This window comes from Streptococcus sp. X13SY08, assembly GCF_001182825.2.
Classification (GTDB): Bacteria; Bacillota; Bacilli; order Lactobacillales; family Streptococcaceae; genus Streptococcus.
The window spans coordinates 288,357-331,261 of the sequence record NZ_LFYO02000003.1 but is presented as its reverse complement, the minus strand read 5'-3'; the positions used below and the strand labels follow the sequence as shown (position 1 = coordinate 331,261).

Genomic DNA, 42,905 nt, shown 5'->3' with positions numbered 1-42,905 from the left:
TTTTTTGAAATCGTGTCTTTCTTTTCAGTTCCCATCACCTCTCCCGAGGCAACTTCATTAGTATATCAGACACTCGCCTCCCTGTCAATACTTTTTCTCCCCCTTTTTTTAAAAAATTTTGTACATGTGCGATTTAATCACTAAAAACCTTGATCTCATGCACTAAATATTCATTACTAATATTAAAAAAGGAGGTCTCCCCTCCTTTTAGTATGCTTATGAACGAACTTCCAAAAGTCCTAAATCTCCGTCTTCACGTTTGTAAAGAACATTGGTTGTATGATCTGCTGCGTCAACATAGATAAAGAAACCGTGTCCCAACAATTCTAATTGAAGCTTCGCTTCCTCAATATCCATCGGCTTAGCATCCACTTGTTTGGTACGCACAACTTTTACTTCTGGAGTTTCTACTTCTTCTCCTTCTTCAGCAAATAATTGACCCGTTGGAACTTTTTCACGATGTTTTTTAGAAATTTTTGTTTTGTTTTTACGGATTTGACGCTCAATTTTATCTGCTACCAAATCAATAGAGCCATACATATCTTGTGAAACATCTTCTGCACGAAGTGTTACAGAGCCTACTGGAATCGTTACTTCTACTTTAGCAGTCTTTTCACGATAGACTTTCAAGTTTACCTTGGCATTTAATTCTTGGTCTTCATTGAAATATTTTTCAATTTTAGCAATTTTTTCTTCTACATAAGAACGGAGGGCATCTGTTACTTCAAGGTTTTCCCCGCGAATACTAAATTTAATCATAGTGAGTACCTCTTTCTTGGCTTTCGCCTTTGTTCATTATCATTATACCATACGAGAATTATTTTGCAAGCGTTTTCTTATCTACTCAATGAAAAAGTTTTGATTTTTTTCGCACTATTTTTCATTAGCAACTCTTTTGCTAACTGTAAAGTGGCACCTGAAGTATAGATATCATCTACTAATAAAATTTTTTCTGGTACTTTAATTTTTTTAATCGGAAAGGTTGTTGAAGTTTAAGCCGGTCTCTCCTATTTTTTTCTGATTGTTTGTCAACATGATTTTTCTCAAGTAGATTCTGATAAGGAATCATTGCCGCTTCTAATAATCCTGTCACTTGGTTAAATCCTCTTTCTTCCAAACGTTGTTGACTGATAGGAATTGGAACAATCGTATAATCACTGTATTTCTTTAAATATGATTTTAGTGGACGAGCAAATACTTTTCGCAGCAGATAATCACCTTGGATTTTGTAGCGACTAAAATAATCAGCCATATGGTCTGTGTACACATAGATGCTTTCATGAGAGACTTCTTGTTTGTTCTGTTCCCACTGCTGACAATCTGAACATTTTTAGCCATCCCTTCTTTAAAACAGGATAAACAGTGGTTCTCACTGATTTTTTGAAAGGAGTTTTGACAGGTTAAACAGACTTGTGATAGTTCTTTCTTTAGCAATAAAATAGTTGAAAATGGTTGTTTTTCATCGACTTCCTCTAGGCATAAGATGCACCTTGGCATAACCCGCCTCCTTATTCATATCTTTAATCTCTTGGATGGATTTTTCGATAGCGTGATTTGTTTCTTCTATAAAGAAGAATAAATTTCCTGTTGGTCGATCCATACTGCGCCCCACTCGTCCAGAAATTTGCACTAAAGAAGACGAATTATATAGTCTATGATGGGCTTCAAAGACAAACACATCCACACATGGAAAGGTCACACCACCCTCTAGAATAGTCGTCGCAACCGAAATCTTTATTTCTCCTTGACGAAATTTTTCAACCATTTCAAGTCGTTCCTCTGTCTGACTAGATACCAATCCGATTGTTTCATCGGGAAAGAATTGCTCTAAAATCCTTTTTATTTGCTGTCCCGTTTTGATTTGTGGTGCAAAAACGAGGAGAGGAAATTGGCTGATTCGTTGTTTTCGAATGCTTTCTAAACAAATCGTCGGCAAGGTATTTTTCGCCAATGATGCCTGGAAGGACTGCATCCAAATCTTTTTGGGTACAATAAGAGGATTCCCATGAAAACGCCTTAGAAGCTGGAGTTTGACTAACCGACCCTTGCCAACCATTTTGTCTAATTCATCTGTGGAAGTCGCTGTCAAAAAGATGGGAACTCCTTCTGGTTTCAATGCATTTTCCACGGCGTGGTATAACATTGGATTATCCACATAGGGAAATGCGTCCACTTCATCAATTAACAATAAATCAAAAGCATGATAAAATTTCAAGAGTTGATGCGTCGTTGCAATCGCTAAGGGAGTTCGAAAATAAGGTTTTGATTCTCCATGAAGGAGAGATATAGGACACGAAAATTCCTTCTGAAGCCGTTTGTACAATTCTATACAGACATCAATTCGAGGACTGGCTAGACAAACAGCTCCGCCATTTTCAATAATTTGAGCTACTGCTTGATACATCATTTCTGTCTTACCTGCACCTGTTACTGCATGTACCAACGTCGCTTGGTTATTTTGTATCTGTTGATAAAGTCCCTCAGAAATTTCGGTTTGATAGGGGGTCAACTGTCCTTTCCACTTAAGAACGTCTTGCTTGGGAAAATCTTGTTGCGGAAAATAATAAAGGGGTTCATCACTTCTAATTCTCCCTAGTAAAATGCACTCTCTACAGTAATAGGCATCGTTTGGCAACTTATATTCTTCCTGATAAGGCGTTGCACATCTATGACACCTGTCTTGTTGTGGTGAAAGCTCTTGAGCTAGAGCACGTTCCTCTGCTGTTAATTGGTGTTTGGTAAACCATCGTCCATATAAATCTTCTAAATTGATCATCACTTATTTATTCGTAAAAGTTGCTTGAAAGTCATCTTAAAAATGTGTACAATTTGAAGTATGAAAGCCTATAAAACAATCAAAACAGATGGACAAACTGAAATCAAAATAAAAAAATCGCGGTTTATTTGTTCTATTAAACGAGTTCAATCCGAAGAAGAGGCTAGAGAATTTATCCAGTCTATAAAAAAAGAACATTACGAAGCAACCCACAATTGCTCTGCCTTTATAGTGGGAGAAAACTCTGAAATCAAGCGTTCATCAGATGATGGAGAACCTTCTGGTACTGCTGGTATCCCCATGTTAACCGTTTTGGAAAACCATGAACTGACCAATTTAGTAGTAGTAGTCACACGCTATTTTGGTGGCATTAAACTGGGTGCAGGTGGTCTCATACGTTCATATGCCGGTGCTGTCGCAGAGGGTATAAAAGCAATTGGGAGCGTTCAAGTTAAAGAACAAGAAGGTATTTTGCTCAAAATGTCTTACAGTCAATACCAAGATTTTGGCAAATGGTGTACTGACAATAACCAAACGGAATACAACACGACTTTTTTAGAAGATGTGGTAACGACACTTTTCGTGGATTTGGAAGAAAAAGAGGCTATAAAAGATCAGCTGATTGAATATTTCTATGGAAAAATCCACTTAGAGGACCGCGGAAAACGGGTTGTTGAAGTTCCTATTTCTTGAAATCAAGAGTAGTACAAAGTCAATTCCTTTGAAGAAGTGCGATTTAAGCCCCACTTTCTTATTTTTTGACGTTCAATCCAAGAAGGCATATCCCCAAATCTTTTCACTCTCTTCGCTTAGAGCAGGAAAAGTTGATTTGGCAAGGTATTAGAGAGTCGAGTTACCTTGCATTTCAAGACTTCGTACTTCAAACTCTTTTATATTTTACAAAAGCACACGTGGCGCGTATAATAAAGTTCAAGAAGTTAGGAGGTATCTTATGACAATTTATAATTCCGTTACAGAATTAGTCGGGAAAACACCCATTGTTAAATTAAATCGCATTGTACCAGAAGGCGCTGCGGATGTTTATGTTAAACTGGAAGCCTTTAATCCAGGCTCCTCTGTTAAGGATCGTATTGCTCTTGCCATGATTGAGGCTGCTGAAAAAGAAGGAAACTTTCATCCTGGTGATACTATCGTAGAACCAACATCTGGCAATACAGGAATTGGGTTAGCTTGGGTCGGCGCTGCAAAAGGCTACAAGGTTATTATCGTTATGCCAGAAACCATGTCTATTGAACGCCGCAAAATCATTCAAGCATATGGTGCTGAATTAGTTTTAATGCCTGGTAGCGAAGGCATGAAAGGCGCTATTGTCAAAGCACAAGAAATTGCCAAGGAAAAAAATGGTTGGGTGCCGCTAGTTTAACAACCCAGCTAATCCTGCTATTCACGAAACTACAACCGGTGCTGAAATCATTGAGGCTTTTGGTCCAACTGGTTTGGACGCCTTTATTTCTGGCGTGGGAACAGGCGGAACAGTTTCAGGTGTTTCTCATGCCTTGAAAAAAGTCAATCCTGCTGTTCAAATTTTTGCTGTAAAAGCGGATGAATCCACTGTCCTTTCTGGGGAAGAACCTGGTCCACATAAAATTCAAGGAATTTCAGCTGGTTTCATTCCAGAAACGCTTGATATCCAAGCCTACGATGGGATTATCCGAGTAAATTCAGATGATGCAATTGCAACAGGACGAGCTGTTGGTGGACAAGAAGGTTTTCTAGTGGGAATTTCTTCTGGAGCAGCTATCCATGCAGCTATTGAAAAGGCAAAGGAATTAGGAGTAGGTAAAAGAGTTTTGGCTATTCTTCCTGATAATGGGGAGCGCTACTTATCTACAGCTCTCTATGAATTTGAATAAAGAGTTGACATACAAAAAGCCTTCGGATTCTATCCGAGGCTTTTTCATTCTTATTTGAGTGCCTCTAGTTCTTTGGCTAAGGTGTCAATATCTAAACCGGCAGCTTTGGCAAGATTTTCTGAGTAAAGTTTATCGTAATAACCGCCGACAGCCGTTGTGTAGTTTTCAGTAGCATCAATGGCTCCAGCAAGTAATAAAGATCCCAAATTTTTTGATAAGGTAAAATTGCGTCCTTGATAAAGATCCAACAGTTCTGATCCAAAACTATCATAAGGAACATTCAAAAAATGAATTGGATTTTCAACAGTTAAATTCTGAACTTCTTGATTCAATAGAATAGTATTGATAGGCAAGCCTTGACTATCTGTGTGTCCAATTAAGGCTGCTCTTCCTTCCTCTTGACCAATTTCAGGTTTAACAGGTAGAGGATCCAAGTCAAATTTTTTCAAAACTGCTTGGATGTACTCACTGGGCTCTGTTAATGAGATAGCATGCGCATTTGCGCCAAATTCTTTCAAAAATTCAGCAAATACGAGAGATGCAGCATACTGATCAAGTGTAGCGTGTTTAGGTCCAAATACATAAAGCGGTGTCATTATCTTTCTCCTTTTCTTTTTCTAGCATTTACAGGAAGTAACTTATTTAGACAGTAATTTTTTTGCAAATTTGTCCAAGTCAAAGTCAATTTTTGATTTTAAGTAGGTCACAAATGACTGATCTTCAAATCCGAGTTCTCCCTCAAAATTATTGGTTTCTACGATATAGGCCGCAAGCAATAGTCCAGCTAATTGACTAGAAACCTCAAAATGACGGAAATTATGATAGAGGTCGAAGATGACGGCACTCGTTGTCTTGTAAGGATGAACGTTGACATGAACTGCAGGAGCAATCAAACCTGAGATTGTTTGATTGCTAAATGCGGCGAACATTTGAATTTGATCCATATCATTTGTGTAATCTTCTGGATTCAAGGAACCAATATAGGTTGCGTTATCTGTTTTATCAGCTAACGTTTCAATAACTTGAGGTAGTTCAAATCCAAAGCGCTCAAAGGCGAATTGAGTTTGAGCATCTGCTTCCGTTACAGAAGCAACTTCATAGGGATGACCAAAGTTTTCATAAAGAGCTTTTGCGGTCATTACTCCTGCAAAAAGATCAAGACCAGCATTTTTAGGTGAAATAACATAAGTAGGTTTCATTGTTTCTTCTCCTTTTTTATGATGTCGTTCCACGAACAACAATTAATTAAGTATGAATCCATTTTATATCACTAATTAGTTATTTTTAAATAATTTGTTTGCTGAAAATAAAAGAGAGTGATTAGCTCTCACTCTCTTTTTTCGTTAATTCTCTTTTTGCTTCCTCTATCCATTTTGGAAGAGCTTTTTTAAAGGGTTCAAATCCAATTTTATGACGATCGTTGGTAAAGCGATGACGTCGGGGAAGTTTGTGACTTTCTTCCTCTAAGGTTCGCATAGATAAACTTGCCTTTTGGCTAAATTCATCCACATCTACTACCTGAACTTGTACCATTTGTCCCACTTTTAAGGTTTGATAGATATTGTCCACATAGCCCGTCTTAATCTCAGAGATATGAATGAGACCTGTCGTTCCATCTTGCAATTCGACAAAGGCGCCATAAGATTGGATTCCTGTAATGGTTCCCTGTATCTTATCTCCAATTTTCATGGGTCTTAGTCCTCAACTTCAATGGTTTGGATGACAACATCTTCTTTTGGTTTGTCCATGGCTCCAGTTTCAACAGCTGCAATAGTGTCCAAAACCTTATAAGATTCTTCATCCATCAAGTGACCGAATACAGTATGTTTTTGGTCAAGGTGAGGTGTGCCGCCATTTTCTGCATAGAGCGCAGCAATCTCTTCAGGCCATCCGCCACGTTCCAATTCTTTAGCGGAGTATGGGAAGTTGGTATTTTGAACGATGAAAAATTGACTTCCATTGGTATTTGGACCAGCATTTGCCATGGACAGTGCACCACGCACATTGAACAATTCCATTGAAAATTCATCTTCAAAACTCGTGCCGTAGATAGATTCCCCGCCCATACCAGTCCCTGTTGGGTCACCACCTTGAATCATGAAGTCTTTGATAATGCGGTGGAAGATAATGCCATCATAATAGCCATCTTTTGAAAGAGCTACAAAGTTTGCTACTGTTTTAGGAGCATGATTTGGGAAAAATTTGATTTTCATGTCTCCATGGTTGGTTTTAATGGTCGCGATTGGACCTTCTGCTGCTGCAATATTTGTTTGTGGATATTCTCTCATTGGTTCTACCAGTCCTAATTTTTCTAAGGCATCTAAAATGCCGTCTTCTTCTACTTTTTTAGTAATATAATCTGCTTTTGCTTGTACTTCCGGATGGAAAATGCCCATTGCTATACTGATTCCTGCGTAATCAAACAATTCTAAATCATTGAGACCATCACCGAAAACTAAGACATTTTCAGGTTTTAGTCCCAGATGTTCCACAGCTTGTGCAACGCCCGCGGCCTTTGACGCCTCTTTCAAAATGATATCAGAAGACATAAAATCCCAACGCACACTACGCAATTCCTTGTTGAGCTCTTCTGGCAAGACTAAGTCTACACCTTCTGGTTCAAATGTCCACATTTGATAAATATCATTGTCTTGATAAAAGTCAGGATCTACTTCTAAGTTGTCATAGACAATATCAATCGTCGCGTTGATACGAGGATCACGTTTTGATAGAACTGCTTTATGACTACCCATGAGCCCATAATCAAAACCGTCACGCTTGCTCCAAGCCACATATTTTTCTACCAATTCCTTGGGAATGGGTTTGTGATGAATAACATTTCCTTTTCGATCCCCAACAAAACTACCGTTAATCATAGCAAAGATGTCTGGATTTAGCGTTCGAATCTCGGGAACAACTCCATAAATAGCACGTCCTGAGGCAATCCCGGTTAAAATCCCTTTTTTGCGCAAAGATTGAAACACATGCTGCAAGGAGCCTGGCATGTAGCCAGTATCCTTTATCCGCAAGGTATCATCAATATCAAAAAAGACGATCTTTATTTTTTTGGCTCTATATTTTAATTTTGCGTCCATTTGGTACCTTTTCACTCCATTTTCTTACATTATACCATCTTTTTCTGATACCTTCACGCTTGGTCATCCTGCTCTACTAAACCATGTCGGAAGGCATAGACAACAGCCTGCGTACGATCACTAACAGCTAATTTTGAAAGGATATTGGACACATGAGTCTTGACTGTTTTCAGAGAAATGAAGGATTCATCTGCGATGCGTTGATTATCATATCCTTTTGCCAAAAGTGCTAAAATTTCTCGTTCACGCACCGTCAAATCATCATGGAGAGCAGGATGGGTACGATTGTGCTCTACCTTTTTCTCCACTTCCATCTCAATTGCCAATTCCCCACGAGCTACTTTTCGAATGGCACCTAAAATTTCTTCTGCACTGGATGTTTTTAACATATAACCACGTGCACCAGCATTTAAAACAGGATAGATTTTCTCATTATCCAGATAGGAAGTCAAAATGACAATCTTAGCGTCAGGCCATTCTTCTAAAATAGCTAGCGTTGCCTCAACACCCGTCATCTTTGGCATCACCAAATCCATGACAATAACGTCTGGTTTAATGTCTAAAACCCTCTCTAGACCTTCTTGCCCATCACGCGCTTCTGCCACGACTTCAATATTAGCTTGTAAATTCAAGAAACTTTTTAAACCTAAACGAACCATCTCGTGGTCATCAATCAACATTACACGTATTTTCGTCATCATCTTTTCCTTTCAATAGAGGGATTCGGATATCAATGGCGACTCCCTTATTCGGTGCTGTTCGAATTTTTAAGGTCCCTGCCATGTCTTCCACTCGTTCCTGAATGTTTTGCAATCCATAGCTGACTTCTTCATCTTCTCCCAAAACAAAGCCAACACCATCATCAACCATTTTTAGTTGGAGTTCCGACTCATTTTGAACCAAATAAACTTCCAACTGTTTGGCATGGGCATGGCGGAGCGTATTGCTGATGATTTCTTGACCAATCCGAAAGAGGTGCTCCTCCATCAGTTTAGGCAATTCTTGAATATCATTGTGAAAATGAACTGTCATATTACTTTTATCGCTGACTTCTTTGAGAATGATATCAAATCCTTCTACCAGATTTTTGCCATCCAGTTCACTCGGGCGAAGATGCAAATGTAAAATGCGCAAATCTCGCTGAGCTGTTTCAATCATTTCTTTGACAAGAACGAGTTGTTGAGTTAGTGTTTCTTCTGGAACCTGAGACACGTTTGCAGCTAGCCCAGATAGGATCATACTGGTTGCAAAGAGCTCTTGGCTGACTGTATCATGCAAATCTCGGGCAATTCGTTTGCGCTCAGCTTCTACAATTTCTTCTTGCTCGACCAAATCCTTGTTATCAATCATTTGCACTTTCTGAGTCAGATTGCGCACTTTATCCGATAATTGCAGCAACAGCTGATCTTCATCAGACCACGAACGAAGACTTTTATTTTGTAAAATAGCCCGAATTTTTTGACGTGTCAATTGTGTGGCTGCCAATGCAGCTGATTGTACCACAATAAAGAGGAAAAATGCTAATGATAAAATCAGCAAAATCAGTGTAAAAATGAGTTCTTCCGTCGTCGTCCACAGCGAAATATCCCATAGCGATTGGTTGAGCAAGGGGAAAACTGCCGCAAGCACAATTAAGACAATGAGTGTCGCATACCAAATCAGTAGGAAAATCGTACCTTTTCTCATCATACGCGAACCACCTCCGCATCACCGAAGAAGCAATTGATGACAACTTTGACTCGCTTATGAGAATCTTTGTACTGGGGACTTTCAATGGCAAAACTTTCATTACGTAAATCCCATGATGATAAGCCTAAAAATTGCACCTGACCATACAGACTGGAAGCAGACAGACTAACCTCCACATCAATGGGAACAATAATTTTGGTCCGACCAAAAAGTTTTCGGATAATGACAACATTATCTTTACCAACCATAATTGCTTCATCCAGATCAATGACATCATTGCCAAAAAGACGAATGACATTGATATCTTCAAACCCGTAATGGTCCTTACTATGAGTTTGGTCCCCGAACCACTTACTCTTTTGCCGCTTAGCTTCTAAGATCGTGTCATCCAGAAAAATATGAGTGTATTGATTACGCTTTTCATAACGAGCAAAAGAGTTAATCAATATGTAAGCAACCGCAAGAAAGACACCTAAGATAAAATAAGGATTGAGTACAAAAACTAAGAAGAGAACGGCTGCACTGACCAGAAAAAAATCGATGCCCTGACTTTTCAGTAGATAGCGAACGACCAATAAAATCAGTGCAAAAAGCAACATTCCTCGAGCTGCTTCGCTTGCCAGAATATCAAAAAGCGCCATGGTAAATATCAAAGATTCTAGTAAAATAAAAAACTGTACTTTTCTCATTCTGATTTCCTTTCCTTGAGATATGAGAGCCTGAAGAATTCCCTATAAAAATAGGAAACTGAGGACAAGTTTAGAGCTACAAGGACATTTGTCCCTAAAAGTAGGTACAGGCGAGCACCTATATCTCTAATTTGCCTCGAATTCAACCCACTAGAGTTGACAATCATTTCATTTAGCCAAACCGTAGTAAATGCCGTCATCGAATTTACCTAAGTGACGCGTTAAGAGCTTTTTTTCAATGAATTCAATGTTTAAAAATTTCTTACCACTCATCAGATACAAGATCATTCCAAAAATCTAGAAGACTCCCTAAATTGGAAATAAGAAAAACTATGATTATGATCTGAATTGTTTATACCTATTGTAACAAATTTACAGAAATCATGGAAAAAAGAGGGAAGAAATCCCTCTTTTTTCATCACTTTATTGTCCATTTGCACCGTTTTTCGTCGCAACGGAAACATATAATGTAACAGTTCCATCAATCACTTGACCGGCTACAGGATATTGTCCTACAACAAGGTCAGCTTGGGCTGTCTGTGTATTCTGATCTTGAACTTTTTCAATTGAAGACACAGATACTCCCAATGCCTGTAATTGTCGTCTAGCCTCAGCATAGGTTACTTGTTGAGAACCAAAATCTGGCATAATCATCTGCAGCAGGATCGCTACTGATGACAGAACCTGCTCGGACTGTTGAACTATAATCTTTGGTAATCTCTCCTACCGTAAAACCTGCTTTTTCAATTGCAGACCGGGCTTGATTTTCCGTCAAACCAGTCACAACAGGAACTACTTCTGTAGCAATACCATTTGAAATAATAAGAGAAATCTTACTATTTTTGGGTTGGGAAGTGTTGGCAGCTGGATCTGTACCAATTGCCACTCCTTTTTCCATTGTATCGCTTGACTGCTCGGTAATGGTCACTTGGAAGCCAGCATTTTTCAAATTGGATTCTGCTGCAGATTGTGACAATCCTGCTACATCTGGAACGGTGACCATTTCCACTCCAGAAGAAACATAAATGTTAACTTTGCTTCCTTTAACTTTAGAGCTGTTTCCTTTTGGATCGGTACGAATGACCAACCCCTCTGCTACAGAGCTGGATTTTTCAGTTTTTACTTCACCGATTTCGAACCCTAAAGTAGTCAATTCGGTTTCAGCTTCTTCTTGAGTCATACCTGAAACGTCAGGAACCACTACCGCTTCTGCTACAGCAATGACGATATTAATTTTACTACCTTCTCGCTTAGAGGTATTGGCAGCTGGGTCTGTACGCAAAACTGTACCTTCTTTGACTTCAGACGAGGCTTCTTCTGTAACCTCTCCTACTTTCAAACCAGAAGTTTCAATTTTTTCTTGAGCAACGACCAGAGTCTCTCCCACAACATCTGGAACAGGAATAGTTGCTGGTGTGCTCAGAAGAACTGTCGCAAAGGCACCCATCAACAATAAGACTGCTGCGATTAAGACTTTGTATCTCGTGCGCATCTTGCGTTTTGCCTTGAGTGGCTTAGACACTGATTTGTTATCCGCAGTTTTCTTATCCTGTGGTTTTTTAGTCACAGCTGCAATTATTTTGCCCTCTGTTGTTATCTGTGACAATTTAGGTAACGTTTTGCTATCTGATTTTGTCTCGGCGAATTGCACTTTTCTTTCATGGCGACGATCCTGTGACAATGCCGAGGCCAAATCTGTATACATTTCGGCAACTGTTTTGTAGCGATCAGCCAACTTTTTAGCAGTCGCACGTAACACTACATTTTCTAATGCCTGTGGGACGCGCGGATTTTCATCTCTGACAGATGGCAATGGCTGTTGGAAATGCTGGAGCGCGATGGTTACTGCACTGTCGCCATCATAGGGAATTCGTCCCGTCAACATTTCAAACAGAATAATCCCCATGGAATAAATATCACTCTGGACAGTTGCTTTAGAGCCACGAGCCTGCTCAGGAGATAAATAATGCACTGATCCCAACATGGAATTGGTCTGGGTCAGACTGGTTTCCGCAAAGGCAACTGCAATCCCGAAATCCGTTACCTTAGCAACCCCTTTTTTGGTCAAAATGACATTTTGAGGTTTCAAATCTCTATGGACAATGCCACGAGTATGGGCCATCCGCATAGCTAAGAGGATTTCTCCCATCAAACGGACTGCCTCATCATTTGATAAGGGCCCATTTTCTTTGATGTAGCGTTTTAAATCAAGCCCATCAATATATTCCATAGCTAGATATTGTTGACCATCTTCTTCTGGAAACGCTGGATAGCTACCTGATCCGTCTGATAATTGGTTCGAAGCACTTTAACGGCAACTTCTTGTCCATCCAAAATCAGATCCCTAGCCAAATAGACATCCGCCATACCACCGCGTCCGATTTGACGAACAACACGGTATCTCCCCGCAAATATCTTTCCGATTTGAATCATGCTTATTCCTCCCCGAGCATGTGAAGAAGAGCTACGGTAATGTTATCTGTTCCACCTGCGTTGTTGGCAAAACGAATAAGCGTTTCAGCTTTTTGTTTGAGGGTGACATCACTTGTTACGATATCACAAATATCTTCAATCGTAACCATGTTTGTCAATCCATCACTGTTGACGAGGACATAATCGCCCACTTCCAGATTTTTCAGAGCAATATCTGGCTCAACGGGCTCTTGCTGACCAATGGATTGGGTGATGATATTTTTCTGAGGATGGCGACTAGCCTCCTCCTCGGTCAATTGACCTGCACGCACAAGAGCACCGACGAGTGAGTGATCATGTGTTAATTGGATATATTCTTCACCACGGATAATGCCGACACGAGAGTCCCCCACATGGGCATGAATCATTTGATGATCAATGACAACAACAGCTTCAAGCGTTGTTCCCATACCTTTGTAATCCTCTGTCTGTCCCAATTCATAGATTTTTCGATTTTCTTTTTCAATGACATCCACAAACCATTCGCGAACACCATTCAGTGTACTAAGCTGAGTGTCCACCCAAGCTACACCAAGATCTGTCGCTGTCATTTCACTAGCGATGTGACCTGCGCGATGCCCACCCATTCCGTCTGCCAAGATAATCAAATCAATCCCCGCACGGTTAGTATAGCGATTGACATAATCTTGGTTGTTAGAGCGTCTTTGTCCACCATCTGTTAAAAGTGCAATTTCCATATGTTTTATTCAGCTGAACAATCAGCTTCCTCCTCTTTCTTAGGCTATTCTTTTGACTTGACAGATGAAAAATCCGTCTGTTCCATATAGCTCAGGGGTAATCAAGATGCATCCATCCTTGATAATATCCTGACACTTATGTTCTAAGTGTACTTGTTCAAAATTTGGATGCTCTTCCAAAAAGCGTGCAAGCACTTCTTGATTTTCCTTAGAAACAATCGTACAGGTGCTGTAGGTTATTATACCACCTTTTTTTACCGTTTGGCAAACACTGTCCAGTATCTCTAGCTGAGTTTTTTGGAGTGACTCAAAATCTGCTGTCTCTTTGGTGTATTTGATATCTGGTTTTCGTCGAATGAGTCCGATACCTGAGCATGGAGCATCCGCTAAAATCTTATCAAAGCTATCTGCAGCAAAGTGTTTATGAACCATTCTGGCATCCATGCTCTTAGTCTGTACCTTATCTTCCAAATGAAGACGAGTTGCATTTTCTGTAATCAACTCTAACTTATGCTCATGAACATCTAAGGCTACAACCTGCCCACTTGTTAGGTAGGAGGCCATATGCATCGTTTTTCCACCCGGAGCAGCACACGCATCCAGGACGGTCTCATGACCTTCTAACTCTAGCGTCGGAGCAACCAATTGACTGGTTTCATCTTGGATAGTAATTAATCCATGTTGAAAGGCTTCTGTTCCAGCAAAATGTCCATGAGCTTTGACCAATCCGACCGGTGATAATGGAGATTTTTCAGCCTGCAATGACTGAGCCAACTCATCCAACTGACTAGGATCTATCACGCGTACGCTTGCTTTATTGCGAACAAAGAGGCTTTCCAACATCCTTTCTGCTCGCTCTTGACCATATTCAGTGACCAGCGCTTTGACCAGCCAGACCGGCGCTGAATAGCGTACAGATAAACGTTTATTTTTTCGCTTGATAGCGTCAATATCTGGTAAGGGTTGATCTACAAATTTACGAAGGATAGCATTCACAAACTTATCGGTCCCACGACCTTTTTTTGCTAGATTGACCCCTTCGTTGACCACTGCATGATTAGGAATTTTATCCAGATAAAGCAACTGATATAGGCTCAACATTAGCAAGTGGTAGACCCAACTATCTACCTTGTCTCTATCTGCAATAGCATGCGCGAGGTCCCGCTCAAGGGTGATTTTCCGAGCGACAGTGCCATAAACAATTTCTGTGACCAATGCCTTGTCCTGTTGGCTAAGGTCTGATTTGTCCAGTTCTTGCTTGAGTGCGATGTTGGAATAGGCACCTTTGTCAAAGATTTGCCCTAAAATTTGCAGAGCCAAGCCACGCGCAGTCTGATTTCTTTTATTCACCAAATTGATCTCCTACTGTCACATCACGACCGCTCCCATTCAAAAAATCAGCGATGCTCATCTTATGCTTGCCTGCTGGCTGCACCGTTTGTAAGGAAAGAGCATGCTCTCCAGCAGCAATCACCAAGGTTTTCTTAGTGCGTTCAATGACTTGCCCTGGTTTGCCATCGCCTTCAACCTCTATCGCTTCATAAACCTTAAAGCGTTCACCATTCCAAAGCGTGTGGGCTACCGGCCACGCGCTCTTCCTCAGGTTGAATATTGGGCGAAAACGTCACTTGGCTGACATCTTGTGCCACAGGCTTGATGTTTCCTTCCAAATACTCTGGTAAGGTTTTAAGCAATAAATCACGTCCTACGATAGCAAGTTTCTCAAAGAGAGTCCCAACATTGTCAGTCTCTTCGATGGCAATGCTGCTACTTGCAATCATGTCACCAGCATCCATTTCCTTGACCATTTCCATAATGGTAACCCCCCCGCGCTCATCCCCATTGATAAGAGCATAATGGATAGGGGCACCACCACGGTATTTTGGCAACAAAGAAGCATGTACATTGACCGCAAAATCCATGGCATTTAGCAACTTAGTCGGTAAAAATTGTCCGAAAGCAGCCGTTACGATCCCATCTGCATCTAATTCCATTAGCAGATCCATTTCTGGACTACCTGATAATTTTTCAGGTTGCAAAACAGGTAAATCATGCGCTAAGGCAACCTCTTTGACAGGTGTCATACTGAGCACTTTTTTGCGTCCAACTGCGCGATCTGGCTGTGTCACAACCGCTAAAACTTGATAATCTGCGTCTGACAAAATCCCTTCCAAAACTGTGGCTGCAAAGGCTGGCGTGCCCATAAAAATAATCTTTGTCATTTCACTCTCTGCTTTCTTCTTGCTTTATTTTTTTCCATACTTACATTCTTTCATTATACCATTTTTAGGAAAAATTTTCTTACCTGAAGAATGATGAAAAGCCTGGAATTTCATCCCAGACTTACATCAAATTTTGTGGTTCATTGTCGATGATAAAGCGCAATTCTTTTTGATCTACTTCCTGACTCCAATCCAAGAGACGATTGAGAACGTGGTCCAGTCTCTCCTCCTTACGATACTTGAGTAAAATTTGATAATGATAGAGATTATGCGTACGGGCGATATGCTTTGGAGTAGGGCCCAACATGCCGATATCACCCGATAAATTTTCACGTAAAAATTGCTGCACTTCATAGGACTTTTTGATCAAAAAATTCTCATTTTTATGAGACAAGGTCAACCCAATCGTAAAATAGTAGGGAGGATAGCCCAACTTGTGGCGAATTGCCATCTCATAGGCATAAAATCCTTCATAATCCTGATTTTTGGCAAAGGAAATGGCATAATGATGAGGATTATAGGTCTGAATGACCGCTTCACCCTCTTTTAATCTGGCAAGTTCAAGCCTGTATCCGCATTGAGTACCCCAACTAAAGTCACATTGGGAAAATCTAGGCCCTTGGCAATCATCTGCGTTCCCAACAAAATATCCGCTTCTTGAGCTTCGAATTGGCTAAGCAAGGCCTCATGAGTTCCTTTTTTGCGAGTCGTATCCACATCCATCCGCAAAATCCTTGCATCAGGTAAGAGTTCCTGTAATTCATCATAGGCTTTTTGCGTCCCTGTTCCATAATAGCGAATTGAACGACTCTGACAATTAGGACACTGGTGAGGAATTTCTTTTTGAAAGGGCACTCATCAACAGTCCCACAGTCGCGACACATCACAAAAGAAGAATAGCCACGACGATTGAGCATAAGAACCACTTGCTCTTTTTTAGCTAATCGTTCTCGAATTTTTTCAAGTAACGAGGGCGTAAAATTGGATACCTCTTGCTGTCCAATAAAATCCCGAAAATCAATGATTTCAATCTGTGGAAGACTTGCTTGAGGATTGGCACGCTGGGTCAATTTCAACAATCCATAAAGCCCTCGACTAGCTCTGGCACGACTCTCCAAACTTGGGGTCGCAGAGCCTAAAACCAACACTGCCTGATTGTAATCAGCACGGAGTTTAGCCACGTCTCGCGCATGGTAGCGTGGACTGGAATCCTGTTTGTAGGTTGCCTCATGCTCTTCATCAATGATAATCGCACCAAGATTTTTCAATGGTGCAAAAATGGCGGAGCGGGCTCCCACTACTACCTGAGCGTCCCCACGCTTAATTTTTCGCCATTCATCGTATTTTTCACCATCAGACAAACCTGAGTGTAAAATGGCCACTTTTTTACCAAAACGTGCAATAAAACGATTAGTGACCTGAGGGGTTAAGGAAATCTCTGGCACCAACATAATCGCTGTTTTATTCATCGCGAGCACCTGATCAATCACCTGCAAATACACTTCTGTCTTACCACTTCCTGTCACACCCTGAAGCAGGTAGGTCTGACTTTCTTCCCCAACCGTGGACAAAACTTCTCGCACAGATACCGCCTGCTCTGGATTGAGCTGAAAAGCTTGACTAGGTTCCACATCTGCAAAATAAGCATCTGTCCGACTGACTTCTTCTTCCCAAACCATGATCAAATCATTTTCTTGAAAAAATTTGACAATGGCAGAGCTGTAGCGTTCTCGTAAGGATGAAAGAAGGGCAGGTTCCGTTTGCATGAGTAGTTCTTCTTTTAATTCTTGCCGCTTCGTGGCACGATTTCCTACTTCAAAATCACCTAAGGTAGCATGGTTGACGCGGTACCATTTTTCAGTTTTAATTTGTTTTTTGTCATTGGCTAAGTATTCAACTGTGATTTTTCCCGCTTGCACGAGCCGCATCACTCGAGCTTGCATTTTCTTGTCTAAATCTGAAAACCGAACAGCCTCTTCTTTCCCAAAAATCTCCATTCTATCTTGACTAGCTAGTCCTTTACCTACATACAAGATTTTATCATAGGAAGAATTGAGCAAGGTCGGCAACATGGCTTTTAAAATGGAAATCTTGTAGGAAAAAACGCTCTTGCGCATCTGGTCGGATAACCAGAGTTGTTCCGCATTTAAAACAGGCTCAAAATCCAGCACCTCGACTATTTCCTTCAGCTTAGTTTCATCATCCTGCTTCTCTTTTTCCCTCAGACCAACTACAATACCCTGAATGAGCCGATTGCCCTTACCGAACGGTACATGGACCCGCATCCCCAACGTTAGCATAGCGCCAAACTCTGAGGGGACGAGGTAGGTATACGGCTGATCTGTCTGCATTAAGGGGACATCAACAATAATTTCTGCTAACATGGTTCTCCTTTACCGATACCAAATAGAAGAAAGAAACCCAGCTGGCTTGCCAACTGAGTCTATATCAATCTAGATTTTTTCGCCATCTTCTTTTTCTTTAGCGATTTGTGCTTTTATTTTGCGTTCTTCTTCTTCCTGACGAAGACGTTCTACCTCTGCACGGCGGCGGATAGCTGCACGTTTTTCTTCAGGATCTGGATGAATAATCACATTCCCCGATTCAATTTCTTCAAGAGCACGCAAAGTTGACTTAGCCGAAGAAAATTCTTGAGTGGCTTTAGCACCTGCTTCCAATTCATGCGCACGTTTTGCTTCCAAAATGACCAATGAATATTTTGATGGTACCTTGTCCAACAAGGTATCAATCGACGGTTTTAACATCATAAGACTTTTTCTCTTTTCTAGTTCAAAATAAGGTTAACGAGCAACGGTTTGCTCACTAATCATCTCATCGTAACGACCAATTACGCGGTCTACACGGAAATGCTCTGCTTCGATAATGCGTTTCACCCGCTCAGCAGCAAGAGTTACTTGATCATTGACCACAGCGTAATCGTACTCACGCATGAGAGCAATCTCCTCTTTCGCCTTAGCGATACGCTTGGCAATCACTTCCTGACTATCCGTGCCACGACCAACCAAACGATCTTGTAATTCATCCAAATCTGGTGGTGTCAAAAAAATAAAAACACCATCTGGCACTTTTTGCTTCACTTGAAGGGCTCCCTGAACCTCAATTTCAAGAAAAACATCAATGCCTCGGTCCAGTGTTTCATTGACATAGGTCAATGGTGTTCCATAATAATTACCGACATATTCCGCGTACTCCAACATCTGTCCCTGACGAATCAATTCTTCAAATTCTTCGCGTGTGCGGAAGAAGTAGTCCACTCCATCCACTTCGCCAGGACGTTGGGCACGGGTTGTCATCGATACAGAATATTCAAATTTATGATCTGGTGTCGAAAAAATTTCTTTTCGTACAGTTCCTTTCCCAACTCCCGATGGTCCGGAAAATACAATTAGCAAACCACGCTCTGTCATGATTTCTCCTTAACAATCTTTCATTCTAGTGTAACAAAAAAGCACCTGAAATTCAAGTGCTTTTATTTGGATTATTTAGCTAATTCAATTGCTCGTATCTCGCGAATAACCGTCACTTTGATGTTTCCTGGATAATCCAGATTGTTCTCAATTTTCTCACGAATATCATGTGCCAAGATTGTGACCTTATCATCGCTCACTTTATTTGGATGAACAATGATTCGAACTTCACGACCAGCTTGAATAGCGTAGGCCTGTTTAATTCCGTCAAAACTATTGGCAATGTCTTCTAAGTCTTGCAGGCGCTTGATGTAGGCTTCCATGGACTCACGACGTGAGCCTGGACGAGCAGCGCTAAGAGCATCTGCTGCGGCAACAATTACCGCAATGGTGCTTTGCGCTTCAACATCACCATGGTGACTAGCAATTGTATTGACTATAACTGGATGTTCCTTGTACTTACGAGCCAATTCTGTACCGATTTCAACGTGGCTTCCATCCACTTCGCGATCCAGCGCTTTTCCGACATCATGAAGGAAACCAGCACGTCGTGCCATATTGACATTCTCGCCTAATTCAGCAGCTAACACACCTGCCAACTTAGCCACTTCAATGGAGTGACGGAGAACATTTTGTCCATACGATGTGCGGAAGTGTAATCGTCCCATAATCTTAATCAAATCAGGGTGTAAGTTTGGTGCTCCCACCTCATAGGCTGCCGCTTCACCATATTCACGGATACGATTATCCATCTCAACACGGTGTTTCTCCACCAATTCCTCAATGCGTGCTGGGTGAATACGTCCGTCTTGAAGAAGGGTTTCCATCGTCATACGGGCAATTTCGCGACGAACAGGATCAAAACCAGATAGGACAACCACTTCAGGAGTGTCATCAATGATAACATCAATACCAGTTAAACTTTCAAAGGTGCGAATATTACGACCTTCACGGCCGATAATGCGCCCTTTCATGGCATCGTCTGGCAAGTGGACAGACGTCACCGTTTGCTCTGCCACATATTCACCAGAAATACGTTGCATGGCTTGGGCCAAGAGATCCTTAGCTGTCTTATCCGCTTTTTCTTTCACTTCCCGCTCTGCTTCTTTGATACGGGTTGCAATTTCGTGAGTCAATTTATCACGCGTATCTGTCAAAATCAAATCACGCGCTTCTTCCTGACTCATGGAAGCTACTTCTTCTAATTCTTGTGCTTTTTGTTCTTCTAATGTTGCGACTTGCTTTTCGCGCTCATCAATGTGTTTAGATTTGTCAGTTAAGCTTTGCTCTTTACTCTCCAAAGCTTTTTCTTTATTAGTCAAATTATCATCTTTGCGGTCCAAACTGCTAGCACGTTCTGTTAAACAGGCTTCAATTTGTTTCAATCCTTGACGCTCAGACTTAAATTCTTCTGCAATTTCATCTCGATATTTACGTGCTTCTTCCTTTGCTTCAATAAGCATTTCTTTTTTCAGAGATTGGCGATCGCGTTCTGCAGTCTTGATGATACTCTCTGCTTCTTGCTCAGCCTTTCCTCTAATATTGCTTGCTTCTTGTTCAGCGTTTAAAAGCGTCAGTTCTGCCGTCTCTTTTGCAGCTTTCGTTTTTAAGGAAATGGCTATATATCCGATCACTAAACCAATGAGAGCGGCGACAAGTCCTATTATTACAGGAATAATGTCCATGTTCCACCTCGTTTTTTTCTATTAGATTTTCAAAAAATCCTCTTTCATTTTAACATAAATTAAACGATTTCACAAATCAAATTTCATCTTTTACAGAGGGTTTTTGAGAAAGAATTCTCATGATTCTATATGAAAAATATGGTATGATAGAGAGAGGAAAAGCTTTAAAGGAGTTTCTCATGACCAAAGAAGTTGTTGTCGAAAGTTTTGAACTAGACCATACTATCGTAAAAGCGCCCTACATCCGTTTGATTTCTGAAGAAGTCGGTCCAAAGGGGGATATCATCACAAATTTTGATATCCGTCTCATTCAGCCTAATGAAAATCCCATGGATACTGCTGGACTTCACACTATCGAGCATTTATTGGCAAAATTGATTCGCCAGCGCATTGCTGGACTGATTGACTGTTCTCCTTTTGGTTGCCGAACTGGTTTTCATATGATTATGTGGGGGAAACAAAATCCCACCAAAATTGCAAAGGTTATCAAATCAAGCTTAGAAGAAATTGCAGAAGGCGTTGCTTGGGAAAATGTCCCAGGAACTACCATCGAATCCTGTGGCAATTATAAGGATCATAGCCTACATTCAGCTAAGGAATGGGCAAAACTCATCCTTTCGCAAGGAATTTCAGATAATGCTTTTGAGCGTAATCCAATCTAAACAAACGAAAACAAGCTACCAAACGGTAGCTTGTTTTTTTCTTCTATTTCTTAAAAATCAAGAGCATCTGAATATCCAGAACCATTCCCTACAAAGTAACCTGTTTTGGCATTGATTGAAAAGAGATAAGTTCCATCTGGTTTATAGAGATTATAATAGCCATTTCCCTTGATAATATTGACTTTCTCAAGGATATATTGATTACCCGTGATATAACCGCGTTGCTGTGAAACAGAAATGATATGTTCCAAAATTCCTGGATTGAAACCCCAAGCTTCATTGGACGTATCATCAATTTTAGACTGATCGTAAGGGACCCGACTTAAATCACGTTGCAAGGTCACGCCGGCTGGTACAGCTATACCATGATTCGTTCCCGCATTGGGTAGGAAACCAGCTGTATGGATGGAGACAGTCGGGGTTTCGGAGGGAGCGGGAGTTGGAGGCGTTGTTGCAGGAACTTCTGGTTGAGCAGGGGCTTCTCCTACTGAATTACCTTGATCCGTTTGCCCAGCATTAACTGTTGCTTGATTTTGTGTTTGCTGTGAATGGGCAAAATTGATTACTGAAGTCACCGCCGCATCAACAGAGCCGATTCCAGTGGTAGCGGGCTCTAGTTTGGCATCTCCTTTGACGGTTGCTGTGGTATCCAACTCGCCATCTACTAAAATTGGCTTGTCAAATTGTCCATTAACTGCCTGTGTTGCCTTGATGGCTTTTTCAAGACTATCATATTTTTCTTTAGCTAATTTGTAACCTTCAGAATCTTTATCTAACTGATCCAAGAGAGCTTTCAGCTCTGTCAATTTATCAAATTCACTATTTTTTAATTTGGTCAAAGCAGCATCTGTAAAGAAAGCTTTATAACGGGTTTCAAAAGCAGCAACTGCTTGTTTTTGAGCAGAGTCAGTAGAACTAGTTTTCGTGGACGAAGAGCTCGTTTCTTTGACAGATGAACCTATTGCTGTTTGATCAGTCGACTTTTCAGTACTATTCATCCATACGAAGGCAGCTGCTAAAATCCCTACAAATAGAGAGATTAAGGCAGCCCAAATCCAACCCTTTTTCTTATTTGAGGAATCTTCATCATATTCTTCAAATTCATTAAAAGGTGCCGTTTCAGGAGCTGGCATAACAGGTGCAACTGGAACGACTGGCTCAATACTTTCTTGTCTTACTGACTTCTCCTGTGGAATTTCTTTCCCTCAAAGTTCAGAAATAACTTCCTTAGAAACTTCTCTAGTTGCCCCTACTTCTTCATCCATAAGCGGAAGCTGTTGGACTTTTGTTTCAAACTTTTCAGCTTCAATATCTTGACGATGTTGCTTGATATAGCGATCTAAGACCCCATCCTCTTCTGAGATACCAGCTTTAATTTCCTCGTGCTTACGAACAGCTTCTCCTATAGTCAAGTCTTTGGCATCTTCAAAATCTAATACTTTTTCTTCATCCGGAAGATCTGTCATTTGCTTGTCTTGTTCAGCCATCTGTGCCTCCTATTCTGTTTGTTTTGGAGCATCTCGTTGACGCTTCATGCGTTGCCCGAAGAATTGATACAAATCAACTTTCAAGGTTCCGTTATATAATTTTCGTTTTTTATCGGCTAATTGGCCACAGAGCGATTCAAATTGTTCATCACTGGTTAAGATAAATTTTGACCAGGTCTTTAGTGGGGCAAAGGTTTGTCCCATTTCACCGTAAAGCTGAATGATTGCATCGTCATCCAACAACCGCTCACCGTAAGGAGGATTGGAAATAATCACTCCGTTGACCTTGTCTGTCCGTAAATCTTGAAGTCGCATTTGCTTGAAGGTAATATCTTGATCCACACCAGCTGCAAAGGCATTTTTTTAGCCATTTCAATCATTCGTCCGTCAATATCAAAGCCAGAAATATCTAACTTAAGGTCCGTGCGAATCTTGGCCTGCGCTTCTTTGCGTACTTGCGCAGTCAACTCATCCTCCATCCAATTCCATTCCTCAAAAGCAAAGGAGCGCTTGAGACCTGGTGCTATTTGACGAGCTAACATGGCTGCCTCAATACAAAATGTACCTGAACCACAAGTCGGATCAATCAAAGGCTTGTCTGGACACCAATTGGACAAGAGCAAGATAGCAGCTGCCATATTTTCCTTAATTGGAGCTCCACCTTTTTCCACACGATAGCCACGCTTAAAGAGACTAGATCCAGTTGTATCAATCAAAACCGTTGCTACATCTTTGAGAATGGAAACTTCGATTTTATACTCAGCTCCTACTTCTTGTAAAGGCACGCCTTCTGGTCGTGAAAAATGTTTCTGTAACTTCTTGACGACCGCTTTTTTAGAAATAGCTTGCACACTTGGTTCATTGTGAAGCTTGGATTTGACACATTTGGCCTTTGAAATAGGAAATTTGCAACAGAGTGGCAAATAGTTCTCCCAATCCAAAGCAAAAACTCCTTGGAATAATTCCTCGAAGGTTCTTGCAGGGAACTGTCCCACAACAATTTTTATCCGATCTGCTGCGCGGAGCCAAATATTGGTCTCCACAATAGCCTTTTTGTCGCCCCAAAAACGGACACGACCATTTTCAACTTGGCATTCATAGCCTAATTCTCGTACTTCACGCCCCACAACTGCTTCTAAACCAGCAGCTGCTGTCGCAATCAATTCAAATGTTTCTTTCATCTTCATCCTTGTTTTACTACTTGAAATTTTACCTAGGTCCATTATAGCATAGACTTGATTTTTTCTGCTGACTCTATCCTAGAATTCCCATAAAAAAGAAAAGCTAGCATACGCTAGCAAACCTATTATGCAATTTTCTATAAGCCATGTTTTGTTCCAGCGGTACTAGGCACTACCGCCTTCGATAATCATCTGTCTACTGTATAATATACAGTCAGGAAAGACCGTTCGTTTCCAGCTTTCCCATGCCCCTACCAAAGTTTGGGTTGCTAGCTTGAGGGGTTTACCGCGTTCCACTTTTCAGATTTCCCTGAAAACTTCGTCACTGTGGCACTTTCAGACTTATTTGAGCATATCCAAAGACTTAGCCCTTTCAGTCGCCGTAAGGTAGCACGCTACCTCCCTAGGCTTATGCATTCGCCTAGCACAAACACTACCAGCATCACAGCTAGTGCTAGCATGGACTTTCCTCATGGCAATGCCACGCGATTATCCAAAAATTGCACGATTTTCTACAAATTAGTCTTGAGCGATTTGTTTCCCAAACACTTCTTTTTCAAGACGATTGAGTCGACGCAAAATATCAAAATTAGTAACTGAAGAACCACGTTCTGTTCGCAAAGTACTGCTTTCATCAACTTCTACAGTCGGACGCGAAGCGTTAGCTGACAAAGCCTTTAAGCGCGCGATTTCACCTTTTAATTCCTTAATGATAGCATCATAGGCATCATAATCTTTCATGATTTCATCCAAGAAGTCGTTTACCTCATCTGGATCATATCCACGAAAAGTGGTTTTAAAATCTTGCTCAAAAATACCTTTTGTTGTGTACTTAATGCTTGCCATGTCTCGCTCCTCAATCTAAAATGTCACTACCCCTATTATATTAAAAAATCTTAGGGTAAGCGTTTTTACAGTATGCTCTCCCTTTTTTCCATCTCATGAATCAAGTATTTCAAGTTTGTTTCATTTTCATGATCGTAAAAATATAGGCCCCGTCTGTATTTTCTAATAAAAATTGATTGTAATCCCTAAATTGACCTGGATTTTGGTATTCTTTATAGGCCGCTTTGACAAAATCAACTTGTTTGAAAGCTGCTAACTTTTCTTGGTTGCTTTCATTCCAATTTTGACCATAGTTCTCAAAACAAAAAATCGTTGCTAGCTGGCATGAGTACCCCTGCTCTCTCAATTCCTTTAAAACCTGAAGAGTCCAATATCTCGTTCAATAGCTTTTTTGATAATAGGAACACGTGGATCTTTGTCCGAAAAAATTCCTAGTTCAGTGTGGCGATAGCCCGTAATCAATACACTTTTCATGCCCTTTTCTTGTACTCTTTTCTTATATTATGCTATAATTGTTATTGGTATCATTTTAACAAGAAGGGGTTTTATGGTCAATTATCCGCACCAAGTCTCAAGGAAAATTCAATCTCAAAAGCGAGCTTTTCCCAAAAAGGAAGTTAACTTTGCAAAGCGGTGATTCATAAAAAACCGACTCCTGTTCAAATCGTTAAAGTGGATTATCCAAAACGTAGTCGTGCAAAGATTGTGGAAGCTTATTTTAGACAAGCATCCACCACTGACTATTCTGGTGTCTACAAGGGATATTATATTGACTTCGAAGCCAAGGAAACACGACAAAAGACTTCCATGCCCATGAAAAATTTCCATGCCCACCAGATCGAACATATGGGACAGGTCTTAGCGCAGAGGGGGATTTGCTTTGTGCTTCTTCATTTTTCCACTTTGAAGGAAACCTATCTCTTGCCAGCTGCTCCATTGATTGACTTTTACCACATTGATCAAGGTACGAAATCTATGCCCCTTGAGTATATTCGTAAATACGGTCATCCAATTATCATGGGAGGCTATCCGAGTCTGCCCTATCTCGACGTTATTGAAAAAAATTTATTAGGCGGTGAAACTGTTGAAGAACCTAAATCTTAAGAGAATACTCCTTATAGCTGGTAACATCTTTTTAATCGGATTTATTGTAGCTGTCATAGCTGGGGTCGGACTTGTTTTTTATTATGTCCAATCTGCACCAAAATTAACTGAAAAGTCTCTTACAGCTACAACTTCGAGTAAAATTTACGATAAAGATGGTAACTTGATTGCTGACTTAGGGTCTGAAAAACGCTCCAACGCAGAAACGAGTGAAATCCCAACTGATTTGGTAAATGCCATCGTTTCCATTGAGGACCAACGTTTCTTCAACCATCGTGGTCTAGACGTTGTTCGAATTGCAGGTGCTTTTATCAACAACTTGACAAGTGGTAATCTCCAAGGTGGATCAACTTTGGACCAGCAATTTATCAAGTTAACCTATTTTTCGACCTCCACACAAGATCAGACCTTGAAACGAAAAATTCAGGAAGCGTGGTTAGCAACTCAACTAGAACGCCGTAATACCAAACAAGAAATCTTGACCTACTACGTTAACAAGGTCTATATGTCCAATGGTAATTACGGAATGAAAACAGCCGCAAATGCATACTATGGCAAGGAATTAAAAGATTTGTCTTTGGCGCAACAAGCTTTATTAGCCGGTATGCCACAGGCTCCAAACCAATACGATCCCTACATCCAACCAGAAGCAGCTAAGCAAAGACGCGATTTGGTCTTGGGACAAATGTTGGAAGAGAAGTATATCAGCCAAGAAGCTTACGACATGGCAGTTGCGACTCCAATTACAGATGGATTGCAGTCACTCAAACAAGGTGCAGCTTATCCTGCATACATGGATAACTATCTAAAAGAGGTCATCGAAGAAGTTGAAGCCAAAACTGGTTATAATCTACTAACAACCGGTATGGAAGTCTACACGAATGTTGATGCTGCTCCATACAGGTAAGGTCGTTGCCCAACTTGGTGCCCGTAATCAAGCAAGTAGCGTTTCATTTGGTACCAACCAAGCAGTTGAAACAAACCGAGACTTTGGTTCGACTATGAAACCTCTCACAGACTATGCTCCTGCTTTAGAAAATGGTGTCTATACTTCTACAGCTGATACTGTTTATGATGGACCGTATAATTTCCCTGGAACAACAGACCCAGTACACAACTGGGATCCACAATTGCTCTTCTCAAATGCTATTTCAAGTAATACCACGGAATCTAATCAACATTATGGAGCTAGCAGTGAGAAAATGGCTGCCGCCTATGCTGCATTTGCAAATGGTGGAACCTACTATGCTCCGCAATATGTCAACAAAATTGTTTACACAGATGGAACGACTACAGATTTCACTACCGAAGGCAAGCGCGTCATGACCGAAGAAACTGCCTACATGATGACCGACATGCTCAAGAGTGTCATGACATACGGTAATGGTCTCAATGGTGCGGTTGATGGTGTCCCTCAAGCTGGTAAAACAGGTACATCCAACTACACGGATCCTGAAATTGAAAGAATTCTTCAAGAGAATGAAGCTGCAAATTCTAGTTTGATGGTCGTACCTGATGAGAACTTCGTCGGTTACTCTACCAAGTATGCTATGGCAGTTTGGACTGGCTATACAAACCGTTCGACTCCTGTACTGGATGATGGAATGCTGGTTGCAACGGATGTTTATCGCAATATGATGGCCTACTTGAATCCTATAGAAACAGCCACAGATTGGGAAATTCCTGATGGTCTAGTTCAAAGCGGCAATTATCTCTACCTGAAAGGGTTTGCCCCACAATATTCTTACAATTATAACACCCCTGCTTCCAGCAGTCAGTCCACTACTCAGTCGTCTTCTACAACCACTGGAAGCACAGCGACTGAGACAAGCACAACAACGCAGGCAACACCTAATCAAACAAATACACAAACCAGTACGGAACAATCTACAACGAATTCCTCTTCCGCACAAACTCCTGCCACAGGACAATAGAATTGAAGAAGCTAATTAGCTTCTTCAATTTTTCTTTTTAGTAGCTTTATGGTAAGATAGGATTATGAAACCAGACATTTTTTATCAACTACTAGCTGAACAGGGCATCCATTTAAATGAACAACAAAAAAAACAATTTTCCCGCTATTTTGAGTTGTTAGTAGAGTGGAATCAGAAAATAAATTTAACCGCTATTACGGATTTGGAAGAGGTCTATCTAAAGCACTTCTATGATTCCATCACGCCGATTCTGCAGGGCTATCTGCAAAATGAACCTACTCGACTCTTGGATATCGGAGCAGGGGCAGGTTTCCCTAGTCTTCCCATGAAAATTATTTTTCCGCAGTTAGATGTCACTATCATTGACTCCCTCAATAAACGAATCTCTTTCTTAGAACTCTTGACGCAAGAGTTGGAATTAGACGGGGTGCATTTTTACCATGGCAGAGCAGAAGACTTTGCTCAGAATCCTCAATTCCGTGCTCAATTTGATATCGTGACAGCACGCGCAGTTGCTCGTATGCAGATTTTATCGGAGTTGACCATTCCCTATCTCAAACTCAACGGCCGCCTCATCGCTCTAAAAGCGTCCAACGCTGGTGATGAGCTTCTAGAGGCAAAAAATGCGCTCGACCTCCTTTTTTCAAAAGTAATTGAAAATATAGACTATAACTTACCAAATGGAGATCCACGCAATCTCATCATTGTGGAGAAGAAAAAAGAAACACCAAATAAATACCCACGCAAAGCTGGTATGCCCAACAAACGTCCGCTATAAAAAAACAAGACTTCTAGTTTAGAAGTCTTGTTTTTTTATGACCAAGGATTGTAGAAACGACCGTGATTAATGAAAAACAGTACAATAGTCAACAATAAAACAAGAATTGCCACGCCAATCACTAAAGCATCTTTCTTTTGCATTGGTTGATAGGTATACCAAGTTCGCTTTTTATTTTTGCCAAAACGGCGGAGCTCCATAGCTGTTGAGACAGTATCAATACGCTCTAGAGAGCTAAAAATCAGTGGCACAATCAAGGCAAGATTCCCCTTTATACGAGACATCAACTTAGCCTTCTGCGATAATTCCAGACCACGAGCTTCCTGCGACATACGAATGGTATAAAACTCTTCCTGAATATCAGGAATGTAGCGCATAGTCAAGGAAACTGCATAAGAGATTTTATAGGACAAACCGACCCGATTGAGACTTGAAGCAAATTGACTAGGATGAGTCGTCATTAAAAATACTAGAGCTAAGGGCACTGTTGTCACATACTTGAGCAACAAATTGAGCAGATAAAATAACTGCTGGCTAGTCACAGTATATCGCCCTATCCCCTGCCATAAAAGAGTTCTAGCCCCATACAGCTCTACCCCATATTCTGGCAAAAAAAGATAAATCATGATGACATTCATCATTGCAAAAACAACTGTAAAGATGAGCACAAAAGAAACATCCTTTAGACGAATATGAGATAAATGAAAAAGAAAAAGAGTCATAACCGCTAAAAAGAGAATCAGACGGGGATCGTAGGTTACCATGGAAGCAACGGAGACAATGAGGAAAAAGAGAAGTTTGCTGGTCGCTGCTAAGTGATGGACAAAGTCATCTCCAGGCTGAAATCCAATTAGGTGCTGGTTTTTCATGCCATTTCTCCTTCCGTCATGTAATATTTGGTCAAACCTAGCGGGTCAACTCCCAAGCGCTCTGCTAAGGCAAAAATACTGGTTTCTTTGAGGTTGGCTTCTTGGATAATAGAAGGACTACTTAAAATCTCAGCAGGGTTTGCATCGGCAATCACTTGACCATCCACTAAGACGATGGCGCGATCAGAATAATCCAGCATTAACTGCATATCATGGGTAATCATGACGATGGTATGGCCTTGTCGATTGAGTTCATCTAAAAACTCTATGATTTCTTTATAGTTGCGTTGATCCTGCCCTGCAGTTGGTTCATCTAAGAGAATAATTTCTGGATGAAGTACCAAGATAGAGGCGATGGTCACGCGCTTCTTCTGTCCAAAAGAGAGTGCTGAAATGGGCCATTTTCGAAATTCATAGAGACCGCATGTTTTTAGAACAGCGTACACACGTTCCTCCACATCTGTCTCATCAAAACCACGAAGTTTCAGACCCAAAGCTACCTCATCAAAAATCATGGTTTGACTAATCATTTGATTTGGGTTTTGCAGAACATAGCCAATACGTTCGGCTCGCTCCTTGACAGAGTCATTCGTAATGTCTTGCCCACGTAAACGTAGTTGACCTTGTATCTCAATAAAGCGACAGAGTGCCTTAGCCAGTGTAGACTTGCCTGCACCATTTTTACCGACAATTGCTAAACGTTCTCCCTCATGAATATTCAAATGAATATCTTTTAGAATAAACTGTTTATTATCATAAGAGAATCGCAGATTTTCCAACTCCAGTAGAGCTGGTTTTTCATGTCCTTCAATGCTTGGGGTTGATAAACTTGGAACTCTAACCTGTGAAAGGTCCAAAGTCTGCAAATCTGCTAGTTGCTCTGCTATTTCTACAGGGCATCCCAACTGGCGCAAGGTTGTGATATACAGCGGTTCGCGAATACCATGTTTGGCTAGCAAGTCTGTTCGTAACAGCTCATCAGGTTGACCATTAAAAACAATTCTTCCCTCATTCATAAGGATAATACGATCCAAAGGACGATAGAGAACATCCTCCAGACGGTGTTCGATGATAATAGTCGTCGCTCCTTCTTCTCTATGCAAGCAATCAATCATGTCAATAGTATCCTGCCCTGACTTGGGATCAAGATTTGCCAAAGGCTCGTCAAAGAGTAAAATCGGACTTTCGTCAATTAAGACACCGGCTAAGCTGACACGCTGTTTTTGTCCGCCAGACAAGTCCTGTGGACGATGTTGGAGCAAATCCGTCAATTCCAAACGTCGACTCCACTCCTGAACACGGGACTTCATCTCTTTCTGAGGTGTCACATCATTTTCCAATGCAAAAGCCAAGTCTTCTGCTACAGATAATCCAATGAACTGACCATCTGTATCTTGCAAGACTGTGCTCACCAAAAGCGACTGCTCATAAATGGAAGATCCGAAAACATCCTTACCATTGATCAGCAAGCGTCCCCTCGCTTCTCCCTCAAAATTATTAGGAATGAGTCCATTTAAACATTGTCCCAGAGTGGATTTTCCAGAACCTGATGGTCCCAAAATCAACACTTTTTCATCTTTATAAATGGTTAATTGAACATCCTGAAGGGTAGGTTCTTGCTGGGCATGGTATTTAAATGTAAAATCCTGAAATTCGATCATGTTTTTCATAGTCCTATTATACCCTAAAGCCCCTATAATCAAAAGAGCAAGAACTATTTTTCAAGGCTTGCTGCTATTTTCATATTCTCTCAGAAGATCATCACACAACTGCTTTCTAGACCTTGCTGCATCTACGCTATTTACGGTTGGCAAGAGTTATGGTCATCTCAGACTAAGAGGTAGGATAAGCTGCAGTTGTCACCGGAATAAAGGATTGAAAGATTAAGATTTTGATAAATGTAATATTCGCAATCCACCTCGCATGACCATGATAAAGACAAGGATTCCGACTAACAAATCTGGTAATGGAGATTGGGTGAGGCAGACTAGAAGACCCGTTAGAATAACACCCAGATTGATAAGAAGATCGTTGGAAGTAAAGATTTGGCTAGCTCTCATATGCATTTCCGATGAATGCTGCCTGTTGAGCAGCCAAAGACAAAGCCCATTTCCCAAAAGAGCCCCTAGAGAAATAAGCATCATCTGTCCAATATCAGGAAGATAATCTAGATTCATAAAACGTAGGATAACATTAGCAAGTCCTAGAAAAGCCAAAGTCATTTGAAAATAGGCTGCTACTTTTATAATGCCTTGCTTAACTGTTTGACTTTGTCCCACAGCCAAAAGAGCAAGACCATAAACCAAACTATCCGCCAGCATATCTAAGCCATCTGCCACTACACTCATAGTGTTGGCTAAATAGCCATAGCTCATTTCTAAAAAGAAGAAAAAAAGATTGATACCAAAGACCAGCCACAGAACTTTTCTTTCCTTTTGGGAATCAGTAAGATTTACTGTGGTGCTCAAATCATCCTCTATTTCCCTACTACCGATCAACTGACTCCCCAGATCCAATTCTTCTAACCACTCTAAGATCTGCTGGTCAGAATGTTCATGATAAACTTCCACCATTTGCTCTGGCAGTTGAAATATCAGTTGATGAATACCTGGGTGACCTTCTAGTTCCATACAAACCAATTGTTCTTCGCTAGCGCAGTCCATTTCTTTGAGATAAAACTTGGTTACTTTCATCTAAGAATTCCCCTCTTGAAAATTCGAGTAAAAAACTAAGACCACTCTGGTCTTAGTTCTAGTTTTTAGGCATTTGCAAATGCTGGGAGGCTTTCACCGATAGCCGCTAAACGCTCTGCCCATTCTTCACGAGATAAGCCATTTTCCGCTACATAGCGATTTCGTTCATGCGCACGGCATTCTGCTGAACATCCTCGAACATATTTATGTTCATTTTCTTCTGACATGAAGATTTGTTTATTACAGAATGGGTTAGCACAATTGACATAACGTTCACACGGTGTGCCGTCAAAATGATCGTGTGCAATAATAGTTGGATTTACATGGTTGATAGGCACTGAAATACGTTCATCAAAGACATACATAGCACCATCCCAAAGTTCGCCTTGAACCTCTGGGTCTTTCCCATAGGTTGCGATACCGCCATGAAGCTGACCTACGTCTTTAAAGCCTTCACGGACCATCCAACCAGAGAATTTTTCACAGCGAACGCCACCAGTACAGTAAACAACCACACGCTTTTCCATGAATTTTTCTTTGTTGTCACGGACCCATTGTGGCAACTCACGGAAGTTACGGATGTCTGGACGAATGGCTCCACGGAAATGACCTAGATCGTACTCATAATCATTGCGAGTATCTAGGACAACTGTATTTTCATCCAACAAAGCTTCTTTAAATTGTTTAGGATTGAGGTATTCGCCAGTTGTTTCAAGGGGGTTGATATCACTGTCATAATCGTTATCTTCCAAACCAAGGTGAACAATTTCTTTTTTATAACGAACAAACATTTTCTTAAAAGCCTGTTCATTTTCTTCATCCATTTTGAACCAAAGATCTGCAAAACTCTCATCACTATGAACCCAATCCATGTATTTTTGAGTTGTTTCGTAATCGCCTGATACAGTACCGTTGATCCCTTCATCGGCAATCAAGATACGACCTTTTAGACCGATAGACTTACAAAAATCCAAATGCTCTTGCGCATATTCTTTGGCATTTTCGATTGTCACGTATTTATAGTAAAGTAATACTCGGATGTCTTTTGACATGTTTTTCTCCTTTATCCCGCCTTTGCAATAGGCAGTTCATACCCTTCTATTGTACCGACAATTAGTGCTTTTATCAAAATATATGCCTAGAAAAAAGCAGAGCTCTCCCACGTCTTTCACGATAGTTAATCCTCTCTTGAGAGGCTATTTCCTTGAACTCGTGTCTTAGCATAGATAGCCAAAAGTAAGGTGCCAGCAACAGCAACTGTAAAGGCATTGACTGCCCCTGCCACCAAACCTTGGGCAAAGACTTTATTGGCCGCTTCCGCATAAATCAAAATATCCAAGACTGGTGCAATGACACCCCAAGCAATGACATTAGCTGCAATTTGTACCAAGTTGAAATAAAACATATCTTTACCAGTGAAAATACCTTCTTGCACGCGCAATTTATTTTTCACTAAACCAACTAAAAGACCAAAAACACCCGACGCCAAAATCCATGACCACCAAGGACCGTAGGTCAAGGAATCTTTCAAAGCATGACCAATGAAGCCCACTAAGAAACCAACAACAGGACCAAAGACAATAGACAAAAGAGCTTGAACAGCATACTGAATTTGAATAGAGGTGTTTGGAACAAAAGTTGGAATATTGATGACTAAACCAATGACCACAAAGAGAGCCGCGCCAATACCTGTAGCGACAACTGTTTTAATAGAATTATTTTTCATGATTTCTCCTAGACTATTTTCTTACTTCATTTGTAATTTTCTTAATTTCAATATGCCAGTTGTGCCCAACACCTACATTATAGGCCTTGGCAAAGGAGCCTTGGTTGATGGCAACTCCAACACGATAGAGAGAGTTGATATAAATCAAAGGCTGACCAACACGTACATCTGCAAAAGACTTCCCATAGGTCACTTGGTTTTGATAAACCAGCATATCATTGTTATAGATCGTCACTTCAAAACGATCTTCAAATTGTGGATGTAAACTGTAAAATTCCTCACGTGTAATGGATGTCCAGAGTGAACCAAAACGAACATCCAAAATGTCAATGGCACCCTTGACAAAATCAGCACCAATTTCCGTTGCTACGGTAGGAATTTCAACAATATGCTCAACACTTAACTCGGGGCCGACTTCTTCAAAACTGATATATCCAGAAGCCAGTTTGGCACCTGTATAAGCATAGACATCACGTCCGTGAAAGGTATAGGAATGCTCTGTATCCTTTCGACGATTGGCTACTTCAGAGATTTCACGCACCGCCTTAATCCCAATGTGTTTTTTGATGAAGGATAGAGTCCCATTATCAGGCGTGACAATATAGTGCCCGTCTTCCGTCAAGGCAACGACACTTTTGCGTTTAGAGCCAACACCAGGATCCACTACAGAAACAAAAGTTGTTCCTTCAGGCCAATATTCGACTGTTTGAAAAAGACGATAAGAACCCTCAAAGATATTGTAAGGGGTAATATCATGCGTCAGATTGTGAACAACCAAATCACTCGATTCTTGTAAGGCAACACCGATCATGGCTGAAACTGCACCGTCCACTAGTCCAAAATCTGATTGCAAAACTAGTAAATTATTTGACATCCTTGCTCTCCTTTCTTGACTTTCTTATCATACCATTATTTTTTACCGATAGCCAATAGACTCTTTTTAGAATAGCCATAGATATTGTCTATAGCAAAAAGGAGCACGTTAAGGCCCCTTTTATGCATTATTAAGCTACAATTGATTTGGCTACTTCTTCTGTTGTCATGCGTGAGAAGTAATAGTTAATATCCACTGTTTGTAATTTTTCAAGAACACCTTTGTACTCGTAGCGTGTTCCTACCAACAATTTTTCAATGTTAGATGCATCACCAATACCGAAGAAGTCTCCATAAATCTTGATAGACTCGATGACTGATTTTTCTGTCTTGATATAGCTAGTAATTTTACCTGCTGGGTAGCGGACATTGCGCTCTACTGTGTACTCAGGAGTTGTTCCGAAGTTCCATTCCCATGTGCCAAATTGAGTATCACGGATCTCTTGGATGCGAGCCGACTCATCTTCTGACAAAATGTATTCATCCATATCTGGGTATTCTTTTTTCATTTGTTCAAGGATAGCGTCTTTGAACTCCAAAACAGTCATTTTTTCTGGTAATTCGTTGTTGATGTTGGTTACGCGGGCACGCACAGATTTGACACCTTTGGACTCGATTTTATCTTTTGAAACTTTGAGAGCATCACCCAAAACAGACATATCCACATCAAAAAGCAAGCAACCATGGTGCATCATGCGACCTTTTGAATAAGCTTGCGCATTGCCACAGATTTTTTTACCATCAATTTCAAGGTCATTTCGACCAGTGAAATTCGCCTCTACACCAAGAGTTGCCAAGGTATCGATAACCGGTTTTGAGAAGGTTTTAAAGTCAAAAGCTCCTTCGGTCGCCTTATTAGAAATAATGGTGTAGTTAAGGTTATTGAGATCATGGTAAACCGCACCACCACCTGACAAACGACGAACTACATGTATACCATGCGCATCTGTGTATTCCTTATTGATTTCTTGAATAGCATTTTGGTGCTTACCGATGATGATAGCAGGTTCATTGATCCAAAGAATAAAAATTTCATCGATATCTGTTAATTCTTTGAAAGCAAAGGCTTCAAGTGCGATATTGTAGGCAGGGTCATTTGAATTATTAATAATATATTTCATGGGTTCCTCCAGAGTATTACTTTTATAACATCTCCAAGTTATTATAACAAATTTTACAAAAAATGACCATATTTTAGAAGGAAAATCCTATCCTTTCTAATGGAAATCAGAACTGATCGTCACCCGATAGAACGGCTCACACGCCAGATAGAATCTTAAGAAAATCATAGGCTTTAGTTCCTTTAACTAGATTTATGATGATAATAGCCACTGTTCGAGAATAACAGTGACTATTTTCTAGTTTAAGACTTAGGCAAGTTTTAAGAAAATCTGCGATTACTATATTTTCTACGCCAAGTCCTGTCAGGACCTTGGCTAAAACCTTCACTAGCTTCACTCGTCGGAGTAAAATCGACTCCGACAGCTCACATAGCAATTCAGCATAGTGCTTGCTACTTACTATCCCTTGCTTTAACAATTAGATAAGAATTGATTACGACAAAATAAAGCGACAAGTCGATTATACTTGTTGCTTATTTTTAGTTTAAGAGTTAGCCAGTTCGCCATAGCGACTGGCGTGTTAAATCATAGACTTTAGTCCATAGATTTAACAAACTTATGACGAAAATGACCACTGTTCGATACTAACAGTGGTCATTTTCTAGTTTGAGACTTAGGCAAGACACCATAGTGCTTGCCGTTCATTTTCAACTGCTTTAGCAGTTAGAAAATGATAGTCTTATTTTCTTTTTGGTGGGTTGTGGATAGCCACTCCCAATACATCCAAGAAGGCTTCATACATTACTTCTGAGAATGTTGGGTGACCATGGATTGATGCTGCTACATCATCAACTGTCAATTCAGATTCCATAATAGTTGCAGCTTCGTTAATCATTTCAGCAGCAACTGGACCGATGATGTGAACACCAAGAACTTCATGGTATTTAGCGTCAGCAATAACTTTAACGAAACCGTGTGCTTCATTAGAAGCGATGGCACGACCGTTACCAGTAAAGCTATTTTTACCGATGAGGATATCACCGTATTGCTCACGCGCTTGTTCTTCTGTCAAACCAACCATGGCGATTTCTGGATGTGTATAAACCGCTGCTGGAGTGAAGTCCAATTTCGCTTTGTGGTGGTTGCCGTTGATAGCATTTTCTGCAGCCACTTCACCCATACGGTAAGCAGCGTGGGCAAGCATTTTCGTACCGTTGACATCCCCTGGTGCGTAGATCCCTGGGATGGATGTTTCTTGGTAAGCATTGACTTTGATACGTCCACGATCCATTTCGAGGTTAAGATTTTCAAGTCCAGCCAACTGTGGTACACGTCCGATAGAAAGCAAAGCTTTTTCAGAAACAACCTCAGAACCATCATTCAACTTAATAGTCAATTGATTGTTTGCTTCAACGATTTTTTCAACACCAACAGATGTTAAGAATTTCATACCTTTCTTAGAAAGGACTTTTTGCAATTCAACAGACACTTCACGGTCCACACCTGGGATGATACGGTCAGCCATTTCGACAACTGTTACTTCTGTACCGTATGATGCATAAACAAGGCCAAGCTCGACACCGACAACACCACCACCCATAACAGTGAGTGATTTAGGAATTTCACGCAAATCAAGGATATCATCAGATGTTAATACCAACTTAGAATCAATACCTGGGATGTTGATACGAGAAACTTTTGAACCAGTTGCAAGAATGATAGAGCGACCTTTGATGGTTTCAGAACCGATGGTAACTGTTTTATCTGGGTTCACTTGACCAAGACCGTTAAAGACCGTTACTTTGTTAGCTTTCAAGAGGCCAGCGACACCACCTGTAAGAGTTTTAACCACTGAGTTCTTGAAGTCGACTGCTTTATCCATGTCGATTGTGTAGTTAGTAGAGGCTAAGTTGATACCACGACCAGCTGCAATCTTGAGACCATCAAGAATTTCAGCGTTTTTGAGGTAAGTCTTCGTTGGGATACATCCTTTGTTCAAGCATGTTCCACCAAATTCATATTTCTCAACAATCGCGATTTTACCACCCAATTGAGCACCTTTGATGGCTGCGTAGTAACCTGCAGGTCCACCACCGACAACAACCATATCATATTCATTTGCTGCCAATTCAGCTTTTGGAGCTTGGGCTGCAGCTGCTGCAGGAGTTGCAGGAACTTCCAAACCAGCTGCTTTCAAGTCAGCAGTTGCTTGTGCCACTTCTGCTGGAGCAGGGGCTGCAGCAGAGTCAACAGATTCCCCTTCAGCACCGATATAACCGATGACTTCCGTTACAGGAACAACTTCACCGTTCCCGCGAACGATTTTAATGAGAACACCTGAGTCTTCTGCTTCCAATTCCATGCCCGTTTTATCTGACATCATCTCAAGGATCACATCACCTTCGTTTACGACATCACCTTCTTGTTTTTTCCACTCGATGATTTCGCCTTCTTGCATGTCAACGCCAAGTTTAGGCATGATGATTTCAATTGCCATAATTAAGATACCTAGGCCGACTAGAGAGCGACTGGAAAATAGGAAATCGTGGAAAATCCTGATTTTCCGATCGATTTATCTTTTTCCCAAGCTCTCCGGTCGGGTTCAATTCCTTTCTGTCTAGTTGTCTTATAAGACTATGTGCTATTTAAGAAACAGAACGCCCAAATGCGACCGAATTTTAGGAGACTTACGTAGGATGCTTGCATCCAAGAAAGTCTATCTAAATTCCGAGCATTTAGTTCGTGTTCAAATCTCACGAACTCGTTCTACTTCCTTTCTCTATTTTCTTTAAAGTTTTTTTCTTTACAATCCAACTTCTTTATCAGATCAACAATTCCAATGGATTTTCAAGCAAGTGCTTGAGGTCCACCATGAATTTCGCTCCATTCATACCATCAACAATACGATGGTCGATTGTCAAGCAAAGTGCCATGATTGGACGAATTTTAACTTCTCCATCCACTACAACTGGTGTTTGAACTGTTGCAGATACACCAAGGATAGCTGAGTTCGGTTGGTTGATGATTGGATTAAATGTTTTGGTGCCGAACATTCCCAAGTTTGTGATAGAGAATGTAGAACCAGACATTTCAGCGCCTTTCAACTTACCAGATTGTGCTTTTTTGATGACATCTTTAGATGCAACCACAAAGTCTGACAAGCTCATCTTATCTGCACCGTGAACAACTGGCACGACAAGACCTTCATCAAGACCTACAGCGATACCAAGGTTAACGAATTTATGCAATTCAATTTCTTGAGCATCGTTGATCAATGAAGCGTTCATGTAACGGTGTTCTTCTTTCATCAAGGTACGTGTTACTGCAAGACCAATCAAATCTGTAAAGGTCACTTTAAGACCTGTTTTATTCATGATTGGCTCAAGCGCTTGTTTACGAAGAGTCATGAGGTTGGTCATGTCAATATCATAGTTGAGCGTGAAGGTTGGAGCTGTGAGGTAAGAATTAACCATTCCTTTAGAGATTGCTTTACGCATAGCTGACATCTTGATGATTTCAACGCCTTCTGGCAATTCTTTAGCTGGTTTTTCTTCTTTAGCTGGAGCTGCTGCAACTTCTGCTTTAGGTGCTTGTGCTTCTAACACCTGCCTTTATCTTCAGCAATCTTACGAGCAAGTGGTGTTGCTTTTGGTGCCGCACCCTTGAAGTCTTCTACGTCAGACTTGTGAACACGTCCTTTAGCACCTGTTCCTGGAACTTGTCCAAGATCAATATTGAGGTCACGTGCTGCTTCACGAGCTGCTGGAGTTGCACGTACTTTGCCACCACCTTGTGATTTTGCTGCTGGAGCTGGAGCTTCTACAGGAGCAACTGTTTCAACTGGGGCTGCTGTCGCTACAACAGGAGTATCACTCACTGCTGGAGCTGCTTCAGCAACCAATGAACTAGCATCTTCACCTTCGGCACCGATGTAACCAATCACTTCTGTTACAGGAACCACTTCGCCGTTGCCACGAACGATTTTAACGAGAACACCTGACTCTTCAGCTTCTAATTCCATGCTTGTTTTGTCAGACATCATTTCCAAGAGGACGTCGCCTTCATTGATAACATCGCCTTCTTGCTTTTTCCACTCGATGATTTCGCCTTCTTGCATGTCCACACCGAGCTTAGGCATGATAATTTCTACTGCCATATGTATGATACCAAGCCCGTAAAACACAAAGCAAAAATAGGAAAGCCGACGAAGACGTCTCGCATCTAGGAGAACTTTTTCTTTTTGCCAAGTGTTTAGGGCGGGTTCAATTTCGTTTTTAAGTAATTGAACCCTTTTCCTTTCTATATTTCTTCGTTGTTGAATTCTACAAAATCTACTAAACACAAGCTTAGCTGGCTTCTTATTGAGAAAACCAGCCAATAGATCATATACCTGTGATTAGCCTTTATTGACTTGCTTGTAGATTGCAGCTTTGATTTTTTCTACGTTAGGTAAGACTGCATTTTCAAGAACGTTTGCATAAGGAACTGGTACATCATCAGAAGCAATACGGATAATTGGGGCATCCAAGTAGTCAAATGCTTCACTTTCAGTAATGATAGATGCAATTTCACCGATGAAACCACCAGTTTTGTATGCATCGTTGACCAAGATAACTTTACCAGTTTTCTTAACTGATTCAATGATGAGTTCTTTATCAAGCGGAATCAAGGTACGTGGGTCAACGACCTCTACGTTAATCCCTTCAGCTGCCACTTCTTCAGCAGCTTTCATTACACGCTCCAACATACGTCCATAAGATACGATGGTTACGTCAGTACCTTCACGTTTAATTTCACCTTTACCAAGTGGAATATAGAAATCTGGATCTTGGTTGACTTCTTCTTTTTTACCATAAAGAGCTTTTGGCTCCAAGAAGATAACTGGATTGTTGTCCAAGATAGATGATTTCAAAAGACCTTTTGCATCATTTACAGTACCTGGTGCGACCACTTTAATCCCTGGAATATGTGTCAACCATGCTTCAAGAGATTGTGAGTGTTGCGCCGCAGAACCGATACCTGAACCTGATGCTACACGGAAGGTAACAGGTGTTTTCAAACCGCCGCCAAACATGTAGTTTGTTTTAGCCGCTTGGTTGACGATAGCATCCATAGCGATAGTGACAAAGTCCATGAAGGTCAAGTCAACGATCGGACGAAGACCTGTTTGGGCAGCACCAACTGCAGAACCTGCGATAGCTGCTTCAGAGATAGGAGTGTCGCGAACGCGTTTTGGACCGAATTCTTCCAACATACCGATAGAAGTACCGAAGTCACCACCGTAGACACCAACATCTTCTCCCATTAAGAATACTTTTTCATCCTTGCGCATTTCTTCGCTTTGTGCTTGAATAATGGCTTCACGCAAGGCCATAACTTTCATTTCTGGCATAAATTATGATACCAAGAGCGTCACATGCAAAGTGAAAATAGGGAAGCCGATAAAGAGGACCAGCCTCTAGGAGGATTCATCTTTTTCACACAGCAGGTCGCTCGGGTTCGATTACGCTTGCGCGCATGAACCCTTTCCTTTCTTCATTTTCTGATTATAATTGCTCGTTTCTAGCTCTCATTTACTTAGAATCGTATTCGGACTAAGGACTTTGTAAAAAAGATAAGTAGCTGTGTGATGCAAGCATCACTTGCCACTTCCTATTTTTGCTGTGTCCATTTTCGTCCTCATTACTTCCAATTGTGTTCAAGCGTCGTAGTTGTCTGAACTTGCTTCGTCACTTGTGACTGTGAAAGTTATTGCAAAACGATTAGCAACTACGACACGGAAGACATTTAGCCGATATTGCGAAATGTCTGAAGTTAGTAAGGTATGTAGGCAGTCCACCTTACAGTGGCTGCCGTAGTATGACAAGACCTTTAGGTCCCAGTCATACTTCTTACGTTAGTCAACGTATACGTCTTCGAATGCAATTGAGATATCTGGATCTGGACTTTCTTGAGCATATTTTACAGCTGCTTCTACTTGTTCAGCAACTTCAACTTCAATAGCGTCCAACTCTTCGTCTGTGACAATCTTGTTTTCTGTCAAATATGTACGGTATTTCTTAAGTGGGTCTTTTGCTTTCCACTCGTTAACTTCATCTTTTGTACGGTAAGTTCCAGCATCAGCTGTTGAGTGACCAAACCAACGATAAGATTCCACTTCGACCATAGCTGGACCATTTCCTGCACGAACGTATTCGATAACTTCTTGCATTTTTTCGTAAACCGCAATCACATCATTACCATCTTCAACGTAGTGACCTGGCATACCATAGGCTGCCGCACGCTCGTGAAGGTGAGCAATCTTAGTAGAATAGGTAATATCTGTTGAAATTCCGTAACGGTTGTTTGTGATGAAGAAGATCACTGGTAAATTCCAAACAGCAGCCAAGTTCATTGACTCGTGTATTGTTGAGTAAGTGCTGCACCTACTGCAAGAGCATAGCCACCACCGACGATACCATTTGAACCAAAGTTTCCTTTTGACCATGACCACGGTGATGTGAGAAGATAATATCTTGGTCTGTTAAACTTGCAATCGGTCCAACCGCTGCTGCTTCTTCCCCAACTGAGAAGTGGGTCATCCCTTGAACAAAGCCACGACGAACCAATTTGTTAAGTTTCATGTCAACATCACGGATTTGTTGCATTTTTCGGAACATATCCAAATGTTGTTCTTTTGAAATAGATACCATATTTTCCTCCAAAGTAATTCTGTTTCCCTACTATGGTAGCCCAATAATTCACAAATTGCAAACATTTGAACCGATTTTATTCTCTTTCAAAGAGAATAAAACCCTTGATTTATCTGAATTTCCATCATCTTTTAAAAGATGAATATTTCCTATATTGTTTTTTGTTTCACAAATTAGTTCATGCCATTGAAAGAGCACTCATTTTGTGATAAGATAGCCTGTGGAGGGGCATCTATGGATTTTGATTTATTTCTCGTTATCTGCAACTATATTGGCACCATCGCATTTGCTGTATCTGGCGTGGTGAAAGGATTCAAAAAAAATCTAGATATTTTCGGCATTACTCTTTTAGGAATCATCACTGCAGTAGG

At 40.9% G+C, this 42,905-nt stretch carries 31 protein-coding genes, 1 other RNA gene and 11 pseudogenes (1 of these 43 only partly in view); 7 read left to right on the top strand and 36 right to left on the bottom strand.

The window, feature by feature from the left end:
• Nucleotides 1-216: 216 nt before the first annotated feature.
• The 3 genes and pseudogenes from hpf to AEX56_RS07345 all read right to left on the bottom strand — a co-directional run bounded on the left by hpf (nucleotide 217) and on the right by AEX56_RS07345 (nucleotide 2,779).
• Nucleotides 217-759, bottom strand: a complete 543-nt coding sequence (gene hpf / locus AEX56_RS07355) for a ribosome hibernation-promoting factor, HPF/YfiA family (protein ID WP_049618535.1) — start codon at nucleotides 757-759, stop codon at nucleotides 217-219.
• A gap of 77 nt (nucleotides 760-836) precedes the next feature.
• Nucleotides 837-1,497 (bottom strand): annotated as a pseudogene (locus AEX56_RS09555) (ComF family protein).
• Entirely contained in the window at nucleotides 1,460-2,779 is a 1,320-nt protein-coding gene (locus tag AEX56_RS07345) for a DEAD/DEAH box helicase (protein WP_173554786.1), read from the bottom strand. Before AEX56_RS07345 ends, AEX56_RS09555 begins: the two are co-directional and overlap by 38 nt.
• Before the next feature lie 57 nt (nucleotides 2,780-2,836).
• Here AEX56_RS07345 and AEX56_RS07340 point away from each other — a divergent pair, with 57 nt between their 5' ends.
• Nucleotides 2,837-3,469 (top strand): YigZ family protein, encoded by a 633-nt coding sequence (locus AEX56_RS07340; protein ID WP_049618533.1) that lies wholly within the window; start codon nucleotides 2,837-2,839, stop codon nucleotides 3,467-3,469.
• Nucleotides 3,470-3,728: 259 nt separating this feature from the next.
• Nucleotides 3,729-4,650: pseudogene (gene cysK, locus AEX56_RS07330) on the top strand (cysteine synthase A).
• A 50-nt stretch (nucleotides 4,651-4,700) separates the two neighbouring features.
• Here cysK and AEX56_RS07325 read toward each other — a convergent pair.
• From AEX56_RS07325 to AEX56_RS07245, 16 genes and pseudogenes are all read right to left on the bottom strand, one after another.
• Nucleotides 4,701-5,246 carry a hypothetical protein gene (locus tag AEX56_RS07325; protein WP_049618531.1) on the bottom strand — a complete coding sequence of 182 codons (546 nt, stop codon included), beginning with the start codon at nucleotides 5,244-5,246 and terminating at the stop codon, nucleotides 4,701-4,703.
• Nucleotides 5,247-5,288: 42 nt separating this feature from the next.
• Nucleotides 5,289-5,849, bottom strand: a complete 561-nt coding sequence (locus AEX56_RS07320; protein ID WP_049618530.1) for a hypothetical protein — start codon at nucleotides 5,847-5,849, stop codon at nucleotides 5,289-5,291.
• A gap of 121 nt (nucleotides 5,850-5,970) precedes the next feature.
• The gene (locus AEX56_RS07315) at nucleotides 5,971-6,339 is read right to left on the bottom strand and encodes a S1 RNA-binding domain-containing protein (RefSeq protein ID WP_049618529.1); all 369 of its coding nucleotides are present in this window, start codon (nucleotides 6,337-6,339) and stop codon (nucleotides 5,971-5,973) included.
• Nucleotides 6,340-6,344: 5 nt separating this feature from the next.
• Complete coding sequence (locus AEX56_RS09405) at nucleotides 6,345-7,745, bottom strand: bifunctional Cof-type HAD-IIB family hydrolase/peptidylprolyl isomerase (protein WP_049618528.1); 1,401 nt, start codon at nucleotides 7,743-7,745, stop codon at nucleotides 6,345-6,347.
• A 53-nt stretch (nucleotides 7,746-7,798) separates the two neighbouring features.
• Nucleotides 7,799-8,443, bottom strand: a complete 645-nt coding sequence (locus AEX56_RS07305; protein ID WP_082326204.1) for a response regulator transcription factor — start codon at nucleotides 8,441-8,443, stop codon at nucleotides 7,799-7,801.
• Entirely contained in the window at nucleotides 8,415-9,431 is a 1,017-nt protein-coding gene (locus AEX56_RS07300; protein WP_049618563.1) for a sensor histidine kinase, read from the bottom strand. The genes AEX56_RS07305 and AEX56_RS07300 overlap by 29 nt, the downstream gene beginning before the upstream one ends.
• On the bottom strand, nucleotides 9,431-10,123 hold the full coding sequence (gene liaF / locus AEX56_RS07295; protein WP_049618526.1) for a cell wall-active antibiotics response protein LiaF: 693 nt from the start codon (nucleotides 10,121-10,123) through the stop codon (nucleotides 9,431-9,433). The genes AEX56_RS07300 and liaF overlap by 1 nt, the downstream gene beginning before the upstream one ends.
• A gap of 423 nt (nucleotides 10,124-10,546) precedes the next feature.
• Nucleotides 10,547-10,771, bottom strand: coding sequence for a PASTA domain-containing protein (locus AEX56_RS09400; protein ID WP_330218257.1), 225 nt, complete (start codon nucleotides 10,769-10,771; stop codon nucleotides 10,547-10,549).
• Nucleotides 10,734-12,556: pseudogene (gene pknB, locus AEX56_RS07285) on the bottom strand (Stk1 family PASTA domain-containing Ser/Thr kinase). Before pknB ends, AEX56_RS09400 begins: the two are co-directional and overlap by 38 nt.
• A gap of 2 nt (nucleotides 12,557-12,558) precedes the next feature.
• Nucleotides 12,559-13,293, bottom strand: a complete 735-nt coding sequence (locus tag AEX56_RS07275) for a Stp1/IreP family PP2C-type Ser/Thr phosphatase (protein ID WP_049618524.1) — start codon at nucleotides 13,291-13,293, stop codon at nucleotides 12,559-12,561.
• 39 nt (nucleotides 13,294-13,332) lie between these two features.
• Nucleotides 13,333-14,646, bottom strand: a complete 1,314-nt coding sequence (gene rsmB, locus AEX56_RS07270) for a 16S rRNA (cytosine(967)-C(5))-methyltransferase RsmB (protein WP_049618523.1) — start codon at nucleotides 14,644-14,646, stop codon at nucleotides 13,333-13,335.
• Nucleotides 14,636-15,515, bottom strand: a pseudogene (gene fmt / locus AEX56_RS07265) (methionyl-tRNA formyltransferase). The gene rsmB and the pseudogene fmt overlap by 11 nt, the downstream one beginning before the upstream one ends.
• A 121-nt stretch (nucleotides 15,516-15,636) precedes the next feature.
• Nucleotides 15,637-17,899, bottom strand: a pseudogene (gene priA, locus AEX56_RS07260) (replication restart helicase PriA).
• Between the two features lie 69 nt (nucleotides 17,900-17,968).
• Nucleotides 17,969-18,283 carry a DNA-directed RNA polymerase subunit omega gene (rpoZ, locus tag AEX56_RS07255; protein ID WP_049618522.1) on the bottom strand — a complete coding sequence of 105 codons (315 nt, stop codon included), beginning with the start codon at nucleotides 18,281-18,283 and terminating at the stop codon, nucleotides 17,969-17,971.
• Nucleotides 18,284-18,316: 33 nt separating this feature from the next.
• Nucleotides 18,317-18,943: a guanylate kinase gene (gene gmk, locus AEX56_RS07250; protein WP_049618521.1), complete on the bottom strand. Its 627-nt coding sequence runs from the start codon at nucleotides 18,941-18,943 to the stop codon at nucleotides 18,317-18,319.
• Between the two features lie 71 nt (nucleotides 18,944-19,014).
• A complete protein-coding gene (locus AEX56_RS07245) occupies nucleotides 19,015-20,628 on the bottom strand; it encodes a ribonuclease Y (protein ID WP_049618520.1) in 1,614 nt (537 codons plus the stop codon).
• Nucleotides 20,629-20,807: 179 nt separating this feature from the next.
• Here AEX56_RS07245 and AEX56_RS07240 point away from each other — a divergent pair, with 179 nt between their 5' ends.
• Nucleotides 20,808-21,290 carry an S-ribosylhomocysteine lyase gene (locus tag AEX56_RS07240; RefSeq protein WP_049618519.1) on the top strand — a complete coding sequence of 161 codons (483 nt, stop codon included), beginning with the start codon at nucleotides 20,808-20,810 and terminating at the stop codon, nucleotides 21,288-21,290.
• Nucleotides 21,291-21,340: 50 nt separating this feature from the next.
• On the opposite strand, the gene AEX56_RS07235 is transcribed toward AEX56_RS07240, so the two are convergent.
• The 6 genes and pseudogenes from AEX56_RS07235 to AEX56_RS07220 form a co-directional block, all read right to left on the bottom strand.
• Nucleotides 21,341-22,288 (bottom strand): cell division site-positioning protein MapZ family protein, encoded by a 948-nt coding sequence (locus AEX56_RS07235; protein WP_443031023.1) that lies wholly within the window; start codon nucleotides 22,286-22,288, stop codon nucleotides 21,341-21,343.
• Between the two features lie 207 nt (nucleotides 22,289-22,495).
• Entirely contained in the window at nucleotides 22,496-22,777 is a 282-nt protein-coding gene (locus AEX56_RS09125; protein ID WP_236683022.1) for a hypothetical protein, read from the bottom strand.
• A 9-nt stretch (nucleotides 22,778-22,786) separates the two neighbouring features.
• A pseudogene (locus tag AEX56_RS07230) lies at nucleotides 22,787-23,958 on the bottom strand (THUMP domain-containing class I SAM-dependent RNA methyltransferase).
• A gap of 135 nt (nucleotides 23,959-24,093) precedes the next feature.
• Nucleotides 24,094-24,459: RNase P RNA component class B (rnpB, locus tag AEX56_RS08305), an RNA gene on the bottom strand.
• Nucleotides 24,460-24,477: 18 nt separating this feature from the next.
• Nucleotides 24,478-24,804, bottom strand: coding sequence for a cell division regulator GpsB (gene gpsB, locus AEX56_RS07225; RefSeq protein WP_049618518.1), 327 nt, complete (start codon nucleotides 24,802-24,804; stop codon nucleotides 24,478-24,480).
• A gap of 65 nt (nucleotides 24,805-24,869) precedes the next feature.
• Nucleotides 24,870-25,278: pseudogene (locus AEX56_RS07220) on the bottom strand (SLOG family protein).
• A gap of 156 nt (nucleotides 25,279-25,434) precedes the next feature.
• On the opposite strand from AEX56_RS07220, the pseudogene recU reads away from it, so the two are divergent.
• The 3 genes and pseudogenes from recU to rsmG form a co-directional block, all read left to right on the top strand.
• Nucleotides 25,435-25,908, top strand: a pseudogene (gene recU, locus AEX56_RS07215) (Holliday junction resolvase RecU); the annotation flags it as partial.
• Nucleotides 25,889-27,842, top strand: a pseudogene (locus tag AEX56_RS07210) (transglycosylase domain-containing protein). The pseudogenes recU and AEX56_RS07210, both read left to right, overlap by 20 nt.
• A gap of 64 nt (nucleotides 27,843-27,906) precedes the next feature.
• Entirely contained in the window at nucleotides 27,907-28,620 is a 714-nt protein-coding gene (gene rsmG / locus AEX56_RS07205; protein WP_049618517.1) for a 16S rRNA (guanine(527)-N(7))-methyltransferase RsmG, read from the top strand.
• A gap of 35 nt (nucleotides 28,621-28,655) precedes the next feature.
• On the opposite strand, the gene AEX56_RS07200 is transcribed toward rsmG, so the two are convergent.
• The 11 genes and pseudogenes from AEX56_RS07200 to AEX56_RS07145 all read right to left on the bottom strand — a co-directional run bounded on the left by AEX56_RS07200 (nucleotide 28,656) and on the right by AEX56_RS07145 (nucleotide 42,534).
• A complete protein-coding gene (locus AEX56_RS07200) occupies nucleotides 28,656-29,489 on the bottom strand; it encodes an energy-coupling factor transporter transmembrane component T family protein (protein WP_049618516.1) in 834 nt (277 codons plus the stop codon).
• The gene (locus AEX56_RS07195; RefSeq protein WP_049618515.1) at nucleotides 29,486-31,159 is read right to left on the bottom strand and encodes an ABC transporter ATP-binding protein; all 1,674 of its coding nucleotides are present in this window, start codon (nucleotides 31,157-31,159) and stop codon (nucleotides 29,486-29,488) included. The genes AEX56_RS07200 and AEX56_RS07195 overlap by 4 nt, the downstream gene beginning before the upstream one ends.
• 213 nt (nucleotides 31,160-31,372) lie before the next feature.
• The gene (locus AEX56_RS07190) at nucleotides 31,373-32,182 is read right to left on the bottom strand and encodes a cation transporter (RefSeq protein ID WP_049618514.1); all 810 of its coding nucleotides are present in this window, start codon (nucleotides 32,180-32,182) and stop codon (nucleotides 31,373-31,375) included.
• 65 nt (nucleotides 32,183-32,247) lie between these two features.
• Nucleotides 32,248-33,234 carry an oxygen-dependent tRNA uridine(34) hydroxylase TrhO gene (trhO, locus tag AEX56_RS07185; protein ID WP_049618513.1) on the bottom strand — a complete coding sequence of 329 codons (987 nt, stop codon included), beginning with the start codon at nucleotides 33,232-33,234 and terminating at the stop codon, nucleotides 32,248-32,250.
• Between the two features lie 125 nt (nucleotides 33,235-33,359).
• The gene (locus AEX56_RS07180) at nucleotides 33,360-33,908 is read right to left on the bottom strand and encodes an ECF-type riboflavin transporter substrate-binding protein (RefSeq protein WP_049618512.1); all 549 of its coding nucleotides are present in this window, start codon (nucleotides 33,906-33,908) and stop codon (nucleotides 33,360-33,362) included.
• Between the two features lie 13 nt (nucleotides 33,909-33,921).
• Complete coding sequence (locus AEX56_RS07175; RefSeq protein ID WP_049618511.1) at nucleotides 33,922-34,782, bottom strand: SAM hydrolase/SAM-dependent halogenase family protein; 861 nt, start codon at nucleotides 34,780-34,782, stop codon at nucleotides 33,922-33,924.
• A gap of 130 nt (nucleotides 34,783-34,912) precedes the next feature.
• Nucleotides 34,913-35,902 (bottom strand): lipoate--protein ligase, encoded by a 990-nt coding sequence (locus AEX56_RS07170; protein WP_049618510.1) that lies wholly within the window; start codon nucleotides 35,900-35,902, stop codon nucleotides 34,913-34,915.
• Nucleotides 35,903-36,581: 679 nt separating this feature from the next.
• Nucleotides 36,582-38,339, bottom strand: coding sequence for a dihydrolipoyl dehydrogenase (lpdA, locus tag AEX56_RS07160; RefSeq protein WP_049618508.1), 1,758 nt, complete (start codon nucleotides 38,337-38,339; stop codon nucleotides 36,582-36,584).
• 325 nt (nucleotides 38,340-38,664) lie between these two features.
• Nucleotides 38,665-39,998, bottom strand: a pseudogene (locus tag AEX56_RS07155) (dihydrolipoamide acetyltransferase family protein).
• A gap of 240 nt (nucleotides 39,999-40,238) precedes the next feature.
• A complete protein-coding gene (locus AEX56_RS07150) occupies nucleotides 40,239-41,234 on the bottom strand; it encodes an alpha-ketoacid dehydrogenase subunit beta (RefSeq protein ID WP_049618507.1) in 996 nt (331 codons plus the stop codon).
• A 504-nt stretch (nucleotides 41,235-41,738) separates the two neighbouring features.
• Nucleotides 41,739-42,534 (bottom strand): annotated as a pseudogene (locus tag AEX56_RS07145) (thiamine pyrophosphate-dependent dehydrogenase E1 component subunit alpha).
• Between the two features lie 234 nt (nucleotides 42,535-42,768).
• Here AEX56_RS07145 and AEX56_RS07140 point away from each other — a divergent pair.
• Nucleotides 42,769-42,905: the 5' end (the start) of a trimeric intracellular cation channel family protein gene (locus AEX56_RS07140; protein WP_049618506.1), read on the top strand. It continues 544 nt past the right edge of the window; only the first 137 of its 681 coding nucleotides appear in the window; its start codon is at nucleotides 42,769-42,771; its stop codon lies beyond the right edge, outside the window.

Bases quoted from the DNA above. Each gene is read 5' to 3' on its own strand.
- hpf (WP_049618535.1), bottom strand. From the start codon at position 759: ATGATTAAATTTAGTATTCGCGGGGAAAACCTTGAAGTAACAGATGCC.
- AEX56_RS07340 (WP_049618533.1), top strand. From the start codon at position 2,837: ATGAAAGCCTATAAAACAATCAAAACAGATGGACAAACTGAAATCAAA.
- AEX56_RS07325 (WP_049618531.1), bottom strand. From the start codon at position 5,246: ATGACACCGCTTTATGTATTTGGACCTAAACACGCTACACTTGATCAG.
- AEX56_RS07320 (WP_049618530.1), bottom strand. From the start codon at position 5,849: ATGAAACCTACTTATGTTATTTCACCTAAAAATGCTGGTCTTGATCTT.
- AEX56_RS07315 (WP_049618529.1), bottom strand. From the start codon at position 6,339: ATGAAAATTGGAGATAAGATACAGGGAACCATTACAGGAATCCAATCT.
- AEX56_RS09405 (WP_049618528.1), bottom strand. From the start codon at position 7,745: ATGGACGCAAAATTAAAATATAGAGCCAAAAAAATAAAGATCGTCTTT.
- AEX56_RS07305 (WP_082326204.1), bottom strand. From the start codon at position 8,443: ATGACGAAAATACGTGTAATGTTGATTGATGACCACGAGATGGTTCGT.
- AEX56_RS07300 (WP_049618563.1), bottom strand. From the start codon at position 9,431: ATGAGAAAAGGTACGATTTTCCTACTGATTTGGTATGCGACACTCATT.
- liaF (WP_049618526.1), bottom strand. From the start codon at position 10,123: ATGAGAAAAGTACAGTTTTTTATTTTACTAGAATCTTTGATATTTACC.
- AEX56_RS09400 (WP_330218257.1), bottom strand. From the start codon at position 10,771: ATGCCAGATTTTGGTTCTCAACAAGTAACCTATGCTGAGGCTAGACGA.
- AEX56_RS07275 (WP_049618524.1), bottom strand. From the start codon at position 13,293: ATGGAAATTGCACTTTTAACAGATGGTGGACAAAGACGCTCTAACAAC.
- rpoZ (WP_049618522.1), bottom strand. From the start codon at position 18,283: ATGATGTTAAAACCGTCGATTGATACCTTGTTGGACAAGGTACCATCA.
- gmk (WP_049618521.1), bottom strand. From the start codon at position 18,943: ATGACAGAGCGTGGTTTGCTAATTGTATTTTCCGGACCATCGGGAGTT.
- AEX56_RS07245 (WP_049618520.1), bottom strand. From the start codon at position 20,628: ATGGACATTATTCCTGTAATAATAGGACTTGTCGCCGCTCTCATTGGT.
- AEX56_RS07240 (WP_049618519.1), top strand. From the start codon at position 20,808: ATGACCAAAGAAGTTGTTGTCGAAAGTTTTGAACTAGACCATACTATC.
- AEX56_RS07235 (WP_443031023.1), bottom strand. From the start codon at position 22,288: ATGAATAGTACTGAAAAGTCGACTGATCAAACAGCAATAGGTTCATCT.
- AEX56_RS09125 (WP_236683022.1), bottom strand. From the start codon at position 22,777: ATGGCTGAACAAGACAAGCAAATGACAGATCTTCCGGATGAAGAAAAA.
- gpsB (WP_049618518.1), bottom strand. From the start codon at position 24,804: ATGGCAAGCATTAAGTACACAACAAAAGGTATTTTTGAGCAAGATTTT.
- rsmG (WP_049618517.1), top strand. From the start codon at position 27,907: ATGAAACCAGACATTTTTTATCAACTACTAGCTGAACAGGGCATCCAT.
- AEX56_RS07200 (WP_049618516.1), bottom strand. From the start codon at position 29,489: ATGAAAAACCAGCACCTAATTGGATTTCAGCCTGGAGATGACTTTGTC.
- AEX56_RS07195 (WP_049618515.1), bottom strand. From the start codon at position 31,159: ATGAAAAACATGATCGAATTTCAGGATTTTACATTTAAATACCATGCC.
- AEX56_RS07190 (WP_049618514.1), bottom strand. From the start codon at position 32,182: ATGAAAGTAACCAAGTTTTATCTCAAAGAAATGGACTGCGCTAGCGAA.
- trhO (WP_049618513.1), bottom strand. From the start codon at position 33,234: ATGTCAAAAGACATCCGAGTATTACTTTACTATAAATACGTGACAATC.
- AEX56_RS07180 (WP_049618512.1), bottom strand. From the start codon at position 33,908: ATGAAAAATAATTCTATTAAAACAGTTGTCGCTACAGGTATTGGCGCG.
- AEX56_RS07175 (WP_049618511.1), bottom strand. From the start codon at position 34,782: ATGTCAAATAATTTACTAGTTTTGCAATCAGATTTTGGACTAGTGGAC.
- AEX56_RS07170 (WP_049618510.1), bottom strand. From the start codon at position 35,902: ATGAAATATATTATTAATAATTCAAATGACCCTGCCTACAATATCGCA.
- lpdA (WP_049618508.1), bottom strand. From the start codon at position 38,339: ATGGCAATTGAAATCATCATGCCTAAACTTGGCGTTGACATGCAAGAA.
- AEX56_RS07150 (WP_049618507.1), bottom strand. From the start codon at position 41,234: ATGCCAGAAATGAAAGTTATGGCCTTGCGTGAAGCCATTATTCAAGCA.